This is a genomic window from Streptomyces sp. NPDC048650 (genome assembly GCF_043199095.1).
Lineage (GTDB): Bacteria > Actinomycetota > Actinomycetes > Streptomycetales > Streptomycetaceae > Streptomyces.
In genome coordinates this window covers 1-57,671 of the sequence record NZ_JBICVM010000011.1, presented here as the reverse complement: position 1 = coordinate 57,671, position 57,671 = coordinate 1, and the positions used below count along the sequence as shown (strand labels likewise).

At 72.1% G+C, this 57,671-nt stretch carries 48 protein-coding genes and 1 pseudogene; 35 read left to right on the top strand and 14 right to left on the bottom strand.

The window, feature by feature from the left end; translation table 11 throughout:
* Window positions 1–244 precede the first annotated feature (244 nt).
* From ACGFML_RS27535 to ACGFML_RS27520, 4 genes are all read left to right on the top strand, one after another.
* A complete protein-coding gene (locus tag ACGFML_RS27535) occupies window positions 245–1,198 on the top strand; it encodes a PAC2 family protein (protein ID WP_393548095.1) in 954 nt (317 codons plus the stop codon).
* A gap of 257 nt (window positions 1,199–1,455) precedes the next feature.
* Window positions 1,456–2,046, top strand: coding sequence for a dephospho-CoA kinase (gene coaE / locus ACGFML_RS27530; protein ID WP_393548093.1), 591 nt, complete (start codon window positions 1,456–1,458; stop codon window positions 2,044–2,046).
* Between the two features lie 23 nt (window positions 2,047–2,069).
* Complete coding sequence (locus ACGFML_RS27525) at window positions 2,070–2,513, top strand: cupin domain-containing protein (RefSeq protein ID WP_393548091.1); 444 nt, start codon at window positions 2,070–2,072, stop codon at window positions 2,511–2,513.
* A gap of 146 nt (window positions 2,514–2,659) precedes the next feature.
* Window positions 2,660–3,070 carry a tetratricopeptide repeat protein gene (locus ACGFML_RS27520; protein WP_393548089.1) on the top strand — a complete coding sequence of 137 codons (411 nt, stop codon included), beginning with the start codon at window positions 2,660–2,662 and terminating at the stop codon, window positions 3,068–3,070.
* A 635-nt stretch (window positions 3,071–3,705) separates the two neighbouring features.
* Here the strand turns inward: ACGFML_RS27520 and ACGFML_RS27515 are convergent.
* On the bottom strand, window positions 3,706–4,020 hold the full coding sequence (locus ACGFML_RS27515) for a DUF6343 family protein (protein WP_393548087.1): 315 nt from the start codon (window positions 4,018–4,020) through the stop codon (window positions 3,706–3,708).
* 261 nt (window positions 4,021–4,281) lie between these two features.
* Window positions 4,282–5,916, bottom strand: coding sequence for a UvrD-helicase domain-containing protein (locus tag ACGFML_RS27510; protein WP_393548085.1), 1,635 nt, complete (start codon window positions 5,914–5,916; stop codon window positions 4,282–4,284).
* 546 nt (window positions 5,917–6,462) lie between these two features.
* Between ACGFML_RS27510 and ACGFML_RS27505 the strand changes: the two genes are divergently transcribed.
* From ACGFML_RS27505 to ACGFML_RS27495, 3 genes are read left to right on the top strand one after another with little or no spacing between them, the layout of a single operon-like run.
* Window positions 6,463–9,288, top strand: a complete 2,826-nt coding sequence (locus ACGFML_RS27505; protein WP_393548083.1) for a DEAD/DEAH box helicase — start codon at window positions 6,463–6,465, stop codon at window positions 9,286–9,288.
* Window positions 9,285–10,733, top strand: a complete 1,449-nt coding sequence (locus ACGFML_RS27500) for an SWIM zinc finger family protein (RefSeq protein ID WP_393548081.1) — start codon at window positions 9,285–9,287, stop codon at window positions 10,731–10,733. The genes ACGFML_RS27505 and ACGFML_RS27500 overlap by 4 nt, the downstream gene beginning before the upstream one ends.
* Window positions 10,734–10,747: 14 nt before the next feature.
* Entirely contained in the window at window positions 10,748–12,619 is a 1,872-nt protein-coding gene (locus tag ACGFML_RS27495) for a helicase-associated domain-containing protein (protein WP_393548079.1), read from the top strand.
* Window positions 12,620–12,658: 39 nt separating this feature from the next.
* Here the strand turns inward: ACGFML_RS27495 and ACGFML_RS27490 are convergent, their stop codons facing one another.
* Entirely contained in the window at window positions 12,659–13,735 is a 1,077-nt protein-coding gene (locus ACGFML_RS27490; protein ID WP_393548077.1) for an RNA ligase (ATP), read from the bottom strand.
* Window positions 13,736–13,856: 121 nt separating this feature from the next.
* Window positions 13,857–15,242, bottom strand: coding sequence for an NAD(P)/FAD-dependent oxidoreductase (locus ACGFML_RS27485; protein WP_393548076.1), 1,386 nt, complete (start codon window positions 15,240–15,242; stop codon window positions 13,857–13,859).
* A 731-nt stretch (window positions 15,243–15,973) separates the two neighbouring features.
* Here ACGFML_RS27485 and ACGFML_RS27480 point away from each other — a divergent pair.
* The 4 genes from ACGFML_RS27480 (at window position 15,974) to ACGFML_RS27465 (ending at window position 19,280) form a co-directional block, all read left to right on the top strand.
* Window positions 15,974–16,918 carry a zinc-binding alcohol dehydrogenase family protein gene (locus ACGFML_RS27480; protein ID WP_393548074.1) on the top strand — a complete coding sequence of 315 codons (945 nt, stop codon included), beginning with the start codon at window positions 15,974–15,976 and terminating at the stop codon, window positions 16,916–16,918.
* A gap of 152 nt (window positions 16,919–17,070) precedes the next feature.
* Window positions 17,071–18,015, top strand: coding sequence for an IclR family transcriptional regulator C-terminal domain-containing protein (locus ACGFML_RS27475; protein WP_393548072.1), 945 nt, complete (start codon window positions 17,071–17,073; stop codon window positions 18,013–18,015).
* 99 nt (window positions 18,016–18,114) lie between these two features.
* On the top strand, window positions 18,115–18,561 hold the full coding sequence (locus ACGFML_RS27470; RefSeq protein ID WP_393548070.1) for a hypothetical protein: 447 nt from the start codon (window positions 18,115–18,117) through the stop codon (window positions 18,559–18,561).
* A gap of 41 nt (window positions 18,562–18,602) precedes the next feature.
* Entirely contained in the window at window positions 18,603–19,280 is a 678-nt protein-coding gene (locus tag ACGFML_RS27465; protein ID WP_393548068.1) for a uridine kinase, read from the top strand.
* Window positions 19,281–19,376: 96 nt separating this feature from the next.
* On the opposite strand, the pseudogene ACGFML_RS27460 reads toward ACGFML_RS27465, so the two are convergent.
* Window positions 19,377–19,559, bottom strand: a pseudogene (locus tag ACGFML_RS27460) (WGR domain-containing protein); the annotation flags it as partial.
* 142 nt (window positions 19,560–19,701) lie between these two features.
* On the opposite strand from ACGFML_RS27460, the gene ACGFML_RS27455 reads away from it, so the two are divergent.
* On the top strand, window positions 19,702–20,163 hold the full coding sequence (locus ACGFML_RS27455) for a type II toxin-antitoxin system PemK/MazF family toxin (protein WP_393548066.1): 462 nt from the start codon (window positions 19,702–19,704) through the stop codon (window positions 20,161–20,163).
* 21 nt (window positions 20,164–20,184) lie between these two features.
* Here ACGFML_RS27455 and ACGFML_RS27450 read toward each other — a convergent pair whose 3' ends face one another.
* The 3 genes from ACGFML_RS27450 to ACGFML_RS27440 form a co-directional block, all read right to left on the bottom strand.
* Window positions 20,185–20,727: a DUF1697 domain-containing protein gene (locus ACGFML_RS27450; RefSeq protein ID WP_393548064.1), complete on the bottom strand. Its 543-nt coding sequence runs from the start codon at window positions 20,725–20,727 to the stop codon at window positions 20,185–20,187.
* Between the two features lie 65 nt (window positions 20,728–20,792).
* Window positions 20,793–21,392, bottom strand: coding sequence for a methylated-DNA--[protein]-cysteine S-methyltransferase (locus ACGFML_RS27445; RefSeq protein ID WP_393548062.1), 600 nt, complete (start codon window positions 21,390–21,392; stop codon window positions 20,793–20,795).
* A gap of 148 nt (window positions 21,393–21,540) precedes the next feature.
* Window positions 21,541–22,425, bottom strand: coding sequence for a glycerophosphodiester phosphodiesterase (locus ACGFML_RS27440; RefSeq protein ID WP_393548061.1), 885 nt, complete (start codon window positions 22,423–22,425; stop codon window positions 21,541–21,543).
* Between the two features lie 524 nt (window positions 22,426–22,949).
* Between ACGFML_RS27440 and uvrB the strand changes: the two genes are divergently transcribed.
* The 4 genes from uvrB to ACGFML_RS27420 all read left to right on the top strand — a co-directional run bounded on the left by uvrB (window position 22,950) and on the right by ACGFML_RS27420 (window position 29,092).
* Window positions 22,950–25,094, top strand: coding sequence for an excinuclease ABC subunit UvrB (gene uvrB, locus ACGFML_RS27435; RefSeq protein WP_393548059.1), 2,145 nt, complete (start codon window positions 22,950–22,952; stop codon window positions 25,092–25,094).
* 146 nt (window positions 25,095–25,240) lie between these two features.
* A complete protein-coding gene (locus ACGFML_RS27430; RefSeq protein ID WP_393548057.1) occupies window positions 25,241–25,819 on the top strand; it encodes a TerD family protein in 579 nt (192 codons plus the stop codon).
* A gap of 100 nt (window positions 25,820–25,919) precedes the next feature.
* On the top strand, window positions 25,920–27,839 hold the full coding sequence (locus ACGFML_RS27425; protein ID WP_393548056.1) for a TerD family protein: 1,920 nt from the start codon (window positions 25,920–25,922) through the stop codon (window positions 27,837–27,839).
* Between the two features lie 272 nt (window positions 27,840–28,111).
* On the top strand, window positions 28,112–29,092 hold the full coding sequence (locus ACGFML_RS27420) for a TerC family protein (RefSeq protein WP_393548054.1): 981 nt from the start codon (window positions 28,112–28,114) through the stop codon (window positions 29,090–29,092).
* Between the two features lie 36 nt (window positions 29,093–29,128).
* Here the strand turns inward: ACGFML_RS27420 and ACGFML_RS27415 are convergent, their stop codons facing one another.
* From ACGFML_RS27415 to ACGFML_RS27405, 3 genes are all read right to left on the bottom strand, one after another.
* Window positions 29,129–29,785: an MBL fold metallo-hydrolase gene (locus ACGFML_RS27415; protein ID WP_393548052.1), complete on the bottom strand. Its 657-nt coding sequence runs from the start codon at window positions 29,783–29,785 to the stop codon at window positions 29,129–29,131.
* Between the two features lie 9 nt (window positions 29,786–29,794).
* The gene (locus ACGFML_RS27410) at window positions 29,795–30,538 is read right to left on the bottom strand and encodes a maleylpyruvate isomerase family mycothiol-dependent enzyme (RefSeq protein WP_393548050.1); all 744 of its coding nucleotides are present in this window, start codon (window positions 30,536–30,538) and stop codon (window positions 29,795–29,797) included.
* A gap of 118 nt (window positions 30,539–30,656) precedes the next feature.
* Window positions 30,657–32,207, bottom strand: coding sequence for an FAD-dependent monooxygenase (locus ACGFML_RS27405; protein ID WP_393548048.1), 1,551 nt, complete (start codon window positions 32,205–32,207; stop codon window positions 30,657–30,659).
* A gap of 48 nt (window positions 32,208–32,255) precedes the next feature.
* Here ACGFML_RS27405 and ACGFML_RS27400 point away from each other — a divergent pair, with 48 nt between their 5' ends.
* Complete coding sequence (locus ACGFML_RS27400; RefSeq protein WP_393548046.1) at window positions 32,256–33,002, top strand: TetR/AcrR family transcriptional regulator; 747 nt, start codon at window positions 32,256–32,258, stop codon at window positions 33,000–33,002.
* Between the two features lie 253 nt (window positions 33,003–33,255).
* Window positions 33,256–36,255, top strand: coding sequence for an excinuclease ABC subunit UvrA (uvrA, locus tag ACGFML_RS27395; protein ID WP_393548044.1), 3,000 nt, complete (start codon window positions 33,256–33,258; stop codon window positions 36,253–36,255).
* Window positions 36,256–36,444: 189 nt separating this feature from the next.
* On the opposite strand, the gene ACGFML_RS27390 is transcribed toward uvrA, so the two are convergent.
* Both ACGFML_RS27390 and ACGFML_RS27385 read right to left on the bottom strand, forming a co-directional pair.
* Complete coding sequence (locus ACGFML_RS27390) at window positions 36,445–37,398, bottom strand: carbohydrate kinase (RefSeq protein ID WP_393548042.1); 954 nt, start codon at window positions 37,396–37,398, stop codon at window positions 36,445–36,447.
* Window positions 37,395–38,423, bottom strand: coding sequence for a LacI family DNA-binding transcriptional regulator (locus ACGFML_RS27385; protein WP_393548040.1), 1,029 nt, complete (start codon window positions 38,421–38,423; stop codon window positions 37,395–37,397). Before ACGFML_RS27385 ends, ACGFML_RS27390 begins: the two co-directional genes overlap by 4 nt.
* A 172-nt stretch (window positions 38,424–38,595) precedes the next feature.
* On the opposite strand from ACGFML_RS27385, the gene ACGFML_RS27380 reads away from it, so the two are divergent.
* The 3 genes from ACGFML_RS27380 to ACGFML_RS27370 are packed head-to-tail and all read left to right on the top strand — an operon-like array spanning window position 38,596 to window position 41,459.
* Entirely contained in the window at window positions 38,596–39,603 is a 1,008-nt protein-coding gene (locus ACGFML_RS27380; RefSeq protein ID WP_393548038.1) for a zinc-dependent alcohol dehydrogenase family protein, read from the top strand.
* Window positions 39,604–39,608: 5 nt separating this feature from the next.
* Window positions 39,609–41,015 (top strand): sugar porter family MFS transporter, encoded by a 1,407-nt coding sequence (locus ACGFML_RS27375; protein WP_393548036.1) that lies wholly within the window; start codon window positions 39,609–39,611, stop codon window positions 41,013–41,015.
* 30 nt (window positions 41,016–41,045) lie between these two features.
* Window positions 41,046–41,459: a Rieske (2Fe-2S) protein gene (locus tag ACGFML_RS27370; protein ID WP_393548035.1), complete on the top strand. Its 414-nt coding sequence runs from the start codon at window positions 41,046–41,048 to the stop codon at window positions 41,457–41,459.
* Between the two features lie 21 nt (window positions 41,460–41,480).
* Here the strand turns inward: ACGFML_RS27370 and ACGFML_RS27365 are convergent, their stop codons facing one another.
* Window positions 41,481–42,419, bottom strand: a complete 939-nt coding sequence (locus ACGFML_RS27365) for a hypothetical protein (RefSeq protein WP_393548033.1) — start codon at window positions 42,417–42,419, stop codon at window positions 41,481–41,483.
* A 241-nt stretch (window positions 42,420–42,660) separates the two neighbouring features.
* Here ACGFML_RS27365 and ACGFML_RS27360 point away from each other — a divergent pair, with 241 nt between their 5' ends.
* The 14 genes from ACGFML_RS27360 (at window position 42,661) to ACGFML_RS27295 (ending at window position 57,580) form a co-directional block, all read left to right on the top strand.
* Window positions 42,661–43,293: a papain-like cysteine protease family protein gene (locus tag ACGFML_RS27360; RefSeq protein WP_393548031.1), complete on the top strand. Its 633-nt coding sequence runs from the start codon at window positions 42,661–42,663 to the stop codon at window positions 43,291–43,293.
* A gap of 4 nt (window positions 43,294–43,297) precedes the next feature.
* Window positions 43,298–44,137: a hypothetical protein gene (locus ACGFML_RS27355; RefSeq protein WP_393548030.1), complete on the top strand. Its 840-nt coding sequence runs from the start codon at window positions 43,298–43,300 to the stop codon at window positions 44,135–44,137.
* Window positions 44,138–44,301: 164 nt separating this feature from the next.
* The gene (uvrC, locus tag ACGFML_RS27350) at window positions 44,302–46,353 is read left to right on the top strand and encodes an excinuclease ABC subunit UvrC (RefSeq protein WP_393548028.1); all 2,052 of its coding nucleotides are present in this window, start codon (window positions 44,302–44,304) and stop codon (window positions 46,351–46,353) included.
* Window positions 46,350–47,294 (top strand): RNase adapter RapZ, encoded by a 945-nt coding sequence (gene rapZ, locus ACGFML_RS27345; protein WP_393548026.1) that lies wholly within the window; start codon window positions 46,350–46,352, stop codon window positions 47,292–47,294. The genes uvrC and rapZ overlap by 4 nt, the downstream gene beginning before the upstream one ends.
* The gene (yvcK, locus tag ACGFML_RS27340; protein ID WP_393548024.1) at window positions 47,291–48,352 is read left to right on the top strand and encodes a uridine diphosphate-N-acetylglucosamine-binding protein YvcK; all 1,062 of its coding nucleotides are present in this window, start codon (window positions 47,291–47,293) and stop codon (window positions 48,350–48,352) included. Before rapZ ends, yvcK begins: the two co-directional genes overlap by 4 nt.
* Complete coding sequence (gene whiA, locus ACGFML_RS27335) at window positions 48,343–49,332, top strand: DNA-binding protein WhiA (RefSeq protein WP_030988539.1); 990 nt, start codon at window positions 48,343–48,345, stop codon at window positions 49,330–49,332. Before yvcK ends, whiA begins: the two co-directional genes overlap by 10 nt.
* Window positions 49,333–49,587: 255 nt before the next feature.
* Complete coding sequence (gene gap / locus ACGFML_RS27330) at window positions 49,588–50,592, top strand: type I glyceraldehyde-3-phosphate dehydrogenase (RefSeq protein WP_393548022.1); 1,005 nt, start codon at window positions 49,588–49,590, stop codon at window positions 50,590–50,592.
* A gap of 115 nt (window positions 50,593–50,707) precedes the next feature.
* Window positions 50,708–51,910: a phosphoglycerate kinase gene (locus tag ACGFML_RS27325; protein WP_393548020.1), complete on the top strand. Its 1,203-nt coding sequence runs from the start codon at window positions 50,708–50,710 to the stop codon at window positions 51,908–51,910.
* A 5-nt stretch (window positions 51,911–51,915) separates the two neighbouring features.
* Entirely contained in the window at window positions 51,916–52,692 is a 777-nt protein-coding gene (tpiA, locus tag ACGFML_RS27320; protein WP_393548018.1) for a triose-phosphate isomerase, read from the top strand.
* A 111-nt stretch (window positions 52,693–52,803) separates the two neighbouring features.
* The gene (gene secG, locus ACGFML_RS27315; protein WP_362712178.1) at window positions 52,804–53,040 is read left to right on the top strand and encodes a preprotein translocase subunit SecG; all 237 of its coding nucleotides are present in this window, start codon (window positions 52,804–52,806) and stop codon (window positions 53,038–53,040) included.
* A 159-nt stretch (window positions 53,041–53,199) separates the two neighbouring features.
* Complete coding sequence (locus tag ACGFML_RS27310; RefSeq protein WP_006606296.1) at window positions 53,200–53,535, top strand: RNA polymerase-binding protein RbpA; 336 nt, start codon at window positions 53,200–53,202, stop codon at window positions 53,533–53,535.
* A 156-nt stretch (window positions 53,536–53,691) separates the two neighbouring features.
* A complete protein-coding gene (locus ACGFML_RS27305; protein ID WP_393548015.1) occupies window positions 53,692–54,966 on the top strand; it encodes an MFS transporter in 1,275 nt (424 codons plus the stop codon).
* Between the two features lie 59 nt (window positions 54,967–55,025).
* On the top strand, window positions 55,026–56,678 hold the full coding sequence (gene pgi, locus ACGFML_RS27300; RefSeq protein ID WP_393548423.1) for a glucose-6-phosphate isomerase: 1,653 nt from the start codon (window positions 55,026–55,028) through the stop codon (window positions 56,676–56,678).
* A gap of 62 nt (window positions 56,679–56,740) precedes the next feature.
* Window positions 56,741–57,580, top strand: coding sequence for a hypothetical protein (locus ACGFML_RS27295; RefSeq protein ID WP_393548013.1), 840 nt, complete (start codon window positions 56,741–56,743; stop codon window positions 57,578–57,580).
* The last annotated feature ends 91 nt before the right edge of the window (window positions 57,581–57,671 follow it).

The window sequence follows — 57,671 nt, the reverse complement described above, 5'->3', positions numbered from 1 at the left end:
GCTGGGCTCTGGTGAACGGCTTGGGCGTGGGGGAGTTCACGTCACCACACCTCGCCGGGCGGACTCCGTGGGCGGGCCCGGGCGCGGGCGCGGGGGAGGGGGCGGGGCGGGCGGTGGGCATGGTGCGGGATGGCAGCGCCGTGGAAGGCGGTTTTGCGCCGTGCGTGGGCACGGAGCGCCACCACGGGAATGTGAGCCCGTGCCCGGACGTTCTTGCCCACGGATACGAGGAGGAGCGGTCACTGTGTTGGATCCCCAGGGGTTGTACGAATGGGAGCCGAGTGGGCTCGCAGCGGTCGAGGCGGCTGCCGCCACGGACTCCGCCGGACTGGTGCTGCTGTACCACTTCGACGGTTACATCGACGCCGGTGAAACCGGCGACCAGATCGTGGAGCGGCTGCTGGACGGCCTGACATCCCGCGTGGTCGCCCGCTTCGACCACGACCGGCTGATCGACTACCGCGCGCGGCGGCCGCTGCTCACCTTCGAGAGCGACCGCTGGACCGACTTCGAAGCACCCAGCATCGATCTTCGACTCGTCGAGGACGCGACCGGCGCACCCTTCCTGCTGCTCTCCGGGCCCGAGCCCGACGTGGAATGGGAACGCTTCTCGGCGGCGGTGCGCCAGATCGTCGAGCGGCTGGGGGTGCGTCTGTCGGTCAACTTCCACGGCATCCCGATGGGCGTCCCGCACACCCGCCCCGTGGGCATCACTCCCCACGGCAACCGTACGGACCTGATGCCCGGACACACCAGCTTCTTCGACGAGGCGAAGGTGCCCGGCAGTGCGGAGTCGCTGATCGAGTTCCGGCTGGCCGAGGCCGGACACGACGTCCTGGGCGTCGCGGCGCACGTCCCGCACTACATCGCCCGCTCCGCGTACCCGGACGCCGCGCTCACCGCCCTGGAAGCCGTAACGGCGGCTACGGGCCTGGTGCTGCCCGGCGCCGCGCACGCGCTGCGCACGGAGGCGCTGCGGACGCAGGAGGAGATCGAGCGCCAGATCTCCCAGGGCGACGAGGAACTGGTCGCTCTGGTCAGCGGACTGGAGCATCAGTACGACGCGGTCGCCGGAGCGGAGACTCGGGGCAACCTGGTCGCCGAAGCAGTGGAACTCCCCTCGGCCGACGAGATCGGCCGCGAATTCGAGCGCTTCCTGGCGGAGCGGGAGTCCGAAGGCGGCGGGGGAGCGGCTTGAGGGCACCGGCCGGCGGTGGGAGCAGCGGGATTGTCAGGCTGCTGCGGGGCCGTCCTTTCCGTGACGTCCTGTGGGACCGAGCCGCTGCCACCCGGTGATCAGCCTCTTCCTGGCCCTTCCCGGCGTTCGGCCGATGCCCGATGCCCGATGCCCGATGCCCGATGCCCGATGCTCGATGCCCGATGCCCGATGACGCTCTGTGTTTCGCTTGGAGGCCGGCCCCTGTGCGGTGTCCGGGGACCGTATAGCGTGGGCGCATGGTGAAGGTGGGGCTGACCGGTGGGATCGGCGCAGGCAAGAGCGAGGTGTCGCGATTGCTGGCGTCGTACGGAGCGGTGATCGTCGACGCGGACAAGATCGCACGTGAGGTCGTCGAGCCGGGAACGCCCGGCCTCGCGGCGGTGGTCGCGGAGTTCGGGGACGACGTACTCGCCCCGGACGGGACCCTGGACCGGCCGAAGCTGGGCGGCATCGTCTTCGCCGACCCCGAGAAACTCAAGGCGCTGAATGCGATCGTCCACCCCCTGGTGGGTGCGCGCTCGGCCGAACTCGAGGCATCGGCGGGGCCGGACGCCGTCGTCGTCCATGACGTGCCGCTGCTGACCGAGAACGGCCTGGCGCCGCTCTACGACCTCGTCGTCGTCATCGACGCCGCCCCGCAGACCCAGCTGGACCGTCTGGTGCGCCTGCGCGGAATGACCCAGGAGGAGGCCGCCTCCCGGATGACCGCACAGGCGTCCCGCGAACAACGGCTGGCGGTCGCGGACCTCGTCATCGACAACGACGGCCCGCTGGAAGCGCTGGAGCCCCAGGTCCGCGAGGTATGGGAGCGACTGCGCGGCGCCTGAGGCCGGAGGATAGCCTCGCCGCCATGACTGCTACCGATCTCGCCGCCCAGGCCCCCGACACCGACGAGGCCACCGCCGCCCCGGCCGATTCCCCCGCCGTGGGTGCCGCGCCCGCGCCCGCCTCCTTCGTCGTGAACATACCCGGCATCGCTGACGCCGATCTGGAGCCGGAACCGCTGGACCCGGACCAGATCGTCTCCGGTGAGCCGGAAGTGACGGGCAAGGTCCTGTGGGAATCGCCCGACGGCAAGCAGATCCGGGGCATCTGGCAGATCACACCCGGCGTGGTGACCGACACCGAGGCCAACGAACTCTTCGTGGTCGTGAGCGGACGCGCCACCATCGAGGTGGAGGGCGGTTCGGTGCTCGAGGTGGGGCCGGGCGACGCCTGCGTCCTGCGTGAGGGCGACCGGACCCAGTGGACCGTGCACGAGACGTTGCGCAAGGCGTACCACATCAGCCTGTAACGGGCCCGGTGTCCGTAGGGGCCACAGCCCGGTTCCTGCCCCTTCCGGGCGGGAATGCGGTGACTGACGCAGTTGTTGTGCCGCACGTAACGCCGTACGGGTGGCCGATCAGGGTCGCCCGTACGGCTACGGAGAGGAGACGACCCGTGCCCGAGCGCAGCCCCGAGACGCACGTCATCGACTTCCGCGCGGCGGAACACCTGCTGGCTGCCCGCGATCCGCGCGGAGCGATCCGGCTGCTGGATCCGGTCATCACCGCCCACCCCGAGAACACGGCGGCCCGCCTGCTGCGCGCCCGCGCCTTCTTCCTGGGCGCCCAACTGCGCTCGGCGGAGCTCGAGTTCCAGCTCGTCCTGGAGCGCGAGCCCGCCAACGCCTTCGCCCATTTCGCCTTGGCCCGCACGCTGGAGCGCGCCAACCGAGCCGATGAAGCGCTACGCCACTTCCGTCTGGCGGCTGCCCTGGAGCCCCGCCCGGAGTTCCTCGAAGCGGCCCGCTTCGCGCCCGGACGCGGGAGCGGCGAACAGGGATCTGGCGCGGGCGACGGTTCCCAGTAGCGGTCTGCTGCGGGGATGTGCGCGTTGGTGGGGTGGGGGTTGGGTTGGTTGGGGGTTGGGGGTTGGGGGGTGGGGGTTGGTGTTCGGTCGGGGGCCAGGTGGGCTCGGTGGCCCTTCATCCGCCCCGCCGCCTCCCTTCCCCCTTCCCCCTTCCCCCCTTCCCCCCTTCCCCCCGCCCCCTCCCTCCCCCGCCTCCGCCCTCCCCAGGCCCCCGCCCCCAACGTCTCGACGTTTCCGCGAAAGTCTCGGCCTCTGCGCCCGACTCTCGCCCTCAGTCCCACCCCCGTCGCCCTCTGAACGCTCTCGCCCCATGGGTTTGCTCGCGCGCCCGGCCCTCGACCCCGTTCGTGGCGCGACCCGCTCGTGGCAGGAGTCAGCCATTGTGGTGCGTGGCACCGCGGCGTTTCCCCGCAGCTCTCGCCAAGGGCTCGGGGGCTGCCTTCGATCACTGCGACCGGATCGGCGTACTGGCCAGGTCACCGGTGAGCCGGTAGTGATCGAGACGCTTCTTGACGCGGGTGGGTGGTGATGGCGCGCATGGTTCGAGCAGGTGGTGGCGTGGCGATGTGCCCACGGCAGGAAAGTGGGTGTGGGGCAGCGCGGACACAGGCTCCGTCGTCGCGCCGGTCTGAGGCCTACGGCTTGGTGTCACGCCTGTGGCGGCGGGTGGTCCAGCTCCCGAAAGCTTCGTTCCTGCCCCGGTCCGGCTCGTAGGGCGGTATCTCCTTCCCCGGCTGGTAGTGCGGTCCCTGGTGGATGTGCCGTATCACGAGGGTCAGGTCCGTGGCTGCCAGCATCGCCACGGCGGCACACGCCGCTGCCCACTCCGGTCGGCCGGCCATCGCAAAGGCAACGGCTCCTGCGACGGCCCACAGCATCCCCCACAACGCCAGACCGCAGCGGATCTTCAGGGGGCTGCGTGCCTGCAGCGGCTCATTTCCTGTACGCATGGCATCCATCTCCCACCTCCAGGATCCTCCCGATCGACGCGTCAGCCACTGGTCGGAGATCGCTGACCACTGACCCGGGCCACTGATCGCCGACCATGCGGCCACAGCACCTGTCTGGTGTTCCGGGCGCATCGGTTGCCTGAGCGGTGTGAGTCCTGGTCGCTTCCCCCGGTTTCCGGGCTTCCGTGTTCCCGTTCCGGAGTTCGGGTGTTCTGGTGTTCGGGTGTTCGGGTGTTCCGGAGCTCCCGTGGTCCCGAGTGGTCATCGGTCACCTCCTGCTCGGTCGTTGCGCAGTGCCGGACCGTGGTGGGTGGGGCTTGTCGCAGCCGGAGGGGTGGAGGCGGGGCGTGGATCGCCGGCCGGGTGGCTGTTGATCCAGGACAGGCCCCCGAGGTCGAGTTGCGATCGGGCGCGGGTGATCGCCACATACGCCAGGCGCGCCTCGTCCAGGTCGATCGGGCCGGGGAGCGGGGTTCCGTCCTCTGCGCGCTCGTCGAGATCGCCGGGGCCAGTGAAATCGTCGGCGATGCGTACGCTCGCCCACTCCCGCCCCTTGGCGCGGTGCGCCGTGGACACGGTCACCTCGGCGTAGTTCGCCGGTGAGAGCCGGTCCAAGGCGCGTAGGACGGCCGCCGTGCCGTGCTCGTCCACGAGTTCCACCAGAGGCAGCAGATCCCGTCCGGCAGGGTCACATTCCGCGTACTCGCGCAGTTCCGGCCAGGACTCGAAGAGCATCAGCTCGGGATGCGTGGTGCGCCGACCCGCCTCGAGGTCGTGCACGGCCCGGGCCAGGGCGCTCAACGTCTCGCCGCCGCCGGCGAGTGCGACTCTGCGATGCGCCTCCAGTTGCCGTATCACCTCCACCATGGCCCCGACATTCGACCGGCACAGGACGGCCTCCGGCGCGGGCACCGACGTCAACTCCGTTGCCAGCTGCGGCGAGCCCGCGAGCCGGATGGGCGCGCCGATGATCGTCAGCCACCGGTTGGCCTTCGCTGCCAGAGCCTCCCCGAAGCGGAAGGAGCGGGAGAGGGTGAGCTGTTGGCCGTCGAAGCCCGTCATGACATCGCGTGCTCCGCGCCAGCCGTAGACGGCCTGGGCGGAGTCGCCGACGAGTACCAGCTGCGCATGGGCACGCTGGGCCGCGAAGATCTGCTCGACGACGGGATTGGTGTCCTGCGCCTCGTCCAGAAGCAGGAAGTCCGCCCGGATCAGGGGTTCTCGCAGCGCCCACATCTTGAGGTAGTGATCGTGCTCGAAGCGCACCACGCCGCGATCCCGATGTTGTAGGTCGGCCCATGCCTTGCGCGCGTACGGCAGGACGAGACCGGCGAGTTGATCATGCTGGGCCGGCGATTCGGCTCCGCGTAAGGGTGGGATGTGATGGCGCGCGATCTCCTTGTCGGCCGACTGGCAGAAGCGGGTGACCGTGCGCAGGACGGTGTGGGAGAGCGCTCTGTTGTCGACCTTGCGGGCGCCGATGCGCACCCACATGCCCTCGTCGATACCGAGCGCGGCGCCCGTCCGCCAGCCGGCCCGTCGGGGGGCGTTCATCCGCGCTTGGTAGTTCCTGCCGACCGACGCGTATGCGAGGGCGTGCGCGGTCCCGCAGGTCACTCCGGCGGGAAATCTCCGGGCGGCATCGCGGGCGATGGCTCTGTTGAAGGCGATATAGCGGCCGAGCCGCCTGTCGCGCCGTGTCGCATGCGCGAGCATCGCGAGGGTGGTCGTCTTGCCCGTGCCGGCGCCGGCCTGCAGTACGAGGTGTGCACCGGCGCGGAAGGCGTCGACGGCTTCGCTCTGCTCGGGAGTGGGAGTGGGAGTGGGAGTGGGAGTGGAAGTGGGAGTGGAAGTGGGAGCGGGTGTGGGAGCGGGTGTGGGGGTGGGCGTGTACATGGTGGCTCCCTGGGAGATTTCGATTACTTAGAGTGACGATGTGGTCGACTGTAGCGGCTTGCGGCGTGTGGCGGGGAAGTGCGGTGCGGCCTGTGGATAACTCCGCTCGCGGGGTGCGGAGACGAAGTCGTCCGCATTGCGGGGCCGGCTACTTCGCTGCTGTTCAACTGCGGAAATCGGGGTGGGGAGGGACAGCGGAACGGCGTTGTCAGTGCCCTGTGTTTCCATCGGTTTCAGGCAGAGCTGCGGCGGCGGAAGTGCCGTCGGCCGGTGACTGCGGGCCGCTCGCCCGCCCGGCACGGCCTGCGGTGAGTGCGACCGTAGACTCGCAGGTCGGGGGCGTGGGGGTGAGCCGTGCGAAGTGCAGCGAGCGGGCGCGGAGGCCGATGCGGGAGCGATCAAGAGGCAGGACGAGAGGACGGCATGGCGAGGCGGTGGGAGGCGGGCATGGCAGATGCGGTGAGCGGTGCTGCGGCGCGAGCCGTCGCTGTCGCGCCGACCGTGCCGGGGGCAGGTGGGCACAGCGGCGGAGCCGGTGCTGCGGCGATGCGATGTGCCGTGACCTTCGTGCCCGCCCAGCTGCCGCGCGCGGGGAAGGTCGCCCTCTGGCGGCCTGACGGCGGTCCGCTCCCGGACGTCGGAGCGGGGCCGGGCGGCGGTGACGTGCCGGCGACGGCCGGTGAGCCCGTGGAACTGACCGTTGCCCGGCGGCACGGCAACGGTGCCCGTGGCCGCACGGTTCCGGCGCTGCTGGTCCCCCTGGCCGACGCGGTTCCGGTGCTGGTCGGGGCCCGGCACGATCCGGCGGCCCATCCGGCGGCCGCCTGCTGGGGCGCGGCCGCGCTGCACGCCCTGCATCTCGCCGCGCGCGGCAGGCTGCTGCCCGGACTGACCTCCGAGGACGCCGACGCCTGGCGCGCCGGCCCCCTGGATCCCGATGACATCGCGCACCTGCGGGCCGTCGCCGCGGCCATGCCCGGTGAGGCGTTCGCCGTGCCGGTCCCCGGCAGCCGCCCTCTTCGGCTTCCCGACCCGGTGGCACTGGTCCGGCTGTTCGTGGACGCCGTCGTCGACGGTCTGCCACGTACTCCGGCCGCCGAGCTGGTGGCCGGCGGCGCCCCGTTTGCGGCGAGCGCGCCGCAGCGGCTTCCCGGTGCCCGGGAGTGGGCCGCCGAGGCCGCGGCCGGCATCGACGCCGGGGTACGGCTCTCCCTGCGCCTCGACCTCGCCCCGCACAAGGTCTTCGACGGCGGGGAGGTACGTGCGGGAGACTCCGAGGAGCGCAGCGCGGCGGCCGTCGTCCTGCAGGTCCACAGCCTCACCGACCCCACCCTGATCACCGACGCCCGCCAGCTGTGGGAGGGAGAGGAGCCCGAGCACTTCGGGCCGCGGTCCCGCGTCGACACCCTCCTCGCGCTGCGGCGCGCGGCCCGCATCTGGGAGCCGCTCGCCCGTCTCCTCCAGCGGCCGGTTCCCGACGTACTGCCGCTGGACGAGGACGAGTTGTACGACCTGCTCGGCCCGGCCGCGCCGCGCTTGGGCGCCGCCGGGGTGGCCGTCCACTGGCCCAGGGAGCTGGCCCGTGGCCTGACCGCGGCGGCGGTACTGCGCCCGGCGCCAGGCTCGGCCGCGGACGGCTTCGGCTTCTTCGACACCGATGAACTGCTCCAGTTCCGCTGGCAGGTGGCGATGGACGGTGAACCGCTGACCGAGGCCGAGATGGACGCCCTCGCCGAGGCCCACCGCCCCGTCGTCCGACTTCGCGACCAGTGGGTCCTGGTCGATCCCGCCCTCGTACGCAAGGCCCGCAAGCGCGAACTGGGCTATCTGGACCCGGTCGACGCCCTCGCCGCGACGCTGGGCGGCACCACGGAGGTGGACGGCGAAGAGGTCGAGGTGGTGCCCATGGGGGCCCTGGCCGCGTTGCGGGCCCGCCTGACCACCCCGGCACCGCCGCTGCCCCAGCCGCCCGGCCTGCGCGCGACCCTGCGCGACTACCAACTGCGGGGCATGGCCTGGCTCGACACCATGACCTCACTCGGCCTCGGCGGATGCCTCGCCGACGACATGGGCCTGGGCAAGACCCTCACCGTCATCGCACTCCACCGCCATCGCCGGCCCACCGCGCCGGTACTCGTCGTCTGCCCGGCCTCCCTGCTGGGGAACTGGCAGCGGGAGATCGAGCGCTTCGCCCCCGGCACGCCCGTCCGCCGCTTCCACGGCAGCGGTCGCACCCTGGAGGGCCTGGCCGACGGCTTCGTCCTGACGACCTACGGGACGATGCGCAGCAGCGCCGCCCGGCTCGCCGCCCACAGCTGGGCCTGGGTGGTCGCCGACGAGGCGCAGCACGTGAAGAACCCGCGGTCCTCGACGGCCAGGGCGCTGCGTGGCATCAAGGCACCGGCCCGGATCGCCCTCACCGGCACCCCGGTGGAGAACAATCTCTCCGAGCTGTGGGCGCTCCTCGACTGGACGACCCCCGGACTCCTGGGGTCGCTCAAAACGTTCCGTGCGCTGCACGCCCGTGAGGTCGAGAGCGGGGAGGACCCGGAGGCGGCGGCCCGGCTGGCCGGTCTGGTGCGGCCCTTCGTCCTGCGTCGCAAGAAGTCCGACCCCGGGATCGCGCCGGAGCTCCCGCCCAAGACCGAGACGGACCATCCGGTGGCGCTGGGGCGCGAACAGGCCGCGCTCTATCAGGCCGTCGTCCGCGAGGCGCTTGCCCGGATCGGGGCCGCCGAGGGCATCGAACGCCGCGGCCTGGTGATGAAGCTGCTCACAGCCCTCAAGCAGATCTGCAACCACCCCGCGCAGTATCTGAAGGAGGCCGCGCCCGGCCTGGCCGCCCGCTCCGGGAAGCTGGAACTCCTCGACGAACTCCTCGACACCATCCTCGCCGAGGGGGGCGCCACCCTGGTCTTCACCCAGTACGTGGGGATGGCCAGGCTGCTGGAGCGGCATCTGGGTGCCCGCGGCATCCCGCATCAGCTCCTGCACGGCGGTACCCGCGTCGCCGAACGGGAGAAGATGGTCGACCGGTTCCAGGCCGGCCACGCCCCGGTCTTCCTGCTGTCGCTCAAGGCCGCGGGCACCGGCCTCAATCTGACCCGCGCCGGGCACGTCGTCCACTACGACCGCTGGTGGAATCCGGCGGTCGAGGAGCAGGCCACCGACCGTGCCTACCGCATCGGCCAGACCCAGCCGGTCCAAGTGCACCGGCTCATCGCCGAGGGCACCGTCGAGGACAACATCGCCCAACTCCTCGCCGCCAAGCGGGCACTGGCCGACGCGGTGCTCCTGGGGGGCGAGACCGCCCTCACCGAGCTGTCCGATGCCGAGCTGGCCGATCTTGTCTCCCTGAGGAGGTCCGCATGAGCCGGTTGGACCGTCCCGGCGGCAGGACCGGCCGGGAGCGGGGGAGTCCCCGCCCCGCCGCCGGCGACGACCGCGGCCGCGTCCTCGCGGACCGGCTGGCGCGCGCGGACCGCTCCCGGACGTTCCCGCCGCTGCCCCTCCGCACCGGGGCCCGCGGGCTGTTCGCCGAGTCCTGGTGGGGGAACGCCTGGCTGGACGCGCTGGAGACCAGCGCCCTCGACAGCGCCCGGCTCGACCGCGGCCGCATCTACGCGCGCGACGGCCACGTCGACACCATCAACGTCACGCCCGGCCGCATCGTCGCCACCGTACGAGGCAGCCGGCCCCGCCCCTACAGCGCCGAGATCCGCCTGCAAACCCTGTCCGACCAGGAGTGGGAGAGCCTGCTCGATGCCATCACCGCGGAGCCCGCGCAGCTGGCCGCGTTGCTCACCAAGAAACTGCCCGGCGCACTCGCCGAGGGGGAGGTGCGCCTCCTCCCGGGCCCGGGCGACCTCGTCCCCCGGTGCACCTGCCCCGACCACGGGCGGCCCTGCAAACACGCCGCGGCGCTCTGCTTCCAGACGGCCCGCCTCCTGGACGCGGACCCCTTCGTCCTGCTGCTGATGCGCGGGCGCGGTGAGCGGGAGCTGCTGGACGAGCTCTCCCGCCGCCATGCCACGCTCCCGGCCCGCGAGACCCACACCGACGCCCCGGGCCCCGCCGCCGCGCCGGCCGCCACGGCCCCCGGCGAGCCCGCCCCGACGGCCGATGCGACGCGGCCCGCCCCACCACGCGGCGTCCTCGCCCGGGACGCCCTCGCCGACCGCCTGCGGCCGCCGCTTCCACCACCCCTGCCCCTGCCCGCCCACCCCGGGCAGCCACCGGCCCTCCCGGATGCCGGCCACCTCCCCTTCGACGCGGCCGCCCTGGAGTTCCTCGCCGGCGACGCCGCGGCCCGCGCCCACACCTATCTGTCCGCTCCCGGCCCGGGCCCCGGTGCCGGACGGCAGCCGGCCCGCAGCCCGTTCCCCCGGCTGCCCCCGTGGGAGGACGCCATCCGCCTCGCGGCCACCGCCCACCCCACGGCCGGGCTGACCTCCGCCACCCGGGCCCTCTACCGCGACCTCGCGGCCGCCACCGACCGCACCCCCGCCGACGTGGCGCGCGCCGTGGCCGCCTGGCGCCAGGGCGGCCCCGAAGGGCTCGCCCTCCTCGAAACCCCATGGAACCCCCCGGCCGGTGACTTCGACCGGGCCCGCAGCGCCCTCACCGCCGCGGACCTCCCGGTGCTGCGCCCGCGCCACAACCACCTCACCGACCCCGAGCGCGGCATCCAGCTGCGCTTCGGCCACGACAACCGCTGGTACCCGTACGAATCCGAACCGGGCGCCGAGGACTGGTGGCCCACCGGGCCACCGGACCCCGACCCCGTGGGCGCCCTGACCACCCTGCTCGCGCGATGACTAACCTCAGGGCCGTGGAAGGTCTCGACACACTCACCCGATCCCTCGCCCGGCGCACCCCTCAGCAGCTCGCCGCGCTCCTCACCCGCCACGCCGAGCCGCTCGCCCGCCGCCCCGCCCCCACCCGACTGCGCGGCCTGGCAAGCGCGTTGTGGTCGTACGAAACCCTCCACGAGCTGGTGCTCCACCTCGACCAGCCCCGATTGCAGGTGCTCGCCGCCGCGGCCCGCATCAGCCAGGAACGGACCGGGCGCGCCGCCCCGGCACCGGCCGCCCCCGCCCCGGGCGCCGACTACCAGTCCCTGATGGCGCACCGCCTGTCCTTCGCCCACCTGGCCGGCGAACCGGTACCACCCGAGGACGTCTACGACGCCCTCGGGACGACCATGCCGGGCCCCGGGCGCACGGCCGCCGAGGCCGCGCTGTGCTCGCTGTTCGAGGACGGCCTGGCCGCGCCGGCCGAGGACGGCGCCGTCGTCGTCCCGCCGCGCACCCCGCAACTCCTGGCCGCCACCGCCCTCGGCCCGTTCGCCGCGCACGCCCCCCGGTACGACCCACCGCCCGCCCCGGAGGGCCCCGTACGGCCGCCGACGGCGCAGGCCCTGGCAGACGAGTCGCGGGCCGCCGCCGCGACCCTCGCCGCCGCCCTGGAACGCCTCCTCGCCTCGCTGGCGGCGCAGCCCGCCGCGCTGCGCAAGGCCGGCGGACTGACGATCCGCGAGATCAAGCGGCTGGCCAAGGCGGCCGGCGCGACCGAGCCGCACACCCGCCTCCTCCTGGACCTCGCCCTCGCCGCCGGCCTGATCGCGCTGACCCGCACCCCGCAGGGCATCACCGCCCTGCCCACCAGCGCCTACGACGACTGGCTGGCCCGCCCGCCGGGCGAGCGCCTGGCCCCCGTGCTCGCCGCCTGGTCGGCCCTGTGGGACATCCCCACCCACACCGCCTTCGGCGAGACACCGACCGCGCTCGTACGGGGCCATGACCGGCACGCACCGGCCTTGCGGCACGCCCTGCTCGCCGCGCTCGCCGATGTCCCTCTCGGCGCGGGGTTCGCCCTGCCGCCGGAAGCCGCGGACGACGGCCCCCCGCGCGGCCTGCTCGCCGCCGCGGACTGGCACCGCCCCCTCGCCGTCACCGCGCAGCCGATGGCCGAGGAACGCGCCGCCCGTACCCTGCAGGAGGCGGCCTTCCTCGGCCTGGTCGCCCACGGAACCCTCACCCCCCTGGGCCGGGCCCTGCTCGCCGATCCGTGGTCGCTCGACGCACCGCTGCGGGATCTGCTGCCACCACTCCTCGAACAGGCCCACTTCCAGGCCGATCTGACGGCCGTCGTGCCCGGCCGCCCCGCCGTCGCCCTCGCTGGACTGCTCGCCGCGGCCGCCGACCGCGAGTCCGAGGGCCACGCCGTCACCTGGCGCTTCAGCCCGGCCTCGGTACGCCGCGCCCTGGACACCGGCCGTAGTGCCGACACCCTGCTCGACGACCTCGCCGTCGCCTCGGCCACCGGTACCCTGCCGCAGCCGCTGGGCTACCTCATCCGGGACACCGCCCGCAGCCACGGCCGGATGCGGGTGCTGCCCGCCGCCTGCTGCATCCGCTCCGACGACGAGGCCCTGGTCCGCGAGCTCGCCGCCCATCGCGCCCTGCGCGACCTGGGGCTGCGCGCCATCGCCCCGACCGTCCTGGTCAGCGGCCTCCCCCCGGCCGCCACCCTGGCGGCCCTGCGCGCCGCCGGCTACGCCCCCGCCCTCGAATCGGACACCGGCGGCACGACCGTCGAGCGGCTCCCCGCCCACCGCTCGACGGCCCCCGCACCGGCGCGCGACCCGGGCGCCCCCCTCGCCCTCGCCCGCCGCCTCCTGGCGGCGGACGCCGACGCCTGACCGCCCGACCGCCCGCCCGACCGCCGGGCGGGCAGTCGGCTACTCGTACTCCGTGCCGCCCTTGCGCGTCAGATAGGCGCTGCCGACCACCTTGGCGATGGCGCGGCCGCCCACCGCCGGGCTGTAGCGGTCGGTGAGGGGCCGGACGACCACCCCTTCGCGAAGGTGCACCGCCCGCCCGGACAGCGTCTCGCGACCGTCGGCCAGCTCCATCACCCGGTGCGCGTCGTAGGGGCCCGTGAACAGCGTCGGCACCACCGGCAGCCGCCCGGCCAGCACGGCCGTCAGCTCCCGCGGCGCCAGCCAGCGCACCTGCCCGTCGACCTCCACCGAGACGTCGAAGACGGCGTATGCGGGCTCGCCGCGGCGGCTGTCCGCGCCGTACCCCAGATCCTGTACGCCGTCGCCGTACACCTCACCGAAGACACCCACCCGCGACGCCTCCAGCTCCGCGGCGATCTCCGCCGCGACCCGGGGCGCGCCATGGGCGTGCACCGCCCGCCAGTACAGGTTCTTCGGGTCCTCGGCCAGGGCCAGCCGCTGCGCCCCCAGCCCCTTGGACGTCACCCGGACGCGGTCGTCCCCCGAGCGGTAGGTCAGACAACACGCGGTGCCGTGCACCTTCTCCGTGACCGCGACCGGCTCGCCCTCGGCGAACACCTCCGGATACCGCTTCAGGTTCTCGATGTCGATCCACGGCAGCAGGTCGGGTGCCGCCTCGACCTCACCGCTCATCGAAATCGGCACCGGCGGCACCCATTTGACGATGCCGAGCTCCGCCGCGAAGTCCGTGCCGGCCTCGCCCGCCCGCGCCAGGTCCCTGCCGTGCAGCGCCCGCGGCCGGCAGACGATGCCCTGGGAGAGCTCGCCGCGCAACCGGATCGCCTTGACCCGGTCGGCCGCCGAACCGGCCAGCTTGCCGGTCAGCCCCAGTTCGGCCACCAGCTCCTGCGGGAGCACGGCCTGCTCGGGGATGTAGAGGGCGAAGTCACCGGTGCGGTAGACCCCCTTGGCGACGACGGCACGGTAGAGACCGACCTGGGCGAGCTCCAGCGCATCGGCGTGGGGATGCTCGTGAATCGTCACTCTCTCCGCCGTGACGCGCAGCGTCGACATGTCGGAACCCCGTTTCTGTGCACAGCCGTCGGCGGCGCACGTCGCGCCGCCCGGCACCACTGTGGTCTGCCGACGGGCCCCGGGCGAACGGATTTTCCCGTGGAGCGGGAGCGTCCGGCCGTCAGCGCCCGGCCGGTCCGCGTCTGCCGGACGCGGCCGCTGCGGATTCCGGCACGGCCGCGGCCGGGCGTGCGAAACGGCCCTTGGGCAGGACCGGCCTGACCACGTCGACATAGGCGCGGCAGACCGGGGGGCCGCCGATGGCGGTGCCGAGGACGCCGTCCACGGCGCCGCGCACCAGGCGGGTCGCCGCCGAGGGCCGCGACCCGGCGGGGGCGGCGGGGGTTTCCTGGCCGGCCGCCGTCCACGGTGCCTGAACGACGCGCGCGACGGACTGCTGCACGGCGCGGGCCAGCGTCGGATCGTCCAGCCCGCGCCGGCGCACCGCCTCGCGCAGGGCGAGGCCGCTGTGGGCGGCGATGGACAGGCCCTGACCGTAATCGGGAGTGAAGGACGCCACCGCGCCGCCCAGGGCGACGAATCCGGTGGGCCAGGACCGCAGCTGTTCGTAGCGCCGCAGTCGACTGGCGGTGTCCCGGGTCAGGCGCACCTCGCTCAGCGGCTCGGCGTCCGCGATCAGGTCTCCGATGACGCAGTGCGGTAAACGACGGGCGAACGGCACGAAGCGGTCGGCGTGTTCGGTCGGGCGGTCGCCTCCGGTGCCGGTGAGGGTGACCAGCCAGCGGCCGCCCTCGATGGGCACCAGGGTCGCTGTCCGGCCCGGCGCACGGCCGCCGTCCGCGCCCGAACGCACGCTGATCACCAGGCGGTCCTCGGCGCCGGGCGGGGCGCGGAAAATACGGGTGGCACAGACGATCCCGGCGTCGGCGGTCTCCTCGTGCACGGCGGGCAGGCCCAGTGCGGTGAGCCGGTCGGGCGTGGTGGAGCGGTGACCGGTGGCGTCCACGACCAGATCGGCGTCCAGCCGGCGGCCCTGCCCGGTGACCGCGTCGCGGACGTGCACCCCGGTGATGTGCTCCGCGGTACCGGTCAGTCCCTCCGCCTCCGTTCCGTCGAGGACGGTGACACCGGGGAGCGCCGGCACCTGCTCGCGGACGACCCGGTCGAGCAGATCACGGGAGCAGGTGATCACGTACTGCGCGGGCCGGCGGGACAACCGGCCCTGCGGAACGCGGTCGGCCGGGCCGGAGGGCAGCGGCAGGGAACGGGCGCCTTCGACGAGCCACTGGTCGAAGACGCCGGGCAGCAGCGCGTCCACGGTCCGGGCGCCGTCCGCGGACAGCAGATGCGCGTGCCGGGCCTGCGGCAGGTCCGTGGGTAAGGCGGGGGTGCGCGGCAGCCGTTCCCGCTCGACGACGATGACGTCGGCGTGCCGGGACAGCGCCGCGGCGGCCAGCATCCCCGTGAAACCGCCGCCCAGGACCACGGCGAGATGCGGGTGGGTGAACTGGAGCCCGGTGGTGCTCGTGGAGCTGGACGCGTTCATGGGCAGTGCCTTTCTCGGCGGGGACGCGCGGTTCCGCGGCGGTAGCGGGTCGCGTCCAGAAAAGGCGGTGCCGCTTTCGTGCGGGAGTGCCGGCGAGCGGCGGCGATGACGGCGTCGGTGGCGGCCGTGATCGAGGCCGTCAACGAGGCGGGCAGGGAAGCCGAGGCGGATCTCAGCAGGCGCAGTGGTGCCGGCGGCAGCGGTTGTGCCCTTTGCAGTTCCCGGCAGGCCGGCGCGAACGCCGGCCTGCCGCCCCCCGTCTTCCCCCTCATGATTCCCCCTCAGGCCGTGCCCCCCGCCAAACGCGGGGCTACGCCCTCCACCCCCGCCGGTGGTCACCGGGCGGAGCGGACCGACGCGACCGCCTCGCGGGACGCGCCGTCCCGATGGGCGCGGCCGTCACGTCCGGTCGGCGGCGGACACAGCTCCGGATCGTAGGCGGCGGCGATCACTTCCGGTAGCCGGAAAGAAACGAAGGACGCGCAAAGGACGCGTAGGAGCCACCTCCCACATACCGATGGGTAGATCTATGGCAAACCGGTGTAAATAAGGGAAGAGCATGCCATTGCTTTCTCGCGACGCGAGAAAGCTGCCGGATATGCGTCGCGGAATGCGCGAAGAGGGCGTCCCAAAGCCCTGATGGTTGGCGCGATTTGATCGCATGACCGCAGGTCGGCGGATGCCGTGCCTACCCTGTGCGGGCACAGCACCTGAGAACCCGAGGGAGAGTCGTGCGCGCGATTGTGATGCGAGAATTCGGCGGCCCGGACGTGCTGCGGCTGGAGGACGTACCCGAGCCCGGGCCCCGCGGCGGCCATGCGCTGGTCGATGTGACGCTGGCCGGCATCAACTACGCCGACGTGCACGTGCGGGGCGACACCTACCTCGTGCCCGTCGACCTGCCCTACGTCCCCGGCAACGAGGTCGTGGGAACCGTGGACGGCGGCCGCCGCGTCGTCGGGCTGTGCCGGGGCGGCGGCTACGCCGAGCGGGCCCTGCTGCACCGCCGCGTCACTTGGGACGTGCCCGACGCCGTCACCGACGAACAGGCCGTCGCGCTCGCTCTCCAGGGCAACAGCGCCTGGCATCTGCTGTTCACCTCGCTGCGCATCACCGAGGGCGAGAGCGTCGTCGTCCCGGCCGCGGCCGGCGGCGTCGGCTCGCTCGCCGTCCAGCTCGCCGCGCACGCCGGCGCCAAGGTCATCGCGCTCGCCGGCTCCGAGGCCAAGCGCAAGCTGGCGGCCGAACTGGGCGCCCACGCCGTGGTCGACTCCACGGCCGAGGACCTGACGGAACGCATCCTCGCGGCCGCCGGCGGCCCCGTGGAGGCGGCGCTGGACATGACCGGCGGTGCCACCTTCGCGCGGACCCTCGCCGCCGTCGCCCCCCGCGGCCGGATGGCGGTGTACGGCTTCGCCGGCGGTGAGTTGACGAACGTGGCGACCCGGGCCCTGATGGAGCGGTCCCTCACGCTCTCCGGCTTCTGGCTGCCGCAGCTCTACGCGGACCGCACGGCCCTGCCCACCTCCATGCGGGCCCTGTTCGGCGCCGTGGCCGACGGTCGGCTCCAGCCGCTGGCCGGCGGCACCTACGCGCTCGGCGAGGCGGCGCAGGCGCACCACGACCTGGCCGCGCGCACTCCGACCGGGAAGCTCGCCCTCGACGTCGCCCGGTAGACCGGGGCGCGGGACGGGCACAACGGCTTCGACAGGGACCCCGCAGCCGCCCACCCGGGGCCGCAGCGGGAGCCGCGGGCGGCGCACTGCCGGCTCGCACCAGATATGCCGTGCGCCTTCGGGCGCGGAACACTGCCAGGGGAGAGCACACGATGGGCAACAGCACCACAGCGTCGGGAGGTACGGCCTCGGCCGTCGCCTCCCCCTCCGCAACGGGCACCACGGCAACGGCGAAGCCCGCCCCGGGCCCCGCCACACCCCCGCGTCAGGCGTCGGGGCGGGCGTCCGTCGGGGGAGCGCGTACGTCGGGATCCAGCCATGCCGAGCGGGTCTTCCTCGTCCAGACCGCCTTCGCCGAACTCGGCGGCCATGCCCACGGGCCGGGGGAGATCGGCGAATTCACCGGCCTGGACGACTCCGTCGTCTACCGCATCCTGCAGTCCGGTATCTACCAGCGCATCTTCGAACGGGTGGACCGCGGCCTCTACCGACTGCGGACCTCCGCCGCCCAGCTGGCCTTCACCGCGCTCGACCACCGACTCGACGGCGACACCACGCAGACCGTACTGGGCGAACTGCGCGCGGCCACCGACAGCGGTCTGGCGTTCCTCTACATGGTCGCGCCGTTCTCCGGGGTGCAGCGCCAGTGCGTCGACATGGCCGTCGGCGACTCCGACCTCGCCGAACTCGGCATGACCCCGCGCGACGTGCTGTCCGTGACCCGCTCGCTGCGCACCGGCGCCTCCGGCCGGACGATCCTCGCCTACCTGCCGGAAGTGGTCCAGCAGCGGGTGCTGGCCGAGCCCGTACCCGACCAGGCGGGGCCCGGCGTCTTCCGGGACAACGACGCGCTGCTGGCGTCCCTGGCGGAGGTGCGCGACCTCGGCCATGCGCTCGGGTACGAGGAGTGCATGGCCGGCTGGAACTCCTGCGCGGCGCCCATCATGTGGGACGGCTCCATCATGGGCGCCGTCCTGCTGCTCAAGCTCAAGTCCGTGATGCCGCACGCGCCCGAGGGCGTCATCGAGGCGACGAAGGAGGCGGCGGCCCGCCTCAGCCGCTACGGAGCCGCCGCCCCTGCCGCGGGCGGGGTCTGAACCAGGGCGGTCGGCCCGATACCTGGTCATGGCGGGGGCCGCCTCCCTACGGTGGCACCGACGGCCGGAAGTCCGGCGAACGACACACAAAGGGGTCCGATGGAGCCGGAGTTGACGGCGCTGGCGACCGCGGGGGCGACGGCGCTGGTGCAGCAGATGACGACGGAGGCATGGGCGACCGTACGCCGGAGGATGGCCTCCTTCCTCGCCCGGCGCCGAGGCACGGCGGACGAAGAGGTGCTCGAGGGAGAGCTGGAGGGCTCGCGCGCCGATGTCGTGACCGCCCAGGAGGAGGACGACGCGGAAGGCGTGACGGGCGTGACCCTGGCCTGGCGGCTGCGGCTGCGGCGCCTGCTGAGCGAGGATCCGCAGGCCGCCGCCGAACTGCGCGCCCTGTTGGACGAGTTGCAGCCCCCGGGAGGCCCGGCGCATGCGCCGTCGGTGACCAATTCCATCACCGGGGGAGTGCAGCACGGCACGGTGATCCAGGCGGGCACCGTCTCCGACCTCACGATCGGCGCCCCGGGCCGGCCGGCGCCCCAGTGACCCGGCGTGCCCCGCCGTGGGGCGCCGGGCACAATGGCGGGGTGCGGCTCGAAGCGATCACCTGGGAACGGCTGACCGACGCGCTCGCCGGGCACCTCACGACGATGACGGCGCAGGACGGGAGCCCCTGGCTGCGAGTGGCGATCGACGGGGCTCCCTCCCCCGAGCTCTCGGCCCCGCTCGGGCAGGGGGCGCCCCCGGCGTCCCCGGCCGAGCTGGCCGGGGAGCTCGCCGAGGCGCTGCGACTCCGGGGGCGGGCGGTGCACAAGGCCGGCGCCTTCGGATTCCTGCGCCCCGCCTCCCTGCGGCTGGAGTACGGCCGGGAGGACCCCGACGCCTACTACGACGAGTGGTTCGATCGACAGGCCCTGTGGCGTGAGGTGTTCCAGCCGCTCGGCCCGGGCGGCACCGGGCGGGTGCTCGGCGACCTGTGGGACCCCGTCACGGACCGCGCCACCCGCAGCCCGTACGTCCGGCTGCCACCCGGCGGGATCCTGCTGCTGCACGGCCCGCTGCTGCTCGGCCACTGGTTCCCCTTCGATCTCACCGTGCACCTGAGTCTGTCGCCCGCCGCACTGGCCCGGCGTACGCCGCGGGACCGGCGCTGGACGCTGCCCGCCTTCGCCCGCTACCAGGAGGAGACGCGGCCCGAGCAGGCGGCGGATGTCGTCGTGCGGGCCGACGACCCCCGCCGGCCCGCCTGGAGCGGCCTGCACTGAGGGCCGCGGAGACCACATGGACCCGCAGCTGTCCGCCTTCCTGGACGCGCTCCACCACGATCCCGGAGGCGGCGGCCGACTCGACGCCCCGGGCGTCTTCCTGGCGGCTCCGGCCTGGGCCTGCTCCCGCGTCGGGCAGGCCGAGTTCTGCTGCTGCCCGGCCGCGCCGATCCGCCCGTAGCGGACCGAGACGACCGTGCCCGCGACCGACACCTCGCGGAACGTGCGGGCCCCGCCGCCTTCTTGGGACGGCCCCGGATACGCGGTGCTCCCGGACATGGCGAACTCACCTCCCCCGGGCGGCCCCAGCGGCCGTTCTCCCGCTGCTGAAAACCGTACGGGCGACCACTGACAACGGGCCTTCGCGTGCGGGCCGCGGACCGCTGTCCGGCCGCCCGGGGGCGGCGGTTAGCGTGAGGGCGTGACCACTTCATTCGATGCATCCGACCAGCCCGCGGAGCTGCCCGGCCGGACGGGCCCCACCGCGACCGTGGAGGCCCGACCCGGCTCCGTCGGCACCGTCAGGACGTCCTACGCACCCGACCACGACGGCGACCCGGACCCCGGCGAAATCGTCTGGACCTGGGTGCCGTACGAGGAGAACGACGGCCGGGGCAAGGACCGGCCCGTGCTCGTCGTCGCCCGCGAGACGCACGGCACGCTGCTGGCCGTCCAGCTGTCCAGCAAGCGGCACAGCAACGACTGGGAGTGGGTGCCCATAGGCGCCGGCCCGTGGGACCGGGCGGGCCGCGACTCGTGGGTGGCGGTGGACCGGGTGCTGCGGGTGCACCCGACCGGCATGCGGCGCGAGGCGTGCGCCCTGGACCGCGGGCGTTTCAACCTGGTCGTCAACCGGCTGCGCGAGCGCTACGGCTGGCGCTGACGGCGCGGACACCGAACGTGCTCAGGCGTCCGCCAGGGCCAGGAGTTTGGTGACCGTGTTCCAGTTGCGGGCGGTGGCCGTCACCCCGAGCGGGGCGCGGGCCACCGCCGCGGCGAGCTTGGAGCGGCCGACGCCGCCCGGGCACCACAGATACAGTTCGCGCCCGGTCAGTCGGAACCGGTCGGGCGCGAACGCGGCCTCGTCGAGCGCGTCCAGCGGGGAGGTGTCGGCCGGCGCCGACGACAGGAACGTGACATGCAGGTGCTTGGGCTCCGGCAGGGCCTCGGGGAACGGATTCGCGGCGGCGACGGCGGCCAGCTCGGCCCCCGTCCGGACGACGACCGGGACGGTCAGGCCCAGGTCGGCGGCGATCCGGTCGCGGAGGATCCGTGCCGTCTCCTGCGGGGGTGTCCCGGGGTCGGCGAAGACGATGTTGCCGGTCTGCAGCAGGACGCAGACGTCCTTGAGGCCCAGCGACTCGGCCAGCTCCAGCTGTTTCGCCTTGGGGAAGGAGTTGTGTCCGCCCACGTTGATGCCGCGGAGCAGAGCGATCTGACGGGACATGGCACTGCCCTTCATCGAACCTTCAGGAATCTTCATGGAGCCGACGTCGGCGGGGCCGCACGCGGTCAGAACAGGGGGGCGGGCAGGACGCCCTCGAGGGCCAGCAGCAGCCGTTTGGTCTCCACACCGCCGCCGAAGCCGCCGATCCCGCCGTCGCTGGCCACGACCCGGTGGCAGGGCACGACGACCGGGAGCGGATTGGAGCCCATCGCCACCCCCACCGCCCGGGCGGCACCCGGCTCCCCGACCCGGTCGGCCAGGTCCTGGTAGCCGACGACGCTGCCGTACGGGACGCCGTCGGCCAGGGCGTGCAGGACACGGGCGTTGAAGCCGCCCGACAGCGACCAGTCCAGGGGCACCGTGAAGGCGCGCAGTTCGCCGGAGAAGTAGGCGGTGAGCTCGGCGGTGGCCGTCGCCAGGTGGGGTGTCTCCCCGAGCGGCGGCCGGCCGAAGTACTGCTCCAGTCGGGTCAGCTCGCGGCGGCCGGTGCGCTCATGGGCGTGGAAGACCACCTTGACCAGGCCGTCGCGGGTCGCGGCGAGCAGCAGCGGACCGATGGGGGAGTCCAGGCGCGTCCAGCCCCAGTCGCGGCCGGCCGTGCGGTCGGGGTCCGGAACCGGCCCGGGCGAGGGCGCCGGTCCGGCGGTGGGCTCGGAATTCGTCACGCAATCAGAGTAGGGCCCGGCACTGACAACGAGCCGGGGAACGGCCACCGGCCGGGGGGGGGCGGCGCACCGGGGACCGGGCCCGGGGGCCGGAGTCCGGTGCGGGCCGGACAGGGGCAGCGCCCGTCCCGCCCGCCGGCCGGCGTGATCAGCTGTCGTCGGCCTCCAGCGCCTCGCGGATCTCGTCCGCCTTGTTGCTGATGATGCCGTCGGCACCCATCCGGGCGAGTGCGACCGCCTTCGCGCCGTCGTCCACGGTCCAGGTCAGGAGCTCCATCTGCCGTCCGTGGGGGCCCTTGAGCCCGTGGACGGTGTTGACGTAGCTGGGCGTCACCGTCGTGTAGTTGGGGTTGATCTGGTCGCAGTACTCGGCGTACGCGGGCAGGTCGGCGACCGACGGATTGCCCAGGAAGCCCGTCTTGACGTCCGGCCGCAGGCTGTGCACCGTCTTGATCGCGCCGGCGTTGAAGCTCTGGATGATCAGACGGCGCTTGACGTGGCCGCGGTCCAGCCAGCCGGCGCGGCGCAGCTCCGTCAGGGTCTGCAGCTCGATGCCCGGGTAGAGCTCCGGGGACTTCAGCTCCAGCAGGAGCCGCTGGCCGTTGTCCTCGACCTCGTCCATGTAGTCCTCGAGGGTGGGCACCCGCTCGCCTTCGAACTTCGGGCTGAACCAGCTGCCCGCGTCCAGCTTCTCGACCTCCTTGAGGGTGAAGTCCTTGACGTTCCAGGGTTTGCGGTCGGGGAAGACCTGCTCGACGTTGGTCGTCCGGGCCAGCGAGTTGTCGTGCAGGACGACCAGCTCGCCGTCCCTGGTGCGCTGGACGTCGTTCTCGACCCAGGCGTCGCCGAGCTGTCGGGCAGCGTCGATGGAGGCGAGGGTGTTCTCGGGGGCATGCGTCGGGGCGCCGCGATGGGCGATGGCGACGGTGGTGTGCCCGCCGGCCGCGGCCTGCGCGGTGGCGGTGGAGAGAACGAGCGCGGACAGACCCATGAGCGCACCGGCGACAACGGTGGCGACGGGGCGAATACGCATACGGACTCCTCGTGACGTCGGGGACGTGAGCTGACCTGGAGTGACGTGCACCGGTCATGCGGTCGGAGACTCGCAGCCGGGCCGTAGCGGTAGGTAGTCGGAGGATGGCCGGGGACTGAAGAAGACGTGGCCGGTTTCCGTGTGAGCGCCGTAGGTGCAGGATGCCCGGATCCGCCGTGCAGCAGACGTACGCCCGATGCCGTCCAACTTGCCGGAGCCGCGGCAACCGCGCATCTCGACCGATGCCGCGTCACCCGTCGCGCCTCTGACCGGTTTTGCCCCGCCGTCCGGGCCCCGTGCCGCCGTCGCCGCGCCCGCCGGACCGCCTCCCGCACCCGACCTGGCGAGGTCAGACCCGCCGCACCGGTCCCGGCTCCGCCCGCCCGCCCGACGCCGGCCGGCCGCGGCCCGGCGGCGCCGGCAGGGCGTCGAGCGCCCGCGCGAGGGTACGGCCATCCGTGCGAATCCGCTGGTCGAAGGGTTTGCTGGGCCGGTTGTCAGTGCCTGGTCGTACGGTGGATCCCATGCGGCCCGTATCAAAGATCGAACGCACGGTGGCGCCCTTCGAGGTCGTCAGTCCCTACCAGCCCAATGGCGACCAGCCGGCGGCCATCGCCGAGCTCGAGCGGCGCGTCCGCGGCGGTGAGAAGGACGTCGTCCTGCTGGGCGCGACCGGCACCGGCAAGTCGGCGACCACCGCGTGGATGATCGAGAAGCTGCAGCGCCCGACGCTCGTGATGGCGCCCAACAAGACCCTCGCGGCCCAGCTCGCCAACGAATTCCGCGAGCTGCTGCCCAACAACGCCGTCGAGTACTTCGTCTCCTACTACGACTACTACCAGCCCGAGGCGTACGTCCCGCAGTCCGATACGTACATCGAGAAGGACTCCTCCATCAACGAGGAGGTCGAACGGCTGCGTCACTCCGCGACGAACTCGCTGCTCACCCGGCGTGACGTCGTCGTGGTCGCCTCGGTGTCCTGCATCTACGGCCTGGGCACGCCGCAGGAGTACGTCGACCGGATGGTGCCGCTGAAGGTCGGCGACGAGATGGACCGCGACCAGCTGCTGCGCCGCTTCGTCGAAATCCAGTACACGCGCAACGACGTGTCCTTCGCCCGCGGCACCTTCCGCGTCCGCGGCGACACCATCGAGATCTTCCCGGTCTACGAAGAGCTGGCCGTCCGGATCGAGATGTTCGGCGACGAGATCGAGGCGCTGTCCACGCTCCACCCGCTCACCGGCGAGGTCATCAGCGACGACCAGCAGCTGTACATCTTCCCGGCCAGCCACTACATCGCCGGCCCCGAGCGCATGGAGAAGGCCATCGCCGGGATCGAGGCCGAGCTGGCCGACAGCCTCGCCACGATGGAGAAGCAGAGCAAGCACCTGGAGGCCCAGCGGCTGCGGATGCGCACCACGTACGACATCGAGATGATGCGGCAGATCGGCTCCTGCTCGGGCATCGAGAACTACTCGATGCACATGGACGGCCGTGAGCCCGGATCCGCGCCCAACACCCTCATCGACTACTTCCCGGAGGACTTCCTCCTGGTCATCGACGAGTCGCATGTCACCGTTCCGCAGATCGGCGCGATGTACGAAGGCGACGCCTCCCGCAAGCGCACCCTGGTCGAGCACGGCTTCCGGCTGCCGTCGGCCATGGACAACCGGCCGCTGAAGTGGGAGGAGTTCCTCGGACGCATCGGCCAGACCGTCTATCTCTCCGCGACGCCCGGCAAGTACGAACTCGCGCGCGGTGACGGCTTCGTGGAGCAGATCATCCGGCCGACCGGCCTGGTCGACCCGGAGGTGGTCGTCAAGCCCACCGACGGGCAGATCGACGACCTCGTGCACGAGATCCGGGCGCGGACGGAGAAGGACGAGCGCGTCCTGGTCACCACTCTGACCAAGAAGATGGCCGAGGACCTCACGGACTACTTCCTGGAGCTCGGTATCCAGGTCCGCTATCTGCACAGCGACGTCGACACGCTGCGGCGCGTGGAGCTGCTGCGCGAGCTGCGGGCGGGTGAGTACGACGTCCTGGTGGGCATCAACCTGCTGCGGGAGGGCCTCGACCTGCCCGAGGTGTCCCTGGTGTCCATCCTGGACGCCGACAAGGAGGGCTTCCTGCGCTCCGGATCGGCCCTGATCCAGACGATCGGACGCGCCGCGCGCAACGTCTCCGGCCAGGTCCACATGTACGCGGACAAGGTCACCCCGGCGATGGAGAAGGCCATCGACGAGACCAACCGCCGCCGGGAGAAGCAACTGGCGTACAACAAGGAGCGCGGCATCGACCCCCAGCCGCTCCGCAAGAAGATCGGCGACATCGTGGCGACGATCGCGCGTGAGGAGATCGACACCCAGGAGCTGCTGGAGACGTCGTACCGGCGGCCTGCCCAGGCCACAGGCGGCAAGGCGGGCAAGGGCGCCAAGGCCCCGGTGCCGGCCCTCGGCGAGAAGGCCGCCAAGGGGGCGAAGGGCAAGGCCGGTGCGACTCCGACGGATCGGCCGGCCGCCGAACTGGCCGAGCTCATCGAGGAGATGACGGAGCGCATGCGGGCCGCCGCGGCGGATCTGCAGTTCGAGGTCGCGGCCCGGCTGCGCGACGAAGTCGGTGAACTCAAGAAGGAGCTGCGGCAAATGAAGGAGGCGGGAGTGAAGTAAGGGGCGTCGCCGCACGTCGGCGGGGCCACGGTGTGTTGCAGAAACGCCACAAAACGCGGGGCTGAGACGCCCTTGCCCCGCCGTCGTGCATAGGGTCGAAGGCGCCGCCGGAAACGCGGGCGGAAAGTACGGAGAGGGGACGGCGCATGACGGTCAATTTGTCCAAGGGACAGGGCATCAGCCTGCAGAAGTCCGACGGAGGTACCCTGACCGCGGTGCGGATGGGGCTGGGTTGGCGTTCGGCGCCGCGCCGTGGCCTCTTCGGTCGGCGGACCAACGAGATCGACCTCGACGCCTCGGCGGTGCTGTTCGCCGACAAGAGCCCCGTCGACGTGGTGTTCTTCAAGCACCTCATCAGCGACGACGGTTCGGTGCGGCACACCGGCGACAACCGCGTCGGCGGAGCGGGCCAGGGCGGCGACGACGAGGCGATCCTCGTCGACCTGGCGCGGGTGCCGGTGCACATCGACCAGATCGTGTTCACCGTCAACTCCTTCACCGGCCAGACCTTCGCCGAGGTGCAGGACGCCTTCTGCCGGCTGGTCGACGAGAGCAACGGCCAGGAGCTGGCCCGCTACACCCTCACCGGTGGCGGCCAGTACACCGCGCAGGTCATGTCGAAGGTGCACCGCGCGGGCGACGGCTGGGCGATGACCGCCATCGGCGAGCCCTCCAGCGGCCGCACCTTCCAGGACCTGGTGCCCGCAATGCTGCCGCACCTGTAACCAGCACACCGCAGCAGCGCGCACCGGGCCGCGCCGCCGCGGACCGGGCGCCCATGGCCCGGCCTTCCGCCCGGACGCACGCACATCAGGGGGAACAACGATGACGGCCGAGCTGGTCCGTGGGCAGAACCATCCACTGGACCGGACCCGTGTGGAGATCCGGGTCAGGGCGGGCGGCCCCGTCATCGCCGGGGTCACGCTCGGCGATGAGCAGGGCAGGCTGTCGGGCGTCGAGGCGGTGGCCCATCCCGGGGCGCCGCGCCGCACCGGCGTCGAGGTTCCCCGCCAGGCAGCGTCCGAGCACCGCGTCGCGGTGGACCTCGGCGCGCTGCCGGAGGCCGTCCACCGGGTGAGCGTGCTGCTCGCGTTGCCCACCAGGACCGGCGCACCGGCCGGATTCGGCGCGGCCACCGCGCCCCGTGTCACGGTCACCGGCCTCGACGGCACCCACCTCGCCGGCTACACACTCACCGGCCTGGGCGCCGAGTCCGCCGTCGTCGCCGTGGAGCTGTACCGCAGGCAGGACGCCTGGAAGGTCCGCGCGGTCGGCCAGGGCTACGCCGGCGGCCTGGTGGCCATGCTGGTCGACCAGGGGCTGCCCCGGGCGGCCGAGCTGGCCGCGGAGATCGAGGAGGCGATCAGCCGGGGCCAGGCCCGTGCGGTGCCCTCCCCCAAGGTCCCGGTCCCGCTCGAGCAGCAGCCTCCCGAGACGGCGGCGGACGCCGCCGCCCCGCCGGCCGACGGCCCCGTCGACTACCGCCACCCCCGGCGCCGTACCGCCCCCGCCCCGGCCCCCGCGGCGTCCGCGGCCCCGGCCGCACCCGAGGACCCGCCCGCCCCGGTGGCCGGCGACGCCGCAGGCTGGGACATGGACGAGCGGCTCTACAACCAGGTCTGGGGGATGTTCGAGGACCTGGCCCGCTCGGTGGCGGCCTACCGCAGCGCCTCCGACTTCGCCGAGTCCCGTCTGGAGCAGGAGCTCGACAGGGCCCTCGCCGACCCGCGCAACCGTCTGGGCACGGCCGCCGATGCCGCCCGCGCCGCCGCCCACGACAAGCACACCGCCCTGGTGGACCAGGCCCGCGCCGCCCTCGGCCGCGACCTCGCCCAGCTCGCCGCCGAATCGGACGTCGTCGAGCCCGCGCTGCCGCCCGCTTTCGCCCGCTGGGACAGCCCCGTATGGCAGGGCTATCACGTCCCGCTGGAGCGCCCGATGGCGCTGCGGCTGGGCGATCTGCGTCTTCCCGAGGTCGGGGACCTGCGCATTCCCATGCTCGTTCGCCTCCCGCTGGAGCGCGGACTGTGGATCGACAGCGGGCCGGCCGCCCCTGTCCACAGCCTCGATCTGGAGCGCGAGTATCCGCGCCGAGAGCTCGGCAGTGCGCTCACCGAGGGGCCGCCGGACGACGCCGAGGTGCGCCGCCTCGCCCTTGACGCCGCCGTGGCGGTCGCCGCCCGGCTGCTCGCCGTCCACCCGGCCGGGGAGTTCGCCCTCCAGGTCATCGACCCCGGTGGTACGGCCGTGTCCGCACTCGCCCCGCTGCTGGAGACCGGAGCGCTGCGCGAGCCCCCGGCGGCCGGCGCCCAGGCGGTGACCGCGACGCTGGAGGCGCTGACCCGGCGGGTGGACCTCGTCCAGATGGCGGTGCGCAACCGCGCCGCGGATTCCCTGCCGCCGGACGTCGACGTCGCCGAACAGCTGCTGATCGTGCACGACTTCCCGCACGGCTTCGACGACCGCGCCGTCACCCAACTGCGCTATCTGGCCGATGAGGGGCCCTCGGTCGGGGTGCATCTGCTGATGGTCGCCGACCGGGCCCAGGCCCACGAGTACGGCCCGGTGCTCGACCCGCTGTGGCGCTCCCTGCTGCGGATCACGCCGATGCCCGAGGCCCATCTCGCCGACCCCTGGGTCGGCCACGCCTGGACGTACGAACCGTCGCTCGCGCCCCGGGGCAGCCAGGTCCTGCGCCAGGTGCTCGGCCGCCTGGCCCAGGCGCGCCCCGCCCCTCGCCCTTGACCCGAATCGCCGCTGTTGACCTGGAGCACCGCTCCTGACCAGCCATTTTGGCTCTTACTTTACCATTGCTTGGTCTTCCTTTACCCTTTGATGTGCGGAGGGGAGTATTCCTGCTATCCCTGCTACGACGTACCCGTCATCACGGATCGAGAGTGTGACGAGATCCCGGGGCGTCGGCCCGATGCACTGACCGCGGTCGGTGCGGTACCGGGTGGAAGAGACCTCCGGCAGCGACGACGCTGTGAGTGCCGTACGAATCTGCCGGAGGAGCAGTGGACGTTTCCCTGACCATGTGGGCGCTGACCATTCTCGGTCTCTGCGCCCTGATCGCCGCCGATTTCTTCATCGGCGGCCGAAAACCGCACGAGGTCTCCATCAAGGAGGCCGGTATCTGGACCGGCGTCTGGATCGCCCTCGCCGCGCTCTTCGGCCTCGGGCTGCTGCTGTTCGGCGGCGCCGCGCCGGCCGGTGAGTTCTTCGCCGGCTTCATCACCGAGAAGTCCCTGAGCGTCGACAACCTCTTCGTCTTCGTGCTGATCATGGCGAAGTTCGCGGTTCCGGCGGTCTATCAGCAGCGGGTGCTGCTGGTCGGCGTACTGATCGCGCTCGTGCTGCGGGCCGGCTTCATCGGTGCGGGCGCCGCGATCATCGCCAACTTCTCCTGGGTGTTCTACCTCTTCGGCGCGTTCCTCATCTGGACCGCGTGGAAGCTCATCAAGGAGGCGCGCGCCGAGGAGGAGGACGAGGAGTTCGAGGAGAACCGCTTCCTCAAGACGGTCGAGAAGCGGTTCCCGTCGACCGACACGTACCACGGCACCAAGCTGTGCGTCGTCGAGAACGGCCGACGCCTGATGACGCCGATGCTGATCGTCATGCTGGCGATCGGCACCACTGACGTCCTCTTCGCGCTGGACTCCATCCCGGCGATCTTCGGCCTGACCCAGGACCCGTACATCGTCTTCACCGCCAACGCCTTCGCCCTGATGGGCCTGCGGCAGCTGTACTTCCTGATCGGCGGGCTGCTCAAGAAGCTGGTCCACCTCTCGTACGGCCTGTCGATCATCCTGGGCTTCATCGGGGTGAAGCTGGTGCTGCACGCCCTGCACGAGTCCGGGGTGGCCGTTCCGGAGATCAGCATCCCGGTCTCGCTGGGCGTCATCTGCGCCGTGCTCGTCGTCACCACCCTCACCAGCCTGCGCGCCTCGAAGAAGCAGGCGGCGGAGGTGAAGGCCAAGAGCGACAGCCGCGTCTGACGGCGGCGCGCGGCTGGTGGACCGGATCGTTCCGGGCTACCAGCCGCGCTCGCGCCACTCCGCCAGGTGCGGCCGCTCGGAACCCAGCGTGGTGTCGTCGCCGTGGCCCGGGTAGACCCAGGTCTCGTCGGGCAGCAGGTCGAAGAGCTTGGTCTGGACGCCGTCGATCAGACTGGCGAAGTTCTCGGCGCTGCCCCAGGTGTTGCCCACGCCACCAGGGAAGAGGCAGTCCCCGGTGAACAGGTGCGGGGCGCCGTGCGGGTCGTCGTAGACCAGGGCGATGCTGCCCGGCGTGTGGCCGACCAGGTGGCGGGCGGTCAGCTCGACCCGGCCGACGGTCACGGTGTCGCCGTCCTCGACCGGGACATCGGTGGGGACGGGGATGCCCTCCACGTCGAAGCGCCCCGCGTAGGTCCGGGCGCCCGTCGCATCGACCACCTCGCGCAGCGCGCCCCAGTGGTCGCCGTGCCGGTGCGTGGTGACCACGGAGGCGATGCCGCTGTCGCCGATCAGCGCGAGGAGGGAGTGCGGCTCGGCGGCGGCGTCGATCAGCAACTGCTCGTCGGTCGCCCGGCACCGCAGCAGATAGGCGTTGTTGTTCGTCGGGCCGACCGCGACCTTCGAGATCATCAGGTCGGTCAGTTCGTGTACGTCGGCCGGTCCGCCGACCTTTACTGCTCCGCTGTAGGCCATAAGGCCACTTTAGAGCGGCGGCACCGCAGGCAGGGACGGGCCCGGGACATCGAGTCCGGCGCCGTCACCGCGTCCGGTCAGCCAGCCCACCAGGTCGGCCGGGGAGCCGGTCACCACCAAAGGAGCGGCCCCGCCGCCGACGGTGGCGGCCCCACGTCCGGTGCGCCAGCGGCGACCGTCGAGGGTCCGCAGCTCCAGGGCGGGCAGATCCGGATGGCCGGCGAATTTCACCGTGGCGAGGAAGTCGAGCTCACCGTCGACGAACACGGGCAGCAGCTGGTCGAGGGAGTGGCCGACGCCGAGATCGATGTGGTGCAGCTCGACCTCTGCCAGCCGGCGCAGTGCGAGCCGTTCGGCGCGCTCGGTGACGCCGTTGCGCATCTCGACCTCGTACCGCCGGCGACCTGCCGGCAGCGCGTCGGCGGCCGCGTCGAAGCGGGCGGCGCTCTCCCGGAGATCTTCCAGGTGGTCGGCCAGCGACCGGTCGGCGTCCCGCTCGATGTCGCTGTCGCGGGCCGTGTCGCTCGCGTACATCGGTGTCCGGACGTCCGTCCGCGCCCAGGTGAGGAGGTTGGTCAGGGCGTCCGCGTTGCGGGCGAGATGGGCCAGGACGTGGCCGCGGGTCCAGTCGGGGAGCAGGGACGGTTCGGCGATCGCCTCGTCGTCCAGTTTCCCGACCGAGACCAGGAGCCGGTCGGTGGCCTCGCGGACGGCTGACGCGTCGCGCGGGAAGTCTGGCGCGGTGGTGGTCATGCTCCGAAGTTAGCGCCACCGGGGCGAGTTGGGGAGTCGGCCTGCAGGGTTCGGGGCGTACGCGGGTGGCGGGGGAGGGGCGGGTGGCGGGCCGGACGTCGCGCCGCCCGCCCGCCCGTCAGGCCGCCGTGTCGTCGGGCGCCCCGAACCACCGGCGCAGCGCGGCGTCGAGCCCGTCCGCGGTGTCCCCGGCGTCGGCCGCCCAGGCGGTGCAGCCGTCCGGGCGCACGAGCAGGGCGGCCAGGTCGGGCCGCCCCGGGCAGGCGGCCGTGTGCACCCGTACCCGGCCGCCGTACCCGGCGGCGCGCCTGCGCAGTTCGGGGTCACCGGCCAGGTCGAGCAACAGCGCCTGCCCGCCGTGCAGTTGCTCCCCGAGCCGGGTGCCGTCGGACAGCTCCAGGTCGGGGGCGCTGGCGCCGGTCAGCGGATGGCCGCCCGGCAGGTCGTAGCGTTGCCAGACGCCGGAGATCTTCTTCGCGAAGAAGGTGGTGGCATCGACCGTGCCGGTCAGTTCCGAGATCACCTCGCGCAGCGCGCGGGCATGACGTTCGGGCCGCATCAGTGCCACCTGGGCCCGGGTCCATTCCAGCACCCATGCCCCGATCGGGTGGCGCTCGGCGGTGTACGTGTCGAGCAGGTCCTCCGGTGCCCGGCCCTTGATGGTGGCGGCCAGCTTCCAGCCCAGGTTCATTGCGTCACCGAGGCCGAGGTTGACGCCCTGGCCGCCGAACGGTGAGTGCACATGCGCCGCGTCACCGGCCAGCAGCACCCGCCCCGAGCGGTAGTCGGGCACCTGGCGCGCGTTGTCGGTGAAGCGGGTCGCCGTGATCACCTTGGTGATCGTGACGTCCGGGACGCCGGACACGCGCCGCAGCGCGGTCTGCAGCTCCTCGGCGGTGACGGGCGCGCTGCGGTCCGCGGGCGGTCCGTCGAACTCCACGGTGAGGATGCGGCCGGGCATCGGGCCGTGCACATAGGTGCCGGCCCCGGTCCAGTTCCAGCCCACCTTCAGGGCGTCGGCGCCGGCCAGCTCGACGATGGCCTGGTGACCGGTGATCTCGGGGTCCGTACCGGGGAACGGGAAACCGGCGAGCCGGCGGACCGTGCTGCGGCCGCCGTCGCAGCCCACCAGCCAGCCGGTGCGCAGCGGGCCGTCCGAGGTGTGGACGTGCACGCCCGCCTCGCCGGCGTCGAAGCCGGTCAGCGTCACCCCGCGGCGCACCTCGACGCCCAGTTCGGCGGCTCGTGCGGCGAGCTGACGCTCCAGGGCCTCCTGGGGTATCAGGCCGAGCTCGCCGGCCGGGCCCGTCCGGCCGAAGTCCGGGTCCGACTCGTCCAGGAGGTCGCCGCGCAGCATGATGCCCGCGAAGTGCCCGGCGAACTTCGGCGGCGGCTTCACCTGCGAGGCGCCGGCGGCCTGGCGCCGGCGCATGAACGAGCTGAAGTGCTCGAGCGCGGTGCGCTGCACCTCCATCAGCGGCGGGAGCATCCCGCGCCGGTAGAGCGCTTCCGCGCTGGGGGAGTTGATCGCTCCCGCCTTGATCGTCACATCCACCTCGGTCAGCCGTTCCAGGACGATCACCGAGGTGTCTGCCAGTGCGAGTTCGCAGGCGAGCATCAGCCCCACCGGGCCGCCCCCCGCGACTACCACGTCTGCGTCATGGTTCATGGATCGAAGTGTAGTCACTAAAAAATTATGGCGGCTACAATTTTGGCCATGCGAGAGAAGGAACGGTCCGACGGGACAGCGGTCGGGCGCACCGGGGAGCGCGGGTATGCCTGGGAGCAGGCATACGGCGAGGAGGCCGGGTATGCCGAGGGGGACGGGCGGCTGACGCTGCGCGAACGCAAGAAGCGGCGGACCCGGCAGCGGATCTCGGGCGAGGCCACGCTGCTGTTCGTCCGGCGCGGCTTCGACAACGTCACGGTCGCCGAGGTGGCGCGGGCCGCCGAGGTGTCCACGATGACCGTCTTCAACTACTTCCCGCGCAAGGAGGACCTCTTTCTGGACCGGATCCCGGAGGGGCTCGCGCTGGTCACCCGCGCGGTCCGGGGGCGGGAGGCGGGCGAGACCCCGCTCGCCGTGCTCCGCGGGCTCGCCTTCGACCTTCTGGCGCGGCGGCATCCGCTGGGCGGCGTGGGGGAGGGGTTCGCGTACTTCTGGCGCACGGTGCTGGACTCGCCGGCGCTGCGGGCGCGCGGGCGCGAGGCGGTGGAGGAGCTGGAGGTCGCGCTGGCCGGGCTGCTCGACGAGGCGGCGGGCGGTGTTGGGGCGGACGGCCGGGCGTCCGAGGGTTCCCGGCTGGCCGCGGCGCTGATCGTCGCGGCGTACCGCGTCGCCTACGCCGGCGCCGCGGCCCGGCAGCTGGAGGGTGACCTCGTCGACGCGGTGGCCGTTGAGCAGGAGGCGGTGCTGCGGCGGACCTTCGAGGTGCTGGAGCGGATGCTGCCCGGCGGGGGGTGAGGGGCGCCGGGCGGGGGCGGGGCGGGCCGGGAAGATTGTGGGGCCGCCACACGTTCGGGTGAAGAGAGTTTGCGCGTGACGCAAATCGAATGCGCGTGCTATAGGCTCGTTAGGGCATCACAAAGACAGTGCCGCGGCGGTCCCCCTACCCTGGGGCGGGGACTCCGCTCCGCTCCGCCGCCTCTGCTCGCTCACCGAACGGCGGACGCAGAGCCGCGGCTCCCGCCCCACTTCAAGAAAGGTGCCGACCGGCGTGGCCGACCGTCTCATCGTCCGTGGCGCTCGCGAGCACAACCTCCGCAACGTCTCGCTCGACCTCCCCCGTGACTCCCTCATCGTCTTCACGGGGCTCTCCGGGTCGGGCAAGTCCTCGCTCGCCTTCGACACGATCTTCGCCGAGGGGCAGCGGCGCTATGTCGAGTCGCTCTCCTCCTACGCCCGGCAGTTCCTCGGGCAGATGGACAAGCCCGATGTGGACTTCATCGAGGGCCTGTCCCCTGCGGTCTCGATCGACCAGAAGTCGACCTCCCGCAACCCCCGCTCGACGGTCGGCACGATCACCGAGGTCTACGACTACCTCCGCCTGCTCTTCGCCCGCATCGGCAAGCCGCACTGCCCCGAGTGCGGGCGGCCGATCGCCCGCCAGTCGCCGCAGGCCATCGTCGACAAGGTCCTCGAGCTGCCCGAGGGCAGCCGCTTCCAGGTGCTCTCCCCGCTGGTCCGCGAGCGCAAGGGCGAATTCGTCGACCTCTTCTCGGACCTCCAGACCAAGGGCTACAGCCGGGCCCGGGTCGACGGCGAGACCATCCAGCTCTCCGAGCCCCCGAAGCTCAAGAAGCAGGAGAAGCACACCATCGAGGTGGTCGTCGACCGCCTCACCGTCAAGGACAGCGCCAAGCGGCGGCTGACCGACTCGGTCGAGACCGCCCTGGGCCTCTCCGGCGGCATGGTCATCCTCGACTTCGTCGACCTCGAGCCGGACGACCCGCAGCGCGAGCGGATGTATTCGGAGCATCTGTACTGCGCCTACGACGACCTGTCCTTCGAGGAGCTGGAGCCGCGCTCCTTCTCCTTCAACTCGCCCTTCGGCGCCTGCCCGGACTGCACCGGCATCGGTACGCGCATGGAGGTCGACCCCGACCTGATCGTCCCCGACGAGGACCGTTCGCTCGACGAAGGCGCCATCCACCCCTGGTCGCACGGCCACACCAAGGAGTACTTCGGCCGCCTGGTCGGCGCGCTGGCGGACGCCCTCGGGTTCCGTACGGACATCCCCTGGGCCGGACTGCCGGCCCGCGCCAAGAAGGCCCTGCTGCACGGCCACAAGACCCAGATCGAGGTGCGCTACCGCAACCGGTACGGCCGCGAGCGGGCCTACACCACGCCCTTCGAGGGGGCCCTGCCGTTCGTGAAGCGGCGGCACAGCGAAGCCGAGAGCGACAGCAGCCGCGAGCGCTTCGAGGGCTATATGCGCGAGGTGCCCTGCCCGACCTGTGAGGGGACCCGGCTCAAGCCGATCGTGCTCGCGGTCACGGTGCAGGGGCGTTCCATCGCCGACGTCGCGGCCATGTCGATCAGCGACTGCGCCGACTTCCTGCGCGACATGAAGCTCAACGGCCGCGAGAAGAAGATCGCCGAACGAGTCCTCAAGGAGGTCAACGAGCGGCTGAGGTTCCTGGTCGACGTGGGCCTGGACTACCTCTCGCTGAACCGCGCCGCGGGCACCCTCTCCGGCGGTGAGGCCCAGCGCATCCGGCTCGCCACCCAGATCGGCTCCGGCCTGGTGGGCGTCCTCTACGTCCTGGACGAGCCCTCGATCGGTCTGCACCAGCGCGACAACCACCGGCTGATCGAGACCCTGGTGCGGCTGCGCGACATGGGCAACACCCTGATCGTCGTGGAGCACGACGAGGACACCATCAAGGTCGCCGACTGGGTCGTGGACATCGGCCCCGGCGCGGGCGAGCACGGCGGCAAGGTCGTGCACAGCGGCCCGATGAAGCAGTTGCTGACCAACAAGGAGTCCATCACCGGGCAGTATCTGTCCGGCAAGCGGGCCATCGCGACGCCCGACATCCGCCGGCCCGCCGACCCGGGGCGGCAGCTGACGGTGCACGGCGCGAAGGAGAACAACCTCCAGGACATCGACGTCTCCTTCCCGCTCGGCGTGCTGACCGCCGTCACCGGTGTCTCCGGGTCCGGCAAGTCGACGCTGGTCAACGACATCCTCTACACCCACCTGGCACGCGAGCTGAACGGCGCCAAGTCGGTCCCCGGGCGGCACACCCGGGTGGACGGCGACGACCTCGTCGACAAGGTCGTCCATGTCGACCAGTCGCCCATCGGTCGGACGCCGCGCTCCAACCCGGCGACGTACACCGGCGTCTTCGACCACGTCCGCAAGCTCTTCGCGGAGACGATGGAGGCCAAGGTCCGCGGCTATCTGCCGGGGCGCTTCTCCTTCAACGTCAAGGGCGGCCGCTGCGAGAACTGCTCCGGCGACGGCACGATCAAGATCGAGATGAACTTCCTGCCGGACGTGTACGTCCCGTGCGAGGTCTGCCACGGCGCCCGCTACAACCGCGAGACGCTGGAGGTGCACTACAAGGGCAAGTCCATCGCCGAGGTGCTGGACATGCCCATCGAGGAGGCGATGGACTTCTTCGAGGCGGTGCCGACCATCTCGCGGCACCTCAAGACGCTGCACGAGGTCGGCCTGGGCTATGTCCGGCTCGGCCAGCCCGCGCCGACCCTCTCCGGCGGCGAGGCCCAGCGGGTGAAGCTGGCGAGCGAGCTCCAGAAGCGTTCGACGGGCCGTACGGTCTATGTCCTGGACGAGCCGACCACCGGTCTGCACTTCGATGACATCAGCAAGCTGATCACGGTGCTGTCCGGGCTGGTCGACAAGGGCAACTCGGTGATCGTCATCGAGCACAACCTCGATGTGATCAAGACCGCGGACTGGGTCGTCGACATGGGCCCCGAGGGCGGCAACGGCGGCGGACTGGTCGTGGCCGAGGGGACGCCGGAGGGTATCGCGTCGGTCCCCGCCAGCCACACCGGGAAGTTCCTGCGGGAGATCCTCGGCGACCGGGTCAGCGATGCCACGACGGTGGCCGGATCGGCAAAGAAGCCGGCCGTCAGGAAGGCCGCGGCCAGGACGACCGCGGCGAAGAAAGCCGCGGAGAAGTCGACCGCAGCGCAGAAGACCGTGGCCAAGAAGGCGGCGGCGCGGGCCCGCAAGCTCTCCTGACATCCGAGGGCCGAGGGGTAGAGGGGACGTACGGCGGTCGGTTCGCCGTACGTCCCCTTCGCGCATCTCAGGGGCCGCGGACCCCCGGCCGGGCCGTGCGTCCGCACCACACCGCACGTGGCGCGCCACCGAGCCTTCCGCGGCGGGCGACGGGACTCCGCGGACGCCGCCCGACCCCGAACGGCACCGCTATGCGGCGAGTTCCGCAGCGTAGGGCGGCTCCGCTCCCGCTCGGGAGCAGGTGACCGCCGCGGCGCCGGCGGCGAAGCCGAGGATGTCGCGCCAGTCCTCCTGGCCGAGCGCGGCGACGGCGTCGTGGGAGAGGGCGTCATGGGCGGCCAGCCGGTGCAGCAGCGCCGCATTGACGGTGTCGCCCGCGCCGATGGTGTCCACCACCTCGACACGACGTCCCGCCACGCTCACCTCCCCGCCGTCCGGCGTCAGCACCGTCAGACCGTCCCCGCCCCGGGTGAGGACGACCGCCGCGGGCCCCGCGCCCAGCCAGTCGCGCGCCGCACCGGCGACCGCGGCTCGGCCGGCGTCCGGTCCCGCCAACCACTGTGCGTCCTCCTCGGACAGCTTCAGCAGGGTCAGATGCGGCAGCCAGGAGCGGAAGCGGGCGCGGTAGGCGTCCGCGTCGGAGATCAGTCCGGGCCGGATGTTGGGGTCGAGCGCGGTGCACACGCCCCGCCCGGCCTCACGCCGCAGCAGCGCCTCGTACGCGCTCGCGCCCGGCTCCAGGACCAGCGAACAGGTGCCCAGTGAGAGGGCACGGGTCCCGGCGGGCAGCGCGGGCGGCAGGGCGAAGAGCCGGTCGGCGGTGCCGTCCACGTAGAAGCCGTAGCCGGCCGAGCCGTCCGGGCTGATGTCGGCCAGGGCCAGCGTGGTCGGCTCCGCCCCGCGCTGCACCAGGGAGGTGTCCACTCCGGCCTTGCGCAGCCCGCCCACCAACGACTCGCCGAAGGCGTCGGTCGAGACCCGCGAGCAGAACGCGGTGGGCGATCCCAGCCTCCCCAGCGCGATCGCGGTGTTGTACGGACCGCCGCCGCGCCGGGGGAGCAGCGTCGGCAACTCCTCCGTCGAGTCGGGCACGTGCTGGCTGGGGACGAGGTCGATGAGCGCCTCGCCGGCGACGACGATCACGAGGTGCGGTTCCTTTCCTGGGCGGCCGCGTCGGGGCAGCCGCACGACGTACGGTGCACGAAGGTGCAGGGCAGGCGGACGGTGCGGGGCGGCCGGCCCGGCTCCTGTAGGCGCTCCAGCAGCAGCCGGACGGCTGCGGCCCCGATCTCCTTGCTCGGCTGGGCGATCGCGGTCAGCCGGGGCGCGAACAGATCGGCCCAGGAGAAGTCGTCGAAGCAGGCCAGCGCGATGTCGCGGGGGACCTGGAGGCCGCGCTCACCCAGAGCCCGGAGCGCGCCGATGGTCATCGCGTTGTTGGCGGTGATGATCGCGGTGGGCGGATCGGGCGCGGCGAGCAGATGGCCGGTGGCGTCCTGGGCCCCCTCCGCCTCGGAGTTGCCGCCGGCCAGCAGTTCGGGCGCGAACCCCAGGCCGCACGCGCGCAGCCCCTCGCGGTATCCCTGGACGCGTTCGCTGGTCGTACTCAGCCCGGGCAGTCCGGCCACCAGACCGATCCGGGTGTGCCCCAGGCCGGCCAGGTGCTCGACGAGGTGGCGTACCGGGCCGGCGTTCTCGGCGCACACCTGGTCGTGGTCGTCGCCGACCAGCCGGTCCAGGAAGACGGTGGGGACCTTGTGCCGGGCCAGATAGCGGGTCATCTCCCCGGGGTCCGCGGACGGGGCGACGATCATGCCGTCCACCCGCCGCTCGTGCAGCAGCTGGACGACCTTGCGCTCGTGGTGCGGATCGTCGTGCGGATCGGCGATCAGAAGGCTGTAGCCGGCTTCCAGGGCGCCGGCCTCGACGCCCTGGAGGATCTCGGTGAAGTACGGGTTGCTGATCGCGGAGACCGCGAGGCCGATGGAGCGGGTGCGGGCGGTGACCAGGGAGCGGGCGAGGGTGTTCGGGGTGTAGCCCAGTTCGTCGATGGCGCCGAGTACCGCGGCGCGGGTGTCGGGGCGCACCGGCCGCGTCTCGTTCAGCACATGCGAGACCGTGGCGACGGAGACGCCCGCGCGCCGTGCCACATCGACCATCGTTGTCATCCGGTTTCTTCCTCCCCGAGTGCCCGGCGCCACGGCTCTGCCCATGGCGCCGTCCCGCGAAGTCCACCACAGTACGAGCACCCAGAGGGAAACGTAAACGCTTGCGTAAGCGTTTACGCACACGCTACCTTCCCGGCACACCGATTCCGCACGACGTCGTGAGGAGGCGCCGATGCGCGCTCTCGTGGTCACCGCACCGGGCATGGCGGGCAGCACCGCCGTCCGCGAACTGCCCGACCCCCGCCCCGGACCCGACGAGGTGGTCGTGCGGGTCACGTCCTGCGGACTGTGCGGCACCGACATGCATCTGCTCGGCGGTGAACTGCCCGCCGCGGTCTACCCGCTGGTCCCCGGGCACGAACTGACCGGCGAGATCGTGGCGGTCGGCGGCGCGGTGACCGGCCCGGCGGTGGGCGACCGGGTGGCGGTGGACCCCAACATGCCGTGCGGCGCCTGCCACTACTGCCGGATCGGCCGCGGCAACCTCTGCGAGGACTACGCCGCGATCGGCGTCACGCAGAACGGCGGCTTCGCCGAACTGGTGGCCGTGCCCGCCCGCTGCTGCTACGTCCTGCCCCCAGCCCTCTCCGAGGCCGCGGCCGGACTCGTCGAGCCGCTGTCCTGCGCGGTCCACGGACTCAACCGGCTGCCGCGCCGCCCCGGGGAGCACTATCTGATCTACGGGGCCGGGACCATGGGCCTGATGATGGCCGCACTCGTGCGGACCGCGGGCGCCGCCTCGGTGTCCGTGGTGGACCTCAACGAGGACCGCCTCGCGTTCGCCGAGTCCTTCGGCGTCGACGCGGCCGTGACCGACGCCGACGAGCTCGGCCGTGGGCCCGGATTCGAGGTCGTCGTCGACGCCACCGGCGTCATCGCGGCCATCGAGGACGGTCTGGGCCGGGTGCGCCGCGGCGGCACCTTCCTCCAGTTCGGCGTCGCCGACCCGGCTCGCGCGGCGTCGTTCTCGCCGTACCGCGTCTACCACCACGAGATCGACATCATCGGCTCGATGGCGGTGCACCACAGCTTCCAGCCCGCCATCGACGTGCTCGCCGCGGGACTCGACCTCGATGCGCTGGTCAGCGATGTCCACGGACTGCACGAGTTCGACGAGGCGGTGGCCCGCTTCCGGGCGGGCACCGGCCGAAAGATCCACATCGCGCCGCAGAAGGGCTGACCACCGTGTCCGCACGCATCAAGAACGCGCTGATCTGGGTCTTCGGGGCCCTCGGCGGCATCCTGTGGGGCTATGACACCGGCGTCATCTCCGGCGCCATGCTCTTCATCAAGCACGACATCGCCCTCACCCCACTCCTGGAGGGACTGGTCGTCTCCGGCCTCCTGGTGGGCGCCATGCTCGGTGCGGGCCTCTCCGGGCGGCTGAGCGACTCCTGGGGCCGCCGCCGGCTCATCCTCGCCGCCTCCGGGGTGTTCATCCTCGGCACCCTGGGCGCCTCCTTCGCCTTCGGCCCCGTGATGCTGATCGCCTTCCGGTTCGTGATCGGCATCGGCGTCGGCATCGCCTCCGTCGTCGTCCCGCTCTACCTCACCGAGCTCGCGCCCAAGCACCTGCGCGGCGGGCTGACCTCGCTGATGCAGCTCCTGGTCACGGTCGGCATCTTCGTCGCGTACGTCACCGACTACCTGCTCGCCGGCGCCGAGGCGTGGCGCTGGATGATCGGCCTGGGCGTGGTCCCGGCCGCCGTCCTGGCGCTGGGCATCATCACCCAGCCGGAGAGCCCGCGCTGGCTGGTGGGCAAGGGCCGCAGCGCCGAGGCCCGCGCGGTGCTCGTCCGGCTGCGCGGCGACGCCGGGGCAGCGGGGGAGGAGCTGGCCGACATCGAACGGACCGAGCGCGCGGAGCGGGAGCAGAGCGAGCCGCTGTCCCTGCGGCAGCTGTTCTCGCCGCGGCTGCGGCCGGTGTTCACGGCCGGGATGCTGCTGGTCCTCTTCCAGAACTTCGTCGGCATCAACACGATCATCTATTACGCGCCGACCCTGCTCACCGACATCGGGTTCGGTTCCGACGGCGCGATCCTCGCCAATGTCGGCATCGGCCTGCTCAACATGCTGATGACGCTCCCGGCGATGCGCCTCATCGACCGGACGGGCCGCAAACCGCTGCTCCTGGTGGGCGCGCTCGGCATGTGCGCGGCCATGGTGCTGCTGGCCGTCACCAACCTCGCCGGGCTCGGCTACGGCCCGCTGCTCTCGGCGCTCACCCTGCTGGGGATCGCCCTCTACATCGCGTCCTTCGCCGTCTCCTGGGGGCCGGTGCAGTGGGTGATGCTGCCGGAGCTCTTCCCGATGCGGATCCGGGCCGCCGCGGTCGGCCTGTGCGTGCTGTTCAACTGGCTGTTCAACATGATCGTGGCGCTGGTCTTCCCGTCCCTGCTGCACGCCTGGGGAGCCGGAATCAACTTCCTGTTCTTCGCCGGTACGACGCTGCTCGCGTTCGTCTTCGTCCAGCGGCTGCTGCCCGAGACCAAGGGCCGCAGCCTGGAGGAGATCGAGCGGGACCTGCTGCGGGGGCGCTCCGCCCCACCGGAAGCGGAGGGATCCGTGCCGGTATCGTCGGGAGCCGTCTGACAGCGCGTCCCCGCACCCCTGGAGCGTCCCATGAGCCAGTCCCCCGCCCGCCGAACCGTGCTGCGCGGGGCCGCGCTCGCGGGCGCCGCCGGCTTCGGCGTGGCGGCCTGCTCCTCGGGCGCTTCGGGCGGCGACGCGTCGGTGGTGCCGGACGAGCCCGTCGAGCTCGGGTCCGCCGCCGACGTCCCGGTCGGCGGCGCCAAGCTCTACCGCGAGGACCGGCTCGTCGTCTCGCAGCCCGCCAAGGGCACGTACAAGTGCTTCAGCGCCAAGTGCACCCACGCGGGCTGCATCCTGGCCGAGGTCGAGAAGAAGGAAGGCAGCTGCCCCTGCCATGGCAGCCGCTTCGACGTGACCACCGGCGAGGTCGTCGAGGGCCCGGCGACCGAGCCGCTGCCCGAGGTGCCCGTCAAGGCCAAGGGTGGGAAACTGATCGCCGGCTGAGGCCACCGCGGCCGGGCGGCCCTACCCCCAGTCCCAGCCGATGCCCAGTATCCCGGGCCGTACCCCCTGCTCCACCAGGTGGACGGCCCGGTGGGTGCCGCCGAGCGTCAGCTCCTGCTGGGCGCCGCGCGGGGCGCCCGCCGAGACCTGGGCGAAGCGTCGGCAGCGCACCGGCAGTGCCGCGTCGTCGAACCGCACCTGAAGGACGTACTGGCCGCCCGCGAAGCTGAAGCCGCGCACGTACTCGGTGCTGGGACCGCCGCTGCCGTCCTCGAAGACGTACCCGAAGACATGGGTGTCACCGGCCCGCAGCCGGGCGTCGAAGAGCAGCTCGGCGACCACCACACCGGTGTCCGCGTCCCCGCGCACCCGCCCCAGCCGGCAGTTCTCCGCCGCCCGCACTCGCACCCGGGCCGGATCGCAGCCCGCGTCGCCCCGGTGGATGGCGACATAGCGGTCGACGCCGTCCCGGTGCGCGCGGACGACCTGCAGCGACTCTCGTGCGCTCAGCTCGCGGCGGGGCCCGATGCTGACCCGTTCGTGGTGTCCGACGGTGTGCAGCCCGCCGTCCGCCGGGGTCTCCAGCTCGGCGAACAGCTGCTGCAGGGCGCCGGCGGGGGCCACCAGCGAACGGTACGAGCGCGCCACCGGCCGTTCCGCCTCGGGGCGGGCGCCGCCCTCGGGGACCAGGAGGCGGTGGAGCGAGCGCGCGGGCAGCTCCAGGACCTCCTCCAGTGCGCGCACCGCGCGCAGGGACTCGGGGCGCTGCGGCCGCCGGGCGCCCTGCTGCCAGTAACTGAGGCTGGTCACCCCGACCTTGATGCCGCGCTGGGCGAGCTTGTGCTGGACGCGGGTCAGGGCGAGACCGCGTGCGGTCAGCGCGCTGCGCAGCGCCAGATGGAACGGGCCGGTGCGCAGCAGCTGCGCCAGGTCGGCCGGCTCGGGAGTGTTCTGTGCCATCGCCTCACATCCTCCGGCGCGCGCGTGAACGTTCACAACCGGATCGCACGCCGCCTGCGCTGACTGCCTTGCACTGCAGTACGCCGGGCACCGGGCGTTCACATCCGGGCCGGTCCGTACACACCCCCGTGTCACCCCGCATTGAAGCGTGTTGACCTGCCTGCGACAACACCCGATGCTCCTCAGCAGCATCCGGATGCGCTCCTCTCACCCCCTCACCCCCTTCACCGGGAGGAACGCCATGACCCGTGTTCCCCATCCCCCTCGTGCGCGCCGCAGACGGCTGTCGGCGGCGGTGCTCACCGCCGCCGCGTGCGCGGCGCTCACCGCGTCGTCCGGAACGGCCGCCTCCGCGGCCACGCCTCCGGCACACGCCGCCCCCACGAAAGCGGCGACCACCAACCGCCTCGACATCTCGATGCAGGCCCAGGAACAGACCAACTGGTGCTGGGCCGGCTCCGGCAACACCATCGCGTCCTGGTACGGCAGGAACTACAGCCAGAACCAGTTCTGCAACGCCGCCTTCGGCCGCCAGCAGGACACCACCTGCCCCAACAACCAGGCCACGCTCGGCAATGTGCAGAACGCCTTCGACTGGATGGGCATCAACTCCGGCTCCTATGTGACCGGATATCTGCGCTACAGCACCGTGCAGAGCGAGATCAACGCCGACCGGCCCGTCGAGACCCGTATCCAGTGGGCCTCCGGCGGTGGCCACATGCATGTGATCTACGGCTTCGACACGGACCGGAACTGGGTCTACTGGGGCGACCCCTGGGCCTCCAACAGCCGCTACAACTGGGGCGACTTCGACTACTACGTGAACGGCAGCTCCTTCTCCTGGACGCACTCCCTCTACCGGATAGGAGCCTGAGGCCATGACGAAGCGCACCGCCGTCCGCGCTGCCGCCACCGGGACGCTGGCCGCCGCCCTCATCGGTCTCGCCCCGTACGCGGCGGAGGCCGCCGACACCCCCGCACCGCCCGCTCCGGCCCGCGCGAGCGTCACCGCCGCCCACGACGCGGCCGCCGCCCCCGCCACCCTGGACACCCTCGCCCGCTTCTTCGCCCGCGAGCCGGGCCACCGCGGCGCCCGCCCGGCCGCACCGGGCAGAGCGCGTATCGAGGGCGGGGCCGTCCCCGTCTACCTGCTGTCCCCGGACTTCGTCCGTGGCCGGGCCCATGCCCCCGTCGCCCGGCTGGAGTTCCTCGCCAGCAAGGCGGTGGCCTCCGACGGGCGGACCGCCTCGGTGTGGACGGTGCGGCGGGGCAGCGCCTGGAAGGTCGTCAACATCGCCGACGGGGACGACGAGACCCGTTACGCGGCCGCCGGGGGCCGGACCGGCACGGTCTTCCAGGAGCCGCAGATCAATGCCTGGTACGTGCAGCGCGGCGACCGTGTCGAGCCGCTGGACGCCGACGCCAGGAAGGCCGTCGGGGCACACGGCAGCACCGTGGCCGCGTACCGGAAGCGGGTGGCCGCGGCGTACGGCGACAAGCTGCCCGGTTCCGCGTACGACAGGCGCGGCGAGGCCGGGGGGTACGGGCCCCGGCCCGTGCCCGCCGAGGTGGGCCCCCGCGAGGAGCCCGCCCAGGCCGGTGCGACGGCGGACGGCGGCTTCCCGGTCGCCGCCGCCTCGTCCGTCGCGGGCACCGCGGCCCTGCTGGCGCTCGCCCTCTGCGGCGCCGCGGCGCTGCGCCGGCGGCACAGCGGCTGACGCCGCCCGGCGGCTCCCGGGAGCCCGCCCGTACCCTCCCCGCGCGGCGTGCCCCTCCCGTATCGCCCGCACGCCGCGCGGGTCCGCGGCCGCCGCCCCCGGTGCCGGGCGCCGGAACGGTCCGGGGCCGGTGAATGTCGGTGGCGGTCAGTAGGGTGGTGGTCATGGCAGACCCCAGCAGCTACCGACCCAAGCCGGGACAGATCCCCGACTCGCCGGGGGTCTACAAGTTCCGGGACGACCACGGCCGGGTCATCTACGTCGGCAAGGCGAAGAGCCTGCGTCAGCGCCTGGCCAACTACTTCCAGGACCTGGCCGGACTCCACCCGCGCACGCGCACGATGGTCACCACCGCCGCCTCGGTGGAGTGGACCGTCGTCTCCACCGAGGTCGAGGCGCTCCAGCTGGAGTACAGCTGGATCAAGGAGTTCGACCCCCGCTTCAACGTCAAGTACCGCGACGACAAGAGCTATCCGTATCTCGCGGTGACCCTGGGCGAAGAGTTCCCCCGGGCCCAGGTGATGCGCGGCGCCAAGAAGAAGGGCGTGCGCTACTTCGGACCGTACGGCCACGCCTGGGCCATCCGGGAGACCGTCGACCTGATGCTGCGCGTCTTCCCGGTGCGTACGTGCTCCGCCGGTGTCTTCAAGCGCTCCGCCCAGATCGGCCGTCCCTGCCTGCTCGGCTACATCGGCAAGTGCTCGGCCCCCTGCGTGGGGCGCATCTCCGCCGAGGAGCACCGCGAACTCGCCGAGGAGTTCTGCGACTTCATGGCCGGCCGCACCGGCGCGTACATCCGCCGTCTGGAGCGGCTGATGCAGGACGCGGCGGAGGAGTTGGAGTACGAACGCGCCGCCCGGCTGCGGGACGACATAGGCGCGCTCAAGCGGGCGATGGAGAAGAGCGCCGTGGTGCTCGCGGACGCCACGGACGCCGATCTGATCGCCGTCGCGGAGGACGAACTCGAGGCCGCCGTCCAGATCTTCCACGTCCGCGGGGGCCGGGTGCGCGGCCAGCGGGGCTGGGTCACCGACAAGGTGGAGGCCGTCACCACCGCCGGGCTCGTCGAGCTCGCCCTGCAACAGCTCTACGGCGAGGAGCGGGGCGACGCCGTCCCCAAGGAGGTCCTGGTCCCGGCGCTGCCCGAGCCCGAGGAACCGGTTCAGCAGTGGCTGTCCGGCCGCCGCGGCTCCCAGGTCTCGCTGCGCATCCCGCAGCGCGGCGACAAGAAGGACCTGATGGCCACGGTCCAGCGCAACGCCCAGCAGGCGCTGGGCCTGCACAAGACCAGGCGCGCCTCGGACCTGACCACCCGCTCCCGCGCCCTGGAGGAGATCGCCCGGGCCCTCGGCCTGGACACGGTCCCGCTGCGCATCGAGTGCTTCGACATCTCCCACCTCCAGGGCGAGGACGTCGTCGCCTCCATGGTGGTGTTCGAGGACGGCCTCGCCCGGAAGAGCGAATACCGCCGCTTCCAGATCAAGACCTTCGAGGGGCAGGACGATGTCCGGTCCATGCACGAGGTCATCGGCCGCCGCTTCAAGCGCTATCTGCAGGAGAAACAGAAGTCCGGCGAGTGGACGGAGGAGCCGCCCACCGACGCCACGGTCGAGGACAACGGCACCCCCGACGCGATGGGCGGCCGCCCCACGGACGAGGAAGGGCGCCCCAAGCGGTTCGCCTATCCACCCCAGCTGGTGGTCGTCGACGGCGGCGCCCCCCAGGTGGCGGCCGCCCGCCGCGCCCTGGACGAGCTCGGCATCGACGATGTCGCCGTCTGCGGCCTGGCAAAGCGCCTGGAGGAGGTCTGGCTGCCCGATGACGACGACCCGGTGGTGCTGCCGCGCAGCAGCGAGGGCCTCTACCTCCTCCAGCGCGTCCGTGACGAAGCCCACCGCTTCGCCCTCGGCTACCAGCGCAGCAAGCGCACCAAGCGGCTGAAGTCCTCCCCGCTCGACGCCGTCGCCGGCCTGGGCGGGACCCGCCGCCAGGCCCTGCTCAAACACTTCGGTTCGCTCAAGAGACTGCGGGCCGCCACCGTCGACGAGATCTGCGAGGTCCCGGGCGTCGGCCGCAAGACCGCGGAGACGGTCGCGGCGGCGCTGGCCGGGGCGGCACCGTCCGCCCCCGCGGTGAACACCGCCACAGGAGAGATCATTGAAGATGACGGGGCCCCCTCGGCCACGTTGTCAGCAGAACGGGGGCAGGACCGATGAGCACACCGCACGAAGCGCAGGAAACCGAGAGAGACGGTGCACAGGTGAGTACGGGCACGACCGACCAGGGCGAGAGCGCCGCGATCCCCGAGCTGGTGATCATCTCCGGCATGTCGGGCGCGGGCCGCAGCACGGCCGCCAAGTGCCTGGAGGACCTCGGCTGGTTCGTCGTGGACAACATCCCGCCCGAGTTGATCCCGCCGATGGTCGAGCTGGGCGCCCGCTCGCAGGGCAACGTCGGCAAGATCGCCGTCGTCGTCGACGTCCGCGGCCGCCGCTTCTTCGCCAATCTCAAGGAGTCCCTGGCCACGCTCGACGCGCAGAACGTCAAGCGCCGCATCGTCTTCCTCGAGTCCTCCGACGAGGCGCTGGTCCGCCGCTTCGAGTCGGTGCGCCGCCCGCACCCCCTCCAGGGCGACGGCCGGATCGTCGACGGCATCGTCGCCGAGCGCGATCTGCTGCGTGAACTCCGCGGCGACGCCGATCTGGTGATCGACACCTCCAGCCTCAACGTCCATGAGCTGCGCGCCAAGCTGGACGCCCAGTTCGCCGGCGAGGAGGCCCCCGAGCTGCGCGCGACGGTGATGTCCTTCGGCTTCAAGTACGGCCTGCCGGTCGACGCCGACATGGTCATCGACTGCCGCTTCATCCCCAACCCGCACTGGGTCCCCGAGCTGCGCCCCTTCACCGGCCTGAACGACGAGGTCTCCGACTACGTCTTCAGCCAGCCCGGCACCAAGGAGTTCCTGGACGGTTACGCCGAGCTGCTGCGCATCGTCGCCGAGGGCTACCGCCGTGAGGGCAAGCGCTATGTGACCATCGCCGTCGGCTGCACGGGCGGCAAGCACCGCAGCGTGGCGATGTCCGAGAAGCTCGCCCGCCGCCTGGTGACCGAAGGGGTCGAGACCGTCGTCGTCCACCGGGACATGGGGCGCGAATGAGTGGCCGAACGCCGCGGCTGCGCCGGGTCCGCAGGTTCGTCCCCAGCGGCCGCGCCACCAAGGGCGCCACTCCCAAGGTGGTGGCACTCGGCGGCGGCATGGGCCTGTCCGCGTCGCTGACGGCGCTGCGCCGGATCACCGGCGACCTGACGGCCGTGGTCACCGTCGCCGACGACGGCGGCTCCAGCGGTCGGCTCCGTGACGAGCTCGGTGTGCTGCCGCCCGGCGACCTGCGCAAGGCGCTGGCCGCGCTGTGCGGCGACGACGACTGGGGCCAGACCTGGGCGCGGGTCATCCAGCACCGCTTCCAGTCCGAGGGCGAGCTGCACGACCACGCGGTCGGCAATCTGCTGATCGTCGCCCTGTGGGAACAGCTCGGCGACCACGTCCAGGCCCTCGACCTGGTCGGCAAGCTGCTCGGCGCGCACGGCCGGGTGCTGCCCATGTCGGCGGTGCCGCTGGAGCTCCAGGCCCAGGTCAGGGGGCACGACCCGGCCCGCCCCGAAGAGCTCTCCACGGTCCGCGGCCAGGCCACCGTCGCGCTCACCCGCGGCGAGGTGCAGTCCGTCCACGTGGTCCCCGAGGACCCGCCCGCCGTGCCCGAGGCGGTCGCCGCGGTGCGTGACGCCGACTGGGTGGTTCTGGGCCCCGGGTCCTGGTTCTCGTCCGTGATCCCGCATCTGCTGGTGCCGGAACTGCGCGAAGCCCTGGAGGAGACCAAGGCCCGAAAGGTCCTTTCGCTCAACCTTGCTCCCCAACCGGGCGAAACCGATGGCTTCTCACCGCAGCGTCATTTGGAGGTTTTGGCCCGACACGCCCCTAAACTCGCCTTCGACGTGGTGCTGGCCGACAAGGCCGCCGTGCCCGACATCGAAGGTCTGACGGTTGCCGCCAAGCAGCTGGTGGGCAGCGAGGTCGAGCTGGCTGCGGTCGCCGCACAAGGAGACGACATCCGGCCGAGTGCCGGACCGGCCCCGGACCGGCACGACCCGGAGCTGCTGGCAGCCGCGTACGACCGTATTTTTCGGATGCATGGAAGGATCGGCCCATGGCGATGACGGCTGCGGTGAAGGATGAAATCTCCCGGCTCCCCGTCACCCGGACCTGCTGCCGGAAGTCGGAGGTCTCGTCGATCCTGCGGTTCGCGGGTGGTCTGCACCTGGTCAGCGGACGCATTGTGATCGAGGCGGAGCTGGACACGGGCATCGCTGCCCGGCGGCTGCGCAAGGACATCCTGGAGATCTTCGGGCACTCCTCCGACCTGGTGGTGATGGCCCCCGGCGGCCTGCGGCGCGGCAGCCGCTACGTGGTCCGGGTGGTGGCCGGTGGCGATCAGCTGGCGCGGCAGACGGGCCTGGTGGACGGCCGCGGCCGTCCCATCCGCGGCCTGCCCCCGCAGGTGGTCTCCGGGGCTACGTGTGACGCCGAGGCGGCCTGGCGAGGTGCGTTCCTGGCGCACGGCTCGCTGACCGAGCCCGGCCGTTCCTCGTCCCTGGAAGTGACCTGTCCCGGGCCCGAGGCGGCGCTCGCCCTGGTCGGCGCCGCCCGCCGGCTGGGCATCGGCGCCAAGGCCCGAGAGGTGCGTGGCGTGGACCGCGTCGTCGTCCGTGACGGTGACGCCATCGGCGCGCTGCTGACGCGGCTCGGCGCCCATGAGTCGGTACTCGCGTGGGAGGAGCGGCGGATGCGCCGCGAGGTCCGCGCCACCGCCAATCGCCTGGCCAACTTCGACGACGCCAACCTCCGCCGGTCGGCGCGCGCCGCGGTCGCCGCGGGCGCCCGGGTCCAGCGGGCTCTGGAGATCCTCGGCGAGGAGGTCCCCGAACACCTCGCGGCGGCCGGCCGGCTGCGCATGGAGCACAAGCAGGCGTCCCTGGAGGAGTTGGGGGCCCTCGCCGATCCGCCGCTGACCAAGGACGCCGTCGCCGGCCGGATCCGCCGGCTGCTGGCGATGGCCGACAAGCGCGCCCAGGACCTCGGCATCCCCGGCACCGAGTCCACCCTCACCGAGGAGCTCGCCGAAGGCATGGTCGGCTGAAACCGGAGCCGATCCTTCTCCGTACGCGCCCCCGGCGCCCGCACTGGGCACCGGGGGCGCCTCTGCATGCGGACGCGGTGACGGGGTGCGGAGAGACGGACGTCAGAGGGGCTGAAGGGCGCTCACTTGAGCATCTTTGGCCGCCGATGTCAATGTCACGTACGTCTCGTGCAGGGGGTAGGGTCGGAGGCGGTCGGGGACATCCCATACAGCTCGCCGGTAACTGCGCCGGCGTACCAACGAGGAGATCGGTTCGTGACGATCCGCGTAGGCATCAACGGATTCGGCCGCATTGGTCGTAACTACTTCCGCGCGCTCCTGGAGCAGGGTGCGGACATCGAGATCGTCGGTGTCAACGACCTGACCGACAACGCCACCCTGGTCCACCTGCTCAAGTACGACACCATCCTGGGTCGTCTCAAGCAGGCCGTCAGCCACACCGACGACAGCATCACGGTCGGCAACCAGACCTTCAAGACGATGGCCGAGCGCGACCCGGCCAACCTGCCGTGGGCCGAGCTCGGCGCCGACATCGTCATCGAGTCGACCGGCATCTTCACCAAGAAGGCCGACGCCGAGAAGCACATCCGGGCCGGCGCCAAGAAGGTCCTGATCTCCGCGCCCGCCAAGGACGAGGACATCACGATCGTGATGGGCGTCAACCAGGACAAGTACGACGCGGCCCACCACCACGTCATCTCCAACGCCTCCTGCACCACCAACTGTGTGGCGCCGATGGCGAAGGTGCTCGACGAGAACTTCGGCATCGTCAAGGGCCTGATGACCACGGTCCACGCGTACACCAACGACCAGCGCATCCTGGACTTCCCGCACAGCGACCTGCGTCGCGCCCGCGCCGCCGCGGAGAACATCATCCCGACCTCGACCGGTGCCGCCAAGGCCACCGCCCTGGTCCTCCCGCAGCTCAAGGGCAAGCTGGACGGCATCGCGATGCGCGTGCCCGTGCCCACCGGTTCGGTCACCGACCTGGTCCTGGAGCTCGACCGCGAGGTCACCAAGGACGAGATCAACACGGCCTTCCAGAAGGCCGCCGAGGGTCAGCTCAAGGGCATTCTCGAGTACACCGAGGACCCGATCGTCTCCTCGGACATCGTGAACTTCCCGGCCTCCTGCACCTTCGACTCCTCCCTGACGATGTCGCAGGGCAAGCAGGTCAAGGTCGTCGGCTGGTACGACAACGAGTGGGGCTACTCCAACCGCCTGGTGGACCTGACCACCTTCGTCGGCGGCCAGCTCTGATCTCTGGTTGACACCCGAGACACCGAGATGTGGGGACGGGGCTCGTGCGACGCGATGAGGCGTCGTACGGGCCCCGTTCCGCGACCGACCGACCCATGTGATGGAGTCACTCCTCATGAAGACGATCGACGACCTCCAGGTAGCCGGTAAGCGGGTCTTCGTCCGCGCCGACCTGAACGTGCCGCTGGACGGCACCACCATCACCGACGACGGCCGGATCCGCGCCGTCGCCCCGACGATCGCCAAGCTCACCGAACGTGGCGCCAAGGTGATCGTCGCCTCTCACCTGGGCCGTCCCAAGGGCGCCCCGGACCCGGCGTTCTCGCTGGCCCCCGCGGCCGCACGGCTGGGCGAGATCCTCGGACAGGACGTCGCCTTCGCGACCGACACGGTCGGTGAGTCCGCCCGGGCCGTGGCCGCGGACCTGGCCGACGGCCAGGTGGCCGTGCTGGAGAACCTCCGCTTCAACGCGGGCGAGACCAGCAAGGACGACGCCGAGCGCGGCGCCTTCGCCGACCAGCTCGCCGCCCTCGCGGACCTGTATGTGGGCGACGGCTTCGGGGCCGTGCACCGCAAGCACGCCTCCGTCTACGACCTGCCCGCGCGCCTGCCGCACGCCGCCGGCGACCTGATCGCCACCGAGGTCGGCGTCCTGAAGAAGCTCACGGAGGACGTCAAGCGTCCCTACGTGGTCGCGCTCGGCGGCGCCAAGGTCTCCGACAAGCTCGCCGTGATCGACCAGCTGTTGGAGAAGGCGGACCGCATCCTGGTCGGCGGCGGCATGGCATACACCTTCCTCAAGGCCAAGGGCCACGAGGTGGGCATCTCGCTGCTGCAGGAGGACCAGGTCCCGGTGTGCCTGGAGTACCTGGCGCGGGCCGAGAAGCGCGGCGTGGAGTTCGTCCTTCCCGTCGACGTACTGGTTTCGGCCGAATTCCCGGATCTGAAGACCAAGGCCCCGGCCAACCCCACGACCGTCGCCGCGGACGCCATCCCGGCCGACCAGGAGGGCCTGGACATCGGCCCCAAGACCCGCGAGCTCTACGCCGCGAAGGTCGCCGACGCCGGCACCGTCTTCTGGAACGGTCCGATGGGCGTGTTCGAGCACCCCGACTACGCCGGTGGCACCAAGGCCGTCGCCCAGGGGCTGCTGGACTCGTCGGCCTTCACGGTCGTCGGCGGTGGCGACAGCGCCGCGGCGGTCCGGCTGCTCGGCTTCGACGAGAACGCTTTTGGCCACATTTCGACCGGTGGCGGCGCCAGCCTCGAATACCTCGAGGGCAAGACGCTCCCCGGCCTCGCCGCTCTGGAGGACTGAACAACGTGACTGACCGCACTCCGCTGATGGCGGGCAACTGGAAGATGAACCTCAACCACCTCGAGGCCATCGCCCACGTCCAGAAGCTCGCCTTCGCGCTCGCCGACAAGGACTTCGACGCCGTGGAGGTCGCCGTCCTGCCGCCCTTCACCGACCTGCGGTCGGTGCAGACCCTGGTCGACGGCGACAAGCTCAAGATCAAGTACGGCGCCCAGGACATCTCGGCGCACGACGCCGGCGCGTTCACCGGCGAGATCTCCGGTGCCATGCTGGCCAAGCTCAAGTGCACCTTCGTGACCGTCGGGCACAGCGAGCGCCGCCAGTACCACGGCGAGAACGAAGAGATCTGCAACGCCAAGGTCAAGGCCGCCTTCAAGCACGGCCTCACCCCGATCCTGTGCGTCGGTGAGGGCCTGGACGTGCGCAAGGCCGGCAACCAGGTCGCGCACACCCTCGCCCAGGTCGACGGCGGCCTGCTGGACGTCCCGGCCGAGCAGGCCGAGACCATCGTGATCGCCTACGAGCCGGTGTGGGCCATCGGCACCGGCGAGGTCGCCACCCCCGAGGACGCGCAGGAGGTCTGCGGTGCGATCCGCGGCCGCCTCGCCGAGCTCTACAGCCAGGAGCTGGCCGACAAGGTCCGCATCCAGTACGGCGGCTCGGTCAAGTCCGGCAACGTCGCGGCGATCATGGCACAGCCGGATGTCGACGGCGCGCTGATCGGCGGCGCGGCGCTGGACGCGGACGAGTTTGTGAAGATCGTCCGCTTCCGCGACCAGTAGCAGCTATGACGACGGGCCCGGCCCGTCGTACTCTGTCGGGGCCGGGTCCGGCGTTCATCGCGCCACCCGGCCCCGCACCATTTCAACCAGTCCCAGAGAGTTGGTCCAGCCGTGGTCATCGGGTTCTCGATCGCCCTCATCGTCTTCAGCGTGCTGCTGATGATGCTGGTGCTCATGCACAAGGGGAAGGGCGGCGGCCTGTCCGACATGTTCGGTGGTGGTATGCAGTCCTCGGTGGGTGGCTCCTCGGTCGCCGAGCGCAACCTCGACCGCATCACCGTCGTGATCGGTCTGCTGTGGTTCGCGTGCATCGTGGTCCTCGGCATTCTGATGAAGCTCGGTAACTGACATACCGTCGGAGGCGCGGCCTATCATGAGGGCGGCGTCCTTGGGCGGGGTGTAACTCCAGTCACTGGACGCGCGTTGGGCCTTACGTAGACTGGAGCGCCCGCAGCGCAGCTGCTCTGAGAGATGCTTGGCAGCACCATTACGCAGGGAGTTACGACCGTGGCAAGTGGCAACGCGATCCGAGGAAGTCGGGTCGGGGCGGGGCCGATGGGGGAGGCCGAGCGCGGCGAGTCCGCGCCGCGCACCCGCATCTCCTTCTGGTGCTCCAACGGGCACGAGACGCAGCCCAGCTTCGCCGGCGACGCACAGGTGCCGGACACCTGGGACTGCCCCCGCTGTGGATTCCCGGCCGGCAAGGACCGGGACAGCCCGCCGGACCCGCCGCGCACCGAGCCGTACAAGACCCACCTCGCCTATGTCCGGGAGCGCCGCAGCGACGCCGACGGCGAGGCGATTCTCGCGGAGGCGCTGGCCAAGCTCCGCGGCGAGATCTGAGCCTTCCGAAGAACACTGCCCGGCCCGGCCGGAGGGACACCCTCCGGCCGGGCCGCTGCGCGTCTGAGGCAGCGGATGGGGCAGCTGACCGAGGCCCGTTGTCAGTGGTCGCCCCTACCGTTCTCGTACGGGAGGGAACGCGGGACGGGGGCGGCGATGTCGGGGGCGGCGGTGAGCGGTGCGCGGGGTATCGGCGTGCCGGACTGGCGGGGCGGGTTCGGGCGGCTGTGGAGCGCGGCGGCGGTCTCCCGCTTCGGTGACGCGCTGCGTGGTACGGCCCTGCCGCTGCTGGCCTACGACCTGACGCGTTCGCCGGTGCAGATCTCGCTCGTCACCGCCTGCGAATTCCTGCCCTGGCTGTGCTTCGGGCTGCTGGGCGGCGCGGTCGCCGACCGGGTGGACCAGCGGCGGGCGATGTGGGCGGTGGATCTGCTGCGCGGGCTGCTGACGGCGGTCTTCGCGCTGGTGGTGGCGCTGGGCGGGGCGAGCATCGGCCTGCTGATCGTGTTGGCCTGCACGCTCACCACGCTCCAGACCCTCTTCGACAACGCCGCCACGGCGCTGTTGCCCGTGGTGGTGCCCAAGGAGGCGTTGGCGGCCGCCAACGCCCGGCTGTTGACCGGGCAGCAGGTACTGGGCCGGTTCGTCGGGGGGCCGTTGGCGCCGGCGCTCATCGCGCTGGGGGCCGCGGTGCCGTTCCTGGCCGACGCCGCCACGTACGTCGTCGCCGCCGTCCTTGTCGCCTCGCTGCGCACCACCCCGCAGGCCCGCCCGCCGGCCGGCTCCGGACGCACCCTGCGGCGCGAAATCGTCGACGGCACCCGGGCGTTGTGGCGTGACCGGGTGCTGCGCGCCTTCAGCCTGTCGGTGGCGCTGGGCAACATCGGCATCGGCGCGCTGATCGCCACTCTCGTGGTGGTGGTCAAGGACTGGCTGCGCGCCGGGGACTTCGGCTATGCGGCGGTGACGACCGGCTACGGCATCGGGATGGTGCTGGGCGGGCTGTTCGCCGCGCGGGTGGTCGCCGCGCTCGGCGGCCAGGCCCGCACCCTGCTCCTCGCCGGTCTGCTGCAGGCGGCTGTGCTGGTGGCCCTCGGGACGCTGCGGTCGCTGTGGCCGGCCGTCGCCTCGCTCGCGGTGTTCGGCTTCGCGAGCATGGTGTGGAGCGTTCTGGAGACCACGGTCGTGCAACAGCGCAGCCCCGCCGGCATGATCGGCCGGATCGGCGCCGCGTTCCGTACCGTCTCCGTCGCCGGCACCCCGCTGGGAGCGCTGCTCGGCGGTGCGGCCGCCGCGGCGTGCGGCCCCCGCACCCCCGCCCTGCTGACCGCCGGGCTGCTCGGGCTGGGCGCGGCCGTGCTGATACCCGTACGCAACGCTGCCGACAGCTCGCCTTCCGACAGCGGACAGATACCTCATACCGCGCCCTGATCAATTAGGTTGGGAGCCGGCGGGGTGCCGGTACGAGACGAAGAAGGCTGATGTCCGAGATGAACGCCGAAAGCCGCAGCAGGCTCGACCAGATGCCTGAGTGGACCGCGTTGAGCAAGCACCGCGAGCAGCTCGGGGAGGTGCATCTGCGGGAGTTGTTCGACCGTGACCCGGAGCGCGCCCGGCGCTACACCCTTCAGGTCGGCGATCTGCACCTGGACTACTCCAAGCACCTGGTCACCGACGAGACGCTGCGGCTGCTGCGCGAACTGGCCGAGGCGACGGGGATCGCCGAGCTGCGGGACGCGATGTTCCGCGGTGAGAAGATCAACGTCACCGAGGGACGTGCCGTGCTGCACACCGCGCTGCGCGCGCCCGCCTCGGCGGTCGTCAGGAGCGACGGCGAGAACGTCGTCCCCGGAGTGCACCACGTCCTGACGAGGATGGGCACCTTCGCCGACCGGGTCCGCTCCGGAGACTGGAAGGGCCACACCGGCCGCCGTATCAAGACGGTCGTCAACATCGGCATCGGCGGTTCCGACCTGGGTCCGGCGATGGCGTTCGAGGCGCTGCGCGCCTACACCCACCGGGACATGCAGTTCCGCTTCGTGTCCAATGTGGACGGCGCCGATCTGCACGAGGCGCTGCGGGACCTGGACCCGGCCGAGACGCTGTTCGTCATCGCGTCCAAGACGTTCACCACCATCGAGACCCTCACCAACGCCACCTCGGCCCGCGACTGGCTGCTGACCGGGCTCGGCGCGGGTGCCGACGCCGTCGCCCAGCACTTCGTGGCGCTGTCGACCAACGCCGAGAAGGTCACGGAGTTCGGCATCAACCCGGACAACATGTTCGAGTTCTGGGACTGGGTCGGCGGCCGCTACTCCTTCGACTCGGCGATCGGCCTCTCGCTGATGGTCGCGATCGGTCCGGAGCACTTCCGCGAGATGCTGGCCGGCTTCCACCTCGTCGACGAGCACTTCCGCTCCGCCTCGCCGGCGGAGAACGCCCCGCTGCTGATGGGCCTGCTGGGCATCTGGTACGGCAACTTCTTCGACGCCCAGTCGCATGCGGTGCTGCCCTACAGCCACTATCTCTCCCGGTTCACCGCCTATCTCCAGCAACTGGACATGGAGTCCAACGGCAAGTCGGTGGACCGCCAGGGCGATCCGGTCGGCTGGCAGACGGGCCCCGTCGTGTGGGGCACGCCCGGCACGAACGGCCAGCACGCCTACTACCAACTGCTCCACCAGGGCACGAAGATGATCCCGGCCGACTTCATCGGCTTCGCGGAGCCGGTCGCCGATCTCCTGCCGGGCCTGGTCGCCCAGCACGACCTGCTGATGGCCAACCTCTTCGCGCAGGGCCAGGCCCTCGCGTTCGGCAAGACGCCCGAGGAGGTGCGCGCCGAGGGAGTGGCCGAGGAACTGGTGCCGCACAAGACCTTCAAGGGCAACCGCCCCACCACCACGATCCTGGCCAAGGAGCTCAGCCCGTCGGTGCTGGGCCAGTTGATCGCGCTCTACGAGCACAAGGTGTTCGTCCAGGGCGCGGTCTGGAACATCGACTCCTTCGACCAGTGGGGCGTGGAGCTGGGCAAGGTGCTCGCCAAGCGTGTGGAGCCCGCGTTGACGGAGGGCGCCGAGGTGCCGGGCCTGGACGCTTCCACGGCGGGCCTGGTGGCCAAGTACCGGGAGCTGCGCGGGCGTTGACCGCCGTCGCATAGGATCCCCCGGACGATCATGAGTGGGGACACGTTCGGGGGAGTGGGGCGATGGTCCGGGCCAGGGGCGGTGCCGGTGGCGAGACACGGCCGGGCACGAGCCTGGTGTGGCCGCAGCACGCGGCCTGGTGGGTGTTCCAGCCGGGCTGGATACCGGAGGTGGACGACCCGCTCGTGGAGCGGCTCAAGCGCCTTCGCATCATCGCCGGGCTGATGGTGGCGGCGGGCGTCTACACCTTCGTCGCCCACGACTTCGCGTTCACCCGGATCCTGGAGAACCTCGTGGTCGCCTGCGGGGTCCTGCTGCTCGTCGCGCCGCTGACCGTCGGGGTGATGCTCCTGGTCTGGCGCCGCGGCGGGCCGTTGCGGCCGCTGCGACCACGGCTGCTGGGTTCGTTGTGGCTGCTGTTGTTCTTCATCGGCGCGGCGGTGGGAACCCTGCTGCTCATGTACGCCTGGGGCCAATCGCACCTCCTGCCGCTCGTGCCGGTGGTCCTGTGGCTGATGTGGTTCGTAGGTGCCGCGGGGATCCGGATCAACGGCAACTTCTTCGGTACCGCGGCCATCCACCGCGCACTGCCGCCCGTCCTCGCCTCCGTCGCGTCCTGGCTGATGGCCGTCCCGGACCTGGTGACCGGCGATCTGCGCGGTCTCGGTCTGCGGCTGGGGGTGGTCTTCGTCCTCGGGGCGCCGGTGCTGGTCACCGCGATCGCCCTGCTGGAGATGCGCCGGCTGCGCCGCCTCCACGGCATCCGGCTGCGGGACCACCCGGGGACGGCCCACCGACCGGCGCGGCCGGGCGCCGTCCCGCCCCAGCGGCACGGCGGCCGGCCGCCGGCATACGGGCAGCCGCCGGGGAACCCGTACGCGGGCGGCAGTTCGCACTCCTAGGTGTATTGACCCGGAGGGTTGTTCACGCGGGTGATGGGTGGTTGGCCGTTGAGTGCGGTGTGGCAGCGGTGGTGGTTGTAGGTGTGGAGGA

Bases quoted from the DNA above. Each gene is read 5' to 3' on its own strand.
- ACGFML_RS27505 (WP_393548083.1), top strand. From the start codon at position 6,463: ATGCGATGTGCCGTGACCTTCGTGCCCGCCCAGCTGCCGCGCGCGGGG.
- uvrC (WP_393548028.1), top strand. From the start codon at position 44,302: ATGGCAGACCCCAGCAGCTACCGACCCAAGCCGGGACAGATCCCCGAC.
- rapZ (WP_393548026.1), top strand. From the start codon at position 46,350: ATGAGCACACCGCACGAAGCGCAGGAAACCGAGAGAGACGGTGCACAG.
- uvrB (WP_393548059.1), top strand. From the start codon at position 22,950: ATGCGGCCCGTATCAAAGATCGAACGCACGGTGGCGCCCTTCGAGGTC.
- ACGFML_RS27430 (WP_393548057.1), top strand. From the start codon at position 25,241: ATGACGGTCAATTTGTCCAAGGGACAGGGCATCAGCCTGCAGAAGTCC.
- ACGFML_RS27525 (WP_393548091.1), top strand. From the start codon at position 2,070: ATGACTGCTACCGATCTCGCCGCCCAGGCCCCCGACACCGACGAGGCC.
- ACGFML_RS27500 (WP_393548081.1), top strand. From the start codon at position 9,285: ATGAGCCGGTTGGACCGTCCCGGCGGCAGGACCGGCCGGGAGCGGGGG.
- ACGFML_RS27400 (WP_393548046.1), top strand. From the start codon at position 32,256: ATGCGAGAGAAGGAACGGTCCGACGGGACAGCGGTCGGGCGCACCGGG.
- ACGFML_RS27365 (WP_393548033.1), bottom strand. From the start codon at position 42,419: ATGGCACAGAACACTCCCGAGCCGGCCGACCTGGCGCAGCTGCTGCGC.
- ACGFML_RS27405 (WP_393548048.1), bottom strand. From the start codon at position 32,207: ATGAACCATGACGCAGACGTGGTAGTCGCGGGGGGCGGCCCGGTGGGG.
- ACGFML_RS27470 (WP_393548070.1), top strand. From the start codon at position 18,115: ATGGAGCCGGAGTTGACGGCGCTGGCGACCGCGGGGGCGACGGCGCTG.
- ACGFML_RS27325 (WP_393548020.1), top strand. From the start codon at position 50,708: ATGAAGACGATCGACGACCTCCAGGTAGCCGGTAAGCGGGTCTTCGTC.
- whiA (WP_030988539.1), top strand. From the start codon at position 48,343: ATGGCGATGACGGCTGCGGTGAAGGATGAAATCTCCCGGCTCCCCGTC.
- ACGFML_RS27355 (WP_393548030.1), top strand. From the start codon at position 43,298: ATGACGAAGCGCACCGCCGTCCGCGCTGCCGCCACCGGGACGCTGGCC.
- pgi (WP_393548423.1), top strand. From the start codon at position 55,026: ATGAACGCCGAAAGCCGCAGCAGGCTCGACCAGATGCCTGAGTGGACC.
- ACGFML_RS27515 (WP_393548087.1), bottom strand. From the start codon at position 4,020: ATGCGTACAGGAAATGAGCCGCTGCAGGCACGCAGCCCCCTGAAGATC.
- ACGFML_RS27370 (WP_393548035.1), top strand. From the start codon at position 41,046: ATGAGCCAGTCCCCCGCCCGCCGAACCGTGCTGCGCGGGGCCGCGCTC.
- ACGFML_RS27410 (WP_393548050.1), bottom strand. From the start codon at position 30,538: ATGACCACCACCGCGCCAGACTTCCCGCGCGACGCGTCAGCCGTCCGC.
- ACGFML_RS27490 (WP_393548077.1), bottom strand. From the start codon at position 13,735: ATGTCGACGCTGCGCGTCACGGCGGAGAGAGTGACGATTCACGAGCAT.
- ACGFML_RS27485 (WP_393548076.1), bottom strand. From the start codon at position 15,242: ATGAACGCGTCCAGCTCCACGAGCACCACCGGGCTCCAGTTCACCCAC.
- ACGFML_RS27440 (WP_393548061.1), bottom strand. From the start codon at position 22,425: ATGCGTATTCGCCCCGTCGCCACCGTTGTCGCCGGTGCGCTCATGGGT.
- ACGFML_RS27385 (WP_393548040.1), bottom strand. From the start codon at position 38,423: ATGACAACGATGGTCGATGTGGCACGGCGCGCGGGCGTCTCCGTCGCC.
- coaE (WP_393548093.1), top strand. From the start codon at position 1,456: ATGGTGAAGGTGGGGCTGACCGGTGGGATCGGCGCAGGCAAGAGCGAG.
- ACGFML_RS27510 (WP_393548085.1), bottom strand. From the start codon at position 5,916: ATGTACACGCCCACCCCCACACCCGCTCCCACACCCGCTCCCACTTCC.
- ACGFML_RS27450 (WP_393548064.1), bottom strand. From the start codon at position 20,727: ATGTCCCGTCAGATCGCTCTGCTCCGCGGCATCAACGTGGGCGGACAC.
- ACGFML_RS27425 (WP_393548056.1), top strand. From the start codon at position 25,920: ATGACGGCCGAGCTGGTCCGTGGGCAGAACCATCCACTGGACCGGACC.
- ACGFML_RS27295 (WP_393548013.1), top strand. From the start codon at position 56,741: ATGGTCCGGGCCAGGGGCGGTGCCGGTGGCGAGACACGGCCGGGCACG.
- ACGFML_RS27475 (WP_393548072.1), top strand. From the start codon at position 17,071: ATGGGCAACAGCACCACAGCGTCGGGAGGTACGGCCTCGGCCGTCGCC.
- yvcK (WP_393548024.1), top strand. From the start codon at position 47,291: ATGAGTGGCCGAACGCCGCGGCTGCGCCGGGTCCGCAGGTTCGTCCCC.
- ACGFML_RS27380 (WP_393548038.1), top strand. From the start codon at position 38,596: ATGCGCGCTCTCGTGGTCACCGCACCGGGCATGGCGGGCAGCACCGCC.
- ACGFML_RS27415 (WP_393548052.1), bottom strand. From the start codon at position 29,785: ATGGCCTACAGCGGAGCAGTAAAGGTCGGCGGACCGGCCGACGTACAC.
- ACGFML_RS27305 (WP_393548015.1), top strand. From the start codon at position 53,692: ATGTCGGGGGCGGCGGTGAGCGGTGCGCGGGGTATCGGCGTGCCGGAC.
- ACGFML_RS27360 (WP_393548031.1), top strand. From the start codon at position 42,661: ATGACCCGTGTTCCCCATCCCCCTCGTGCGCGCCGCAGACGGCTGTCG.